Origin of the sequence: Devosia sp., from assembly GCF_028290625.1 — a bacterium.
Classification (GTDB): Bacteria; Pseudomonadota; Alphaproteobacteria; order Rhizobiales; family Devosiaceae; genus Devosia.
This window is the reverse complement of record NZ_JAQGJM010000037.1, coordinates 114,150-163,116: the sequence shown is the minus strand read 5'-3', so window position 1 is coordinate 163,116 and position 48,967 is coordinate 114,150. Positions and strand designations below refer to the sequence as shown.

Below are 48,967 nucleotides of genomic sequence, written 5' to 3'. Positions count from 1 at the left end.
CGACCGGTGGCGTGGAATTCCACAAGGCGGCAATTTCCAACCTCGATGCAGCCGCTCTGTCGAGCGACAACATGATCAAGACCTTCGACACCTTCCGCAAGGTCCTGAGCTATGCCGACGCCAACGCCTCCAACCGCGACTGGAACCTTGCCACCGCGATGGTGATCGAGAACCAGGCGGCGTTCCAGTTCATGGGCGACTGGGCCAAGGGTGAGTTCAGCGTTGCCAACAAGACTGCCAACACTGACTACATCTGCGCACCGGCGCCGGGCACGCAGGGGACCTACATCTTCCTCGCTGACTTCTGGGGCTTCTTCCCGGTATCGGATCCGGCGGCGAAGGCAGCACAGATGGAAATGGCCACGTTGACCATGGATCCTGCGGTGCAGACCGAGTTCAACATCCGCAAGGGTTCGATCCCGGCCCGCATCGACATCGATCCTTCGGCATTCGACGCCTGCGGCCAGGCCGCAATCGCCGACCGTGCAGCGGCCGGCGAAACCGGCAGCATCATTCCCTCGCTCGCCCAGAACCACGCGCAGTCGCGCGAGGTTCGCGGCGTGTTCGAGGACGTGATCACCACCTTCGCCAACGATCCGTCGATGACTTCAGCCGATGCGGTGCAGCAGCTTCAGGACGGCCTCGCTTCGCTGTAACATGCAGGCGGAAGCGCAACGAACCGGGACGGGGCCGTTGGCCCCGTCCTTTTGCTTGGCGGACGGCGTTGGTCGTCCTCGACAACAGGTGACAGACATGAATTTTCCGATCCACCCGGCCAGCATATCGCGCTTCATGCGAGCGGACCTGCCGACGCGACCCCACCAGTACAAGATGCTGGTCGACGGCAAATGGACGCCATCCCTGTCCGGCGAAACCTTCACTCGGCAATCGCCCGGCAACGACATGATCGTGGGCGAGTATGCCAAGGCTGGCGCTGCCGACGTCGATCTGGCGGTGACCGCCGCGCGCAAAGCCTTTGACGCCGGGTCCTGGGCCTACATGGCCGCCGAGGATCGCGCACGCATCCTGACCCGGACTGCCGAGCTTATCCGCCAGAACGCCGATCGCATCGCGCTGCTTGAGGCGCTCGAAAGCGGCAAAGTGATTTCCCAGGCCCGGGCCGAAATGGATTGGTCCGCCAACCTCTGGGACTATTGCGCGGCGGTGGCACGCACCCTGCATGGCGACAGCCACAACAATTTGGGCGCCAACCTCATCGCCAACGTCATGCGCGAGCCGATCGGCGTCGTGTCCATCATCACGCCATGGAACTTCCCGCTCCTGATCATCTCGCAGAAGCTGCCCTTTGCGCTCGCTGCAGGCTGCACCGCGGTGGTCAAGCCGAGCGAGTTTACCTCGGCGACCACGCTCATCCTGGGGGAATTGCTGCTGGAGGCCGGGCTGCCGGCAGGCGTCGTCAATATCGTGACCGGTTTCGGCAATACGGCCGGGCAGCGGATGCTCGATCACGCTGCCGTCGACATGATTTCGTTTACCGGCTCGACCAATGTCGGCAAGCTCGCCGTACGGGCTTCCGCCGGCACGCTCAAGAAGGTCTCGCTCGAGTTGGGCGGCAAGAATGCACAGGTGGTCTTTGCCGACGCAAACCTCGAGGAAGCAGCGGACGCCATCATCGAGGGTGCCTTCAAGAATGCCGGTGAAAGCTGCAATTGCGGCGCCCGCCTGATTGTTGAGCGCTCGGTCCGCGACGAACTGGTGGAACGCGTTGTGGAGCGGGCCCGGCAGGTGCAGGTCGGCGATCCGCTCGACCCGGCCGCCCAGATCGGCGCTATCATCAATCAGGCGCAGCTCGACAAGATTGTCGGCTTTGTCGATGGTGCCAAGCGCGACGGCGTCGAGGTGCTGCTGGGCGAGGGCAGGGTGCCTTCCGATGCCGGTCTCTTCGTCTATCCATCGATCCTCATGGGCGTCGATCGTCACATGCCCGTCGCCAATGACGAGATCTTTGGCCCGGTATTGTCGGTCATGACTTTCGAGACTGCGGAGGAGGCGCTATCCATCGCCAATCAGAGCGAATACGGCCTGTCGGCGGCGGTTTGGACATCGGACTACGAGACGGCCATCACCTTTAGCCGCCGCCTGCAGGCCGGCACGATTTGGGTCAACACCTATTCCTCGGGTCCGGCCGAATTGCCTTTTGGCGGCTACAAGCAAAGCGGCATCGGGCGCGAGAATGGGCGAGCGGGGGTGGAGGAATTCACCGAGCTCAAGACCGTGCAGTTCCATTTCGGCGGCCGGCAGAACTGGTGGGCCAACGGCCGCCGTTGACTGTCGCGATCGCATGAAGAAACGCCGGGCAATAGGCCCGGCGTTTCTTTTTTCAAGCTAGCCCCGGCCGTCGGGATAGATGGCCGGTCCCTTCAACTCGATCTTGTTGCCGAACGGGTCGAGAAAATAGAATGACTGACCGACACCCCGTGCGCCGCCATGCATGGCTTCGCGGTCGATCTCGATGCCACACGATTGCAGATGCGCCTTCACCGCCTCCGGATCGAACGGGTTGACCGCGATACAGACGTGATCGACGTTCCGCCCGCCTGAGATGGGCGGCACCGCATCATGTGCGCCAGGATGCGATATGTCCCAAAGCACGATGAGGGCGGAGCCGCACCAGACCTGTTCCATACCCAGGTCCGGGTAAGAGTAGCCCGACACACAGCCCAGGCCGTCTACGTAGAATTTGAGGGCCTGTTCCATGTTGCCGACCAGGAACACGACATGGTCGATGCCGACGATGGAATAGGGAGGACGCGTTGATGTCATGTTTCGTTGCGGCTCGCGCCGCCCTTTCGGTGAAGTGTCAATTGTGAACGCGTTCCCACTGTCGCGACGCGTGTGAGGCCATGCTGGCCTCTACCAGGGCAACAATCCGCTTGGCATCGGCGAAAGTGGGCCAGGCCGGCCGATTGAGCGCTATCGACTCGATGACCTTGGAGACTTCGAGCGTCTTGATCTCGTTATAGCCAAGACCAAAATTCGGCAGCGGCAGGAAGCTGGCATAGTCCGGTTGCTCTGGACCAACGTCGATGGCCCGGAAGCCTTGCTGGCCAGCCGGGTCGGAGAATTTGAAGACGTTCAGGCGGGTAATCTCGTCATAGTCGTAGGTGATGGAGCCCTTGGTCCCATAGATTTCGTAGCGCTGCATGAAGCGCTTGCCGGTGGCGATGCGGCTGAAATCAATGGTGCCGACGGCGCCGGATTTGGTGCGACAGATCACCATGCCCAGATCGGGGTTAGTCACCGTACGCGTTTCGGTCGCGGCACCCGTGGCCACCTGGCCATAGACGGCGCCGGCGACATAAGGACGGGTTTCGAAAATCACGGGGCAATGAGCGGTGAGTTCATCGACCTCGCCCACGAGATAGTCGATGAAGCTGAAAACGTGCGAGCCGGTGTCGCCGACAATTCCGGTGCGCGCCTGCTCGCCGTCTAGCCGCCAGATGAAAGGGGCATCCGGAGAGCCGTGGGTATCGACATGCTGAGTGGCCCGGAACATCGTGATCTCGCCGATCTCCCCGCCTTGAATCAGCGAACGCGCCAACTGGTGGGCCGGATTGATCGGGAAGGAGTGGCCGACCCTGGTGATGACGCCTTTCTCGGCGGCGAGGCGTACTAGTTCGTCGGCTTCCTCATTGGTGTCGGTAAACGGCTTTTCGCAATAGACGTGCTTGCCCGCGAGCAGCGCCGCTTTGGCCGCCTGGTAGTGGAACTTGTCGGGCAGGCAGATGTCGATGAGATCGACCTCCGGATCGGCAATGGCGGCTTCCCAACTGTCCGATATGTTCTCTACCTGAAGCGCCTTGGCGGCCTTGGTGACGGCCGTAAGGTCGGCGTCGACCAGCCATTTGATCCTCACCTCGGCCGGCAAGCCGGGAAACTGGCGGGCAAGGCCACTATAGGCGTTGCTGTGCACCCGGCCCATCCAGCCACACGCGCCCAGCACGGCGACGACGATCGTTTTCATTGTTCCCTCAAGCCTCTGTCGCCACCCTGGTGGCATTTTCGACGCTCGCTAGCCGGAAATTCAGCAAACGAGCGATTGAAAATTGCATCGATCTAATTTAGCGTCAAGCGGCAATCTACTGCACCTTTAGGAGACTTCCTTGCCCGACCAAACCAATCGATCACGCCCCCTCTGTTTTTCGGATGGCTACATATCAGCCGTGCTGTTCGAAAACGTGGAGAACCTCGAAGTCAGCGGCATCGTCGTCAATCTCAGCCCCGAAACCATCTGGATCGAAGGCGTGGTGAACGCGCCTATCCAGCGTTGGCGGTCGACCACCATCACGGCCAAGAAAATTCTCAAGGCCGACCGGATCGCCGTGCTCAAAGTGGAGCGCGCGGAGAATCTGGGCGGCGTCATGCATCGCGGCTGGAGCTGGTTTGGCGACATTTTCGCCGGTTTCCCACGCGAGACGCCGCTCTACGTGTCTTCCATCGACACCATCGGCACGGTCGAGGAAGATCCCAGGGCATTTACCCGGGAAGTGAGCACCAGGTCGGCCAAGCAGACCTTCGAGCTCAAGCTCAAGCTTTGGTGGTCGCCGGCCCAGACGGATGCCTTCATTCACAACGAGCATCCGTTCCTCGAGACCCATACCCAGATCCATGGCTTCGGACGCATGCAGAAGTTCCGCGAGCGCGATGCTGCGACTGTATACGAGGATGTCATCATGTCGCCCGGCTTCAGCCACGAGGCCTTCTGCCTCGTGACCGGACCGAACCAGTGGACCTACCCCTGGCATCGCTACTATGCCGACACCGATGCGGTCTGGCTGGCGGTCGAGCTTCACCCATAGAAAAACGCCTGGCGGGATCAGCGCCAGGCGTCCACTTCGCAGCCGGTTGGAAGCTCAGACGACCGCACCCGCCAGCATGATGGCAGCACCCTTCTCGCCGATCATGATCGATGGGGCATTGGTGTTGCCACTGACCAAGGTCGGCATGATCGATGAGTCGATCACCCGCAGCCCCTCGAGTCCGCGTACGCGTAACTGAGTGTCGACCACGGCCATGTCGTCATCGCCCATTTTGCATGTGCCCACCGGGTGATAGTCGGTCTTGCTCCATTCCCGGACATAGTCGGCGATCTCGGCATCTGAGCGGATGCCCTTTCCCGGCATGTATTCCGCTTCGATCAGATCTGCGAAGGCCGGCTGCGCCAGGATTTCGCGCGACTGCTTGAAACAGGCGATCGAACGGCGCAGGTCTTCATCGACGCCGAGGAAGTTGGGATCGACCAGCGGCCGGTCGATCGGATTGTCGCTCATCACCGTGACGCTGCCCCGGGCCTCCGGACGCAGATAGGCGGTATTGAGCGTCATGCCGTGGCCGGCGATCTTCTTGCGCCCATGATCGACCACATAGGCGGGCAGGAAATGCATCTGGTTATCGGGCCAGTCATCGTTGCCATCGGTGGCCAGGAACGCGCCGCCCTCGCAGACATTGGAGGTTACTGGGCCGGTCCGATAGAGCAGATATTGCAAGCCGTGCTTGATCGACGGTATCAGCTTGTCCTGCCCGTCATAGCTCATCGGCTTTTTCAGCGTGGCCACTGCATAGACGTCCAGGTGGTCCTGCAGGTTCTTGCCGACACCAGGCAGGTCATGCATGGGTTCGATGCCCACGGCCTTGAGCTCGTCGGCGGGTCCGATGCCCGAATGCAGCAGCAGCCGGGGCGAACCGATGGCGCCACTCGAAGAGATGACTTCGCGCGTCGCACGGGCGGTCTTGAGGTCGCTGCTGCCGCCGATCGTGTATTCTACGCCTGTAACCCGACCGCCACTGATTAGCAGGCGCAAGACGCGGGCCAAGGTGACCACGCTGAGGTTCGGGCGCGACTGCACGGGCCGCAGATAGGATACCGCCGAGCTGCCACGCCGCCGGTTACGCTGCGTGACTTGGTAGTAGCCGATGCCGTGCTGCTGGGCGCCGTTGAAATCGGGATTGAACGGATGGCCCGCCTGCTGGGCAGCCTTGACGAACAGGTCCGTCAGCGGCAGCGGGCTCACCTGATCCGAGACGGCCAGCGGGCCGTCGTCGCCATGATAGGGCGCGGTAAAGCGCTGGTTGGATTCGGCCTTGCGGAAATAGGGCAGGCAACCTGCGTAGCCCCAACCGGCATTACCCAGCGATTCCCATTGGTCGTAGTCGTTTTTGTTGCCGCGGATATAGACCATGGCATTGATCGAACTGCCGCCGCCCAAGGTCATGCCCTGGGGATAATGCATCTCGCGATTGTTGACGTGCTTCTGCGGTGTGGTCCGGAATTCCCAGCTTACCTTGGGCCCGACGAGCTTGGAGTACCCCGCGGGATAGTGAATGAGCCGGGAGGTGTCGGGCCCGCCCGCTTCCAGCAGCAGCACCGTGACGGTGGGATCGGCGCTGAGCCTGTTGGCCAGCACGCATCCAGCTGAGCCGCCGCCAACAATGATGTAGTCGAAGTCCATTTGCGAAAACCTTAGCTTGGATAGGGCCATGTGTGTGGCGAAGACGAGGCTATGCGTAGTCATACTCGACGGTCCCAACTAGAAGAGCAGCCTCCTCCGATCCGGAATGATTTGACAGCGGCCCAGTCAGCTCTTAGATCGATCTAATAGCGATATCGCGTGCGAAACTCAATCGAAAATTGGAGGGTCCCGTATGGTCAACATCGTGTTCGATATTGGCGGCGTACTGATCGACTGGAATCCAGAGCATCTCTACCGAACCGTCATTCCCAATGCGGATGAGCGTCATTTCTTCCTCACCGAGGTGTGCAACCCGGCGTGGAATGCGAAACAGGATCTGGGCCGGTCCTGGGCCGAGGCCGAGCAGGAGGCCGCACTCCGCTTTCCGCAATGGGCAGACGCAATTTCGCTCTACCGTAGCCGCTGGGACGAGATGGTCTCGGGCGCTATCCCGGGCGGCTTTGAGTTGCTCAGCGATCTCCATTCCAAGGGTCACAAGGTGACGGGCCTTTCCAATTGGAATCAGCACACCTTTCGCGAGATCGGCGACCGGTTCCCCATGCTCAGTCTACTGCAATGGGTCACGGTCTCCGGCGAGGTGGGCCTCGCCAAGCCCGACCCGGCCATCTATCGGCTCCACGCTTCCCGGCTAGAAAGCGAGCCCGCCCAGATCGTTTTCATCGACGACAATGTGCGCAATATCGAAGCGGCGATCGCCATGGGATGGCAGGGAATCCTGTTTGCCGACGCCGCCAGCACGCGGGCCGACCTGCAGCGTCTTGGACTTGTCTGAGCACGTTGAAACGTCAGTTGCTCGTTCGCTCGGAACGCGCTATTAGATCGATCTAATCATTTTGAAAGGGAACCAGAAATGACCAAAAAGCTAAGGTGGGGCCTGATTGGCGCCAGCAATATCGCGCGCGAATGGATGACCGCCTCCATCAACGGGAATCCCGATTGCGAGGTCGTGTCGGTCTATAGTCGCGACGCCGAACGCGGCGCGGCCTATGCCAAGGAGCTGAACCTGGCGCGGTCTTTCATCGATCTTGCAGCGTTCCTGGCCGATCCGGAACTCGACGCTGTCTACATCTCCACCACCAACGAGAAGCACGAGCAGGAGGCCGTCGCAGCGGCCAAGGCCGGAAAGCACATACTGTGCGAAAAGCCGCTCGCTCTCACCGCGGAATCGGCGCGCCGTATCCTCGAGGCCGCCAAGGAGGCGGGAGTCGTCCTCGGCACCAACCACCATCTGCGCAACATGGAATCCCACCGCGCCATCCGCGACGTGATCCAGTCGGGCCAGCTTGGCAAGATCACCTCGGCGCGCATCGGTTTCACCGTCGATCTGCCTGAGAAGCTGGCGCGCTGGCGCCTCAATGACCCCACCACCGGTGCTGGCGTGATTCTCGATCTGACGGTCCATGACATGGACTTGCTGCGCTATTATTTCGGCGCCGATCCCATCGCCGTCACCGGCATGGGGATTACCTCCGGGAATGCCCAGCATGGCATCAAGGACAATGTCATGACGATCTGGCAATTCCCCGATGACCTCCTGGTCGTCTGCCAGGATTCGTTCATGGTGCCGTTCGGCGGCACCGCGGTCGAGATTCACGGCACCAAGGGCTCCATTTCGGGCGACGGTATCCTCTGGCAGAAGCCGCAGGGCCGCGTCGATGTGAGCGATGCCCAAGGCAGCCATGAAATCCGGGTGCGCCACCTGGTTCCATACGATCGCACCATCACCGATTTCGTCGCCGCCGTGCGCGGGACCGGCGTTCCGTCGGTTACTGGCGAAGATGGCCTGCGCGCGCTCGAACTGGCGCTTGCTGCCACCGTGGCGATCGAAACCGGCAAGACCGTAAGGCTTTAGGATGGATGCATCGAGGGAGACGGAATTGAACGAGCTCGACTTCCAGAAGGGACTGCCCGCCGGGGGGGTACTTCACCGGCCCGCAAACCTTCTCGCCGTGGACGGGACATTTCCCGTGGCGGCGATGCGGCGCTCAGCTATCCGTCACAACCTCGATTGGATGGTCAGATACTGTGCGAAGCAGGGGATCGCCTTTGCTCCGCACGGCAAGACCCCGATGATACCGGCAACGTTTCACTGGCAGATGAATGCTGGTGCCTTCGCCATCAGCCTCGCGGACATGCGGCAGGTGCGCGTGGCAGTGGCGGCTGGCATCCAGTCCATCCTGCTGGCCAATGAGGTCATCGGCGCGGCCGACATAGCCGAACTCATCGACATCCTGATCACCCGTCCTGGCGTGACGTTCTACTGCCTCGTCGACTCGGTCGAGGGCGTGCGGCGGCTGGGAAGCGCGGCCCGGACCCGAGGCTTGGGACGGCCGATCGAGGTATTGTTGGAGGGCGGCATGCCGGGCGGTCGGTGCGGCGTTCGATCCGTCGAGGCCGGCCGTGTCGTCCTGGCGGAATTGGCGTACTGGCCCGAGCTGCATCTGCGCGGCATCGAGGGCTATGAAGGCGTCATAAAGCCCAGCGACGACAATGCCCAGACGGCCGTTGCCAACTATATCGACTTCCTGTCGGCTCTCGCCCGTGAGGCCGAGGTGACTGGTCTGTTCGATGGCGGGGAGATCCTGCTGTCGGCCGGGGGCACCAAGTTCCATGACATCGTCGTCGACCGGTTCAAGAGCGCTGGCCTGCGATCCCCGTCGATTATCGTCATTCGCTCGGGATGCTACCTATTCCATGACCACGGCATCTATGCCGCCGCCTTCAACGACATGGTCGCCCGCAGCGCTGCGGCGCTCCATGCAGGTGTCCTGCAACCGGCCCTTGAGGTCTGGGCCCAGGTCCTGTCTCGTCCCGAAGAGGGTATCGTCATACTCAACGCCGGCAAGCGCGACTGCCCCTATGACGCCGGCATGCCCACCGTGCTCAAGGCCTTCCGGCCCGAGAGCGAGACCTGGTTGGGGGATGTCACCGACCACGCGGTCTTCGCATTGCATGACCAGCATGGCTACGTGCGGGTCCCGCCCTCGTCGCCCCTGCAGGTGGGCGATCTGGTCGGGCTGGGCATTTCCCATCCCTGCACCTTGTTCGACAAGTGGCGAACCGTGCTGGAGATAGACGACGACTACAATATCCTCGATGTGCACGAGACCCATTTCTAGATGGATGACACCGATATCGTGGCGCGCCTTGCCGCGCTCGGCTTCACGCTGCCTCCGGCCGCCCCACCCCAGTTCGTTTATGTCCCGGTGGTCCTGCACCAGGGCATTGCCTATGTGAGCGGACAGATACCCAAACAGGGCGATGACGTGCTTTACACCGGAAAGGTGGGGGCGGAGGTCAGCCAGGAAGCAGCTATGGCCGCAGCAGAACTCTGCGTGCTCAATGCACTCTCGCAATTGCGACTGGTGCTCGGCTCGCTGGCCAGGATCGAGCGCGTGCTGAAGCTGACGGGCTTTGTCGCGTCAGCGCCTGGCTTCAATGCCCAGCCCAAGGTGATTGACGCAGCATCGACCCTGCTGGGCCAAGTTCTCGGCGAAAGCGGCCGCCACGCCCGCTCGGCCATCGGGGTTGCCGAATTGCCGAGGAACGTGCCGGTCGAGATCGAAATGACCCTGGCGATCAGAACGTCGCTCAGCTTTACCTGAGCACAACAATCCCGTTGGCGATATCCGCCGTGACGGCTGCCTGGCTACGGTCGGCCGGATCGCCGAAGCCGGCGCCGCCCGGCGTATGCACCACCAGCCAATCGCCGGCGGGCACCTTCTGACGGCCCTTGCCGCGCAGGACCTTGCCGGAGCCCAGGCCAACGTAACCCGCCGCCCCTTCGCCGCCGCCGGAGCGTCCGCGCGCCGGATGCTCGATCCGGTCCAACGCGGCGTAGATGTCGAAAGCGGCCGGTTCACGGTTGCTGATCTCGATGACTTGGCCGAGACCGCCCCGGAACGTGCCCTGGCCACCGCTGTTGCTGCGCAGTTCCTTCTTGCGGAAGAGCAGCGGTGAGATGGTTTCGATAATTTCCACCGGGACGCCGGACACGCCGCTGGGAAAGGCGGTGGCGGAAAGGCCATCCGAGGTGGGCCGCGCACCCACGCCTCCGGTCTGCACGGCCAGCACGGAGAAGCGGCTGATCGTGGATGTGGGATCGACGGCGTCAGCCGCATCGCTTTCGAGGATCAGATTCCATAGCGACGAGGCACCCTCGGCCGGCACCGCTATACCGGGGACCTGCTCGAGGCAGCCAAAGATGACGTCGGGCAGCATCTGGCCGATGATGTGGCGCGACGAAACGGGCGCGGGGCGTTGGGCATTGAGAATGCTGTCGGTGGGTGCTTTGACCTTGATTGGTTCGAGGGAGCCGGCATTGTTGGGAATGTCGGGTGCGATCAGCACGCGCACGCCATAGGTCGAATACGCCAATGCATAGTTGAGCGGGACATTGATGCCCTTGGCCGACGGCCCAGAGGTGCCGGAGAAGTCGATGGTGATGGTCTCTTTGGCGATGGTCAGCGTCGCCACGAGGTCGATCGGCTTTTCGTAGCCATCGACCCGCATCGATGCGGAGTAGCTGCCCTCCGCCAGCTTGGCGATTTCCGCCTGCACCGATTTGCGAGACTGCTCGACGATGTGATCGGCAAGCGGCTCGAGCGAGCTCAGTGAAAATTCGCGCATCATCTCGATGAGACGTTCAGCGCCGACGTCGTTGCAAGCGGCCAGCGACAGGATATCCCCCTCGGCCTCCGTAGGATAACGAGAATTGCCACGGACGATCGCGATGAGCGTGTCGTTGATGGCGCCACGATCAATCAGCTTCAGGAACGGCAGGTAGAGACCTTCCTCCACGACGTCGCGGCCGTCGGGACCAAAACCGATGCCGCCAATGTCAATCAGATGACTGGTGCAGGCAAATATGGCGACCAGCTTTCCGTCGAGAAAGGTCGGCGTCACCACGACCATGTCGTTGAGATGGCCGGTTCCCATCCAGGGGTCGTTTGTGATGTACACATCACCTTCCTGCATTTCCCTGGGCGGAAAGGCTTCGAGGAAGAACTTGACCGATTCCGCCATCGAATTCACGTGCCCGGGTGTGCCGGTAACGGCTTGCGCGAGCATGCGGCCACGAATGTCGAACACACCCGCCGACAGATCGCCGGACTCGCGAACGATCGGGCTGAAGGCGGTGCGAATGAGCGTTTGCGCCTGTTCCTCGACCACCGAGATCAGGCGGTTCCACATGATCTGGGTGTGGATGTCGGCCAGGGGGGAATGCAGATCCATCAGTTGGGCTCCTGCTGGGTGGTAAGAACAATATAGCCATAGGCATCGATCGAGGCGGCAAAGCTGGAGGTCACGACAGTCGACGTCTCGTCCTCTGCGATGACCGCGGGACCGGGAATGGTCTGCCCAGGGCCGACCTTGTCGCGCCAATAGATGGGGCTGTTGATGAAGCGCCCCAGGCGGGCGTCGAACAACTCCGTGGTGCCAATGGGCCTCGCGGGGCCACGGTCGGCGGGGGGCACGTACGCCACCGTATCGGCGCTTGCGGTGCCCCGGGCCGTTGCAGTGACGGCCCAGCTAAGCGCTTCGATATCCGCCCGCTCGATCTTCCGCTTGAACAGCGCGATGTAAGCGTCCGTGAACCGGGCAGCGAGCTGTTCTCGGTCGTCTTCGACGATCGGCCGGTCATCCAGGTTGATCTCGATCTCGTGACCCTGCCCGGAATAGCGGAGGAAGGCCGAGCGTTGGATGTCGATCGTGGCATCCGGCACCGCCTCGAGGATGACACCCGATGCCTCGGCGATCATTTCCTCGAATTGGCGGTTGATGGTCTCCGGTTCGATCTGGGAGATGCGCGTGAAGGTGCTGCGGACCACTTCATAAGCGACCGGCGCGCGCAGGAAGCCGACAGCCGAACCCACGCCAGCCCCGCGGGGCACGATCAGGCGGTCGATGCCAAGTTTTTCGGCGAGGCGCGCCGCGTGCAGAGGGGCGGCGCCGCCAAAGGCGACCATGGTCCGTGATCGGACGTCCTTGCCGCGCTCGATGGCATGAACGCGCGAGGCGTTGGCCATATTCTCTTCGACCATCTCGCAGATACCGAACGCACCCAACTCCGCCGTGGTGCCGAGGGCGCCCGAGATATGATTCATGATGGCAGCCAGCGACAGCGATCGGTCCAGCTTGATCGTACCACCGGCAAAATTGTTCGGGTCGATCTTGCCCAGGACCAAATCCGCGTCGGTCACCGTGGGCCGCTCGCCGCCGAGCCCGTAGCAGGCGGGACCGGGTTCGGAGGTCGCGCTTTCCGGCCCCACCTGGATGCGTGCCAGATTGTCGATCTTGGCTATCGAGCCACCCCCTGCACCGATCTCGACCATTTCGATTACCGGTATGCGGATGGGCATGCCGCTACCCTTCATAAAGCGCTTGGAGCGCGCGACTTCGAATGCCCGCGACTTCAACGGCTCGCTTTTGTCGATGACGCAGATCTTGGCCGTGGTCCCGCCCATGTCGAAGGACAACAGGTTGTCCACGCCGCATTGACGGCCCACGTGAGCCGCCAGGATTGCGCCGCCGGCCGGCCCGGATTCCACCAACCGGATCGGCAGTTCGCAGGCATTGTTGAGCGTGGTCAAACCACCGCCCGAGGTCATAAGCAGGGTCGGGGCCACCAGGCCCATCGCGTCGAGCTCCTGCCGCAGTCGCCGCAGGTAGCTAGCCATCAGCGGCTGGACATAGGCATTGGCGCAAGTCGTCATCAGGCGCTCATATTCGCGCACCTCGGGACAGACCTTGCTTGAGAGGGATATATAGGCCTCGGGCATCAATTGCGCGAGGCGCTCGGCGACCTGCTCCTCGTGGTCGGGCGAGACATAGCTGTGCAGGAAACCGACCGCGACGCTCGTTACGCCCGCCGCGCGCATGGTGGCGACGTGGCCGGGGAGACAGTCGAGATCGATGGGGATGACAACGCTGCCGTCGACAGCAATACGCTCGCGGATCGTGAGGCGCAGTTCCCGACCGACCAGGGGTTCGGGCTTCATCAGATTGATGTCGTACTGGTCGAAGCGGCTTTCCCGGCCGATCTCGATCACGTCGCGGAATCCCTCGGTCGTAATGAGCGCGGTGCGGGCACCCTTTCTCTCGATGAGCGCATTGGTGGCGAGGGTCGTGCCGTGGATGAAAAGATCGACTTCGCTGGCGGTCAACGACGCCCGCGCAAGTGTTTCGACAATGCCCCGGATGACGCCTTGTTCCGGTGCCCTGGGTGTCGTGAGCACTTTGGCGGTAAAACGGCTCGTGCCATATTCCAGAGCAACGTCGGTGAAGGTGCCGCCGATATCGGCGGCCAGTCGGCATGGAACTATGCGGGTCATCATTCCCTCAACGGAACTACGCAATGAAGATCATCTATTAGATCGATCTAACGCGCGAGTTTGCTGCCGTCAAGTCAGATGCGCCCTTGCGCCTGCCCTTGCTGCGCGTGGACGTGCCACCCTTGTGATCGATCCAACCATGTGCCACATGACTCAAACGCGCTGAACGGCGCCGGCGAGCGAGCTTTGGACAAGAGGAGCGAACTTTGGGTCAGAGAGTCACCCTCAACGATGTAGCTGAACATGCTGGCGTGTCGCGCTCCACCGCGTCGCTGGTGGTGCGAAATAGCAAGCTGATTGTGCCGGAGACGCATGAGAAGGTGCGCGCCTCCATGAAGGCGCTGGGCTATATCTATAACCAATCCGCCGGCAGCCTGCGATCACAGAAGACCAAGACGCTCGGCATGGTGATCGCGGATGTGTCCAACCCGTTCTACGCCATGCTTGCCGCAGGTATCGAATGGGCCTGCAACCAGATGGACTATCTTACAATTTTCGCCGACACGGCCGAGGACGGCCACCGCCAGAAGATGATTGTCGATCGTCTGATCCAGCACAACGTGGCCGGTGTATTCCTGTGCCCGGCAGGGGACGACAGCAATACAGATCTCAATGCTCTCAAGTCAGCCGATACCCCCGTCGTGCAGATCATGCGGCACGTGCCGGGCAATCTGGCCCCCTATGTCGGCCCGGACAACCTCGCCGGCGTGGAACTGGCGGTCGATCACGTTGTGTCGCTGGGCCGACGGTCGCTAGCTTATCTCGGCGGGCCGGTTGGCAAATCCTCCAGCGAGGAGCGCCTCAAGGGGTTTCACGATGGCCTGCGCAAGCACAGGCTGACGCCTCGTCCCGAGTTCATCCTCTCGGCGGGTATTAATCGCCGCCAGGCGCTGGAGACGATCCTGCCGATCCTCGATCGCCCGGACCGGCCCGATGCCATCATTTGCTACAACGACTTGATGGCCTTCGGCGTCATGCTGGCGATGCAGCGTCTTGGGCTGACACCTGGAAAGGACGTCGCGCTGGTCGGGTTCGATGACATCTCCGAGTCGGAACTCTGGACCCCGGCATTGACGACAATTTCCATCGATGCCCGCAATATCGGTCGTCTGGCTGCGCGGGTGTTGCTCGATACCATCGCGGATCCCCACAAGGCTGTCCATGACGTCATCGTGCAGCCACGCCTGGTTGTTCGGGAATCCTGCGGCGAGCGGTTCGCCAAACGCTAGTTTCCAGCGGGCATCACGACGGCTGCCGGCGGTTCAATTGATTAGATCGATACAATTAAGTTGCGCCCTAGCGCGGCCTTGTTCCTGAGTAGAACGTCTGTCCTTCCAAGAACTTACGCTATCCTGGGCCATTTTTGTCGCCAAAGAGCTTCCCGCGTCCTTAACCTTTCCTCAATCGATTCGTTAGAACGATCTAATAGTTCGATAGGAATTGGGATTCATGCGCTTCACTCAGATATCGGCCAAACTGCCCTTGTTCGTCGTAGGCATTGCGCTCGTCGTCGGCGTCGGTGTCGGTGGCGCAACCCTGCTGGTGGCCTCATCGGCGCTGTCGGCCTCTACTCAGCTACGGCTCGAAAGCGTAGCCACCGCCCGTGTCACGGCGCTGCAGGAGCTCTTCGGGGAGGTTACCCGGGACATTCAAATGCTTGCCGACAGTTCCATGACCTATGAGATGGTCCGCAAGTTTGGCGTTTCCGTTCGTCAACTGGGCGACGACTCGACCAGCATTCTTCAGGCCTATTACGCACCGCCGGAAGCCGTGGCCGACGATGACCGCGCCGCGGCGGGCGAGGCGATCAGCCGGGCCGCCTATGATGGCAATTTGACGCGATACGATCCGATCCTGCAACGCGCACGGCAACGCTACGACTATGGCTCGCTCTATCTTTTCGATCCCAATGGCAACCTGCTCTATTCGACGCAGCGAGGGAGCGATCTGGGTGGCAAGTTCGGGGAAGGCGGGGCCTTGGCGACCACAACTCTGGGCCAGGCATTCGCTGCCGCCAATGCCGCTGATCGAGGCGTCGTGGCGTTCGAGGACCTTGCCCCCTATGCGCCCGAAGGCGGCGAAGCTATCGGCTTCATGGCCACCACGATCGTGGACCCCGCCGGCACGCGGTTAGGCGTCCTGGCGGTGCAGGTGCCGTCCGACCGTATCAACCAGATCATGAGCGACCGCACGGGCCTGGGTGAAACCGGCGACGTGGTCATCCTGGGCGATGACGACCTGCTTCGCAGCGACACGGCGGCCACGCCCGGCAGCGATCTGCTGATCCGGCAGGCGACTCGGGCAAGCGAGCAGGCAGACGTTGAAACCTCTGTCGCCCCATTCAACGCGTTGGGTGCCCAATGGCGGATCGTTGCCACCCAGGGGCGGGCGGAAGCCATGGCCGCCGTCGCCGACATGCAACACCTGGTCGTACTGATCGGTGCGGCACTCCTGGCCCTGACATCGCTGGTCGCCGTCCTGATGGTGCGTAGCATCACCAAGCCGATCTCGCGCCTCACGCACTCGATGGACGAGTTGTCCGGTGGCAATCTTTCCGTTGAGGTCATCGGCGGCGAGCGCCAGGACGAAGTCGGCGCTATGTCGCGCGCCGTTGAAGTGTTCCGGCAGAACGGTCTGGCCATTGCCGAGCTTCGAGACAAGGACGTGGTGTCCCAGCGCCAACGGGCGGCCGATCGCGCAGCGATGATGGCCGAGTTGCAACGGGCATTCGGGGAAGTCGTTCAGGCGGCCACGGCCGGCGACCTGGCCAAGCGTATCGAAACCACGTTCGTCGATCCCGAACTCACGAGCCTCGCGAGAAACATCAACCATCTGCTCGACACAGTCGAAGCGGGGATCGTCGAAACGGGGGACGTACTGTCGGCTCTGGCAAATGCCGATCTGTCGCGCCGCATGTCGGGGCACTACCAAGGGGCCTTCAACCGGCTAAAGACCGACACCAACGCCGTTGCCGAGCGCTTCTCGCAGATCGTCACCCAGCTCAAGACGACCTCGGTCAACCTCAAGAACGCAACCTTCGAGATACTGGAAGGAGCCAATGACCTGAGTCGGCGCACCGCAAATCAGGCGGGTACGATCGAGCGGACGGCCGATGCCACGGAGCAGCTGACCAAGACGGTCACTCACAACGCTACGCGCGCCGAGGATGCTCGCGCTCGCGCGCAGGACGCCCATCAATCCGCAGAGCGCGGCGAGCATGTGATGGCCACCGCGACGGCGGCCATGGAAAGAATACTTACATCCTCCGGCAAGATCGCCAGCGTCAGCAACATGATCGATGACATCGCCTTCCAGACCAATCTCCTGGCGCTCAACGCCTCGGTCGAGGCGGCCCGGGCCGGGGATGCCGGCAAGGGCTTTGCGGTGGTCGCTGTAGAAGTGCGGCGACTGGCTCAGTCCGCCGCCGTAGCATCGGCGGACATCAAGAGCCTCATCGAGCAGAGCCTGGGTGAAATCCACTCCGGGACAAGCCTCGTATCGGAAGCGGCTACCACGTTGGGCGAGATCATTGGTGAGGTGCGTGGCGTCGCGGGCCTTGTCAGCGACATCGCCTCCGACAGTCGCGCTCAGGCGAGTTCGCTCGCCAAGGTCAACGCGGCCATCCGGGAGCTCGAGGAAGCCACCCAGCACAATGCAGCGCTGGTCGAGGAAACCAACGCGGCGGTGGAGCAGACCAACGCGCAGGCCACGGAACTGGACACCATCGTGGATTTGTTCCGCAAAAGCGGGAATGCAACCCAGCGGCGCGTCGCCGCATAGCACAACCGTGCATAATCGTTGACGGTCGTGGAAGGTCGGGTGCGTTGCCCTGTGGGTGTGGACCCGGCAGATAGTATGAGCGGTTGTGAATTCAGCAAGAACGTGCAAGAATCGGCAAAGGTCCAACGATGATGCGCGATGCTTACCGAAGAACGCCTAGACTTCATACGCCAGCAATTGTCTCGTGACGGCAAAGTCATCGCGGGGGACCTCGCCATCTTCTTCAAGGTGTCGGAGGACACCGTCCGGCGCGACCTGAGGGAACTCGCAAAATCGGGGGAATGTCGCAGGGTCTATGGCGGCGCACTGGTGGCCGCGTCGAATGCCGGCTCGATCGACGTGCGTCAGGCCGCAGACCCGCTTGAGAAGCAGAAGCTCGGCAAGGCCGTCGCCTCGCTCATCAGCGCCAACCAGACATTGTTCATCGATGCAGGATCTACCAATCTCGCGATTGCGCGCGCCTTACCCAAGGACATCCAGTTGATGGTAATCACCAACGCGCCCGGCGTGGTGAGCGTCCTGTCGGACCACAAGAATTGTTCAGTTCTGATGCTAGGGGGGCTGCACAACAGGGACAAGGGCGCCAATCTGGGCAGCATTACCCTGCGCGAGATCAGGTATATCAATGCCGACATATTCATCCTGGGCGCTTGCGGTATTGACCCCGCCATGGGCGTGACTGCGCTCGATGTTGGTGAGGCCGAAGTGAAGCGGGCCATGCTTGACCAGAGCGCGAGTTTGATCGTCGCCGCCACGGCGGACAAGATTCGGACTGTCGCGCCGTTCAAGGTCGCCGACGCGTCGGCAGTGACCCACCTCGTGGTCGAGCGGCCGATGGCATCCGAAATCGAGGCCGGATTTGCCGGCAACGGCACTGCCATCCATATCGCGAGCTAGCGAGCCGCCGCCGACACCGAAGCGAATGCGCTTTCTAACCGGGCAAGTGGAAGGGTCCCCGTGTCGATGGCTACGGCAATGGCCTGGGTGATCGCGGGGATATTGGACACCGAGCTGGGAGACAGTAGCAGTAGGTCTGCCCCTGCCGCCAATGCGTTGATGCAGGTGTGTTCGATCGTGTTGTCGCCTTGTGCCGAGCGATGATCCAGATCGAGCGTGATGACCAACCCGGTGAAGCCGAATTCCTGCCGCAACAGCGCAATGAGCTCCTGTGACAGGCTTGCGCTTGCGGGGGGCATGACGGCCTCGAAGACTGCTGACCCCATCACGACGCCACTGGCACCGGCCGCGATTCCGGCACGAAATCCGCCCGCATGCCTGAGCACGGTTTCCAGACTGCCGCGCACGATCGCGACCTCGGTGGCAGGATTGCCCATTAATGCATGGTGGCCGGGGAAGTGTTTCAACGCGGTCTGGATACCGCCGCGCTCGGCCCCTCTGACATAGGCCGCCACCAGGCGATCCACTGAGGCGGCGTTATCGCCAAGGGTGCGTCCGTTCAACCATTCGTTTTCCCCGCCGATCAGGTCGGCGGTCGGCGAGAGCAACATGGTCACGCCGAGCGAGGCAACAAGTCGCGCATAGTGGGAGACCGCCGTCTCCAGCTGCTCGGTCGACATGCCTTCTGCCTGCTCAAGGGTTGGAAGACCCGGGGCTATTGCATGGAGCCGGTCAACTGCCGACATGTCGCCATCGCAGGCGATCACCAGTTCGCCGGCGCGAGACCTGAGGTCCGCCGTGGTTTTTCGCCACCGCTCGGCCGTCTCCTCAGCAATCCTGTCTGGTCGCATGCGTCCTGAACGGAATTCGTCTGCGTATTCCCCAAACAGGATTGCCCGGCCTCCACGATCGAAAAATTCCAAAACGTCGCGATCGAGCGTCAGCTCGGTCGACACTGGCAAAAGCACGCCATACGCAAGTTCTTCAAGCCTGATTGCCACGACGTCCGATCCCTCATGTGTCTGTGGAAGCGAGTAATAGAACGCCAAATGCGCAATATCAATTACTAGCATGCAAAAACGCGTGGAAAGCCGAACCGTAATCGTGTAGAAATCGGCAATGTCAATGACGGCACGGTTCCGTGCCTGTGTGTGCCAGGATATGCCAATGCGCTTTACGACCTCTGAGAACGCCCGTGCCGTGCTGCTGCCGGCGTTCGACAACACCACGCTGAGCGATTCCACGAAGCGCTTCCTGGACCAGGGCGGTATCGCCATTCTGCTCGGGGAAAGTCGCAGCGAGTATGTGGCGCGCGAAATGAGCAGCGAGCGAAGGCAGCACGAGACGCTTGATAGCATCCGTGCCGTCACCGAAGAGGCGCGCCTCCGGTCCGGACGCCTGCTGGTCGCGATGGATCAGGAAATGGGCGGAACATGCAGGCTGCACGACTTGGTTCCACAATTCCCCGCAAGACATGAACTGGCCGGCACGAGCAGTGCCGAGATCGAGGATATCGCCTATCGCATCGCCCTTGCGGCGGCCTCGGCAAACGTCAACATGTTCCTGTCGCCGGTTCTGGACGTCCTGACCGGTCCAAATCCCTGGCTGGAGGGGCGTACGTGGTCCGACGATCCCGAGGTCGTCGCCCGCTTGTCGGCGGCCTATGTACGTGGCGTGCAGCGCGGCGGGGTCGCGGCCACGGGCAAGCATTTCCCAGGTTTCAGTACGACAACCGGCGATCCCGCTGTGGACCGCCTCGCCGTGAACCCGCTATCACTGGCGGACGTGGAAGCCATGCACGCGCCCTTCCGGGCAGTGATAGATGCGAATGTGGAAGTAATCCTGGTTGGTCCAGCCATCGTCACTGCCTATGACGCTCAAAGGCCCTCGCTACGGTCCTCCATAACTGTCTCCAAACTCCGTGACGCGCTGGGATTCAAAGGTTTGGTCATGGCCGACGATCTGGACTCCAAGGCAACCATGCTGGGAGACAGCGTCGTTGAAGTGGCCATCGATGCGCTCAATGCGGGGTGCGAGTTTCTGCTGCTGGCCGATATCGGTACCCAGCTAGAGGACGTGGCGGAGGGCATCGTCTCGGCGGCGCAGTCGGGTCGAATTGACGTCGATGCACTGGCGTCGGCGGCGGAACGCGTGCGGGCACTCAGTGACCGGTACGCTCCCAACAGCTCCGATTTCCCGGTCGCGAACCCGCCGGTTGCGATCATCGCTCCAAGTCGCTAACCTGCTTAGATCGATCTTATTGGTGTGACGTGCAAAAGCGACCCACGCAGAAGCTGATCGCGCAGATAAGCGGATTCGGCATCACTACGGTGTCCTTGGCCCTGAAGGACGGGCCACGGCTGAAGCAGTCCACAAGAGAGCGCATCCAACTGATTGCCCAGGGTCTTGGATATGTTCCCGATAGGGCAGGCAGATCCCTTCGAAGCGGGCGGACTGGGGCCATAGCCTTGATTCTCGAGGGAGACTTGATCGAGGGGGAAGCCGAACTTATCCGGGGTGTGGCAAGTGCGCTGCAAGATCGAGGACACAGCCTCCTTGTTCGCTTTGCGGCTGAGGGCGGCGGTACGCTTGCGCCCGTTCTCGAAGCCAACGGCATAGCTGACGGCTTTATCTTCCTCGGCGACCGTGCGAGTGGAGAGCGCGTCCGCTACCTTCTGAAAGAAAACATTCCTTTTGCCACCTATGGCAGAACGTCTGCTGATCCGAAGCATGCGTTCCATGACTTCGATTATTCCGGCTTTGCCAAGTTGGCGGTCGCGACCCTGAAGAGGCGTGGTGCTCGTCGGATATTGCTTCTCCACTCGATCACCCATTTGACGAGGTCTCGGCTGCTGGAAAAAGGCCTGCGTGAGGCATGCGAAAGGCAGGGCGTGCCGGAACTCGTCTTGCGGCATGTCACGAGGGATTTTGCCAAATCCGTCCCGCTGCCGGAAGACCGTCTCCTTGGGAGCCTCCTGGTGACCGGTGACGGCGTGATCCTTTGTGACCAGCACGCCATTGAATCAACCGTAACGGCGGCAAACGCGCTTGGATTGCGGGTGGGACACGAGGTGTTTCTGTTTGCCAGATGTATCGGCAGCCAATTGAGCAGTCCCCAATACGGGAACATCGATATCGTTGTGGACGACCTGGAGCTGGCCGGTCGCGAGCTTGCTTCGGCGGTGCTGCAGCTCATCGGAGGAAAGCCGCCGGAGGGACTGCACCGACTTCAATCCGTCAGCCCGGTCTATCCGCCCGACGCCGCAGGTCAGGAGCCATAGCTTGGACGAGAGTGCCTTTGCGGACTGGCAAGAAGCTTGCGCGGCAGCCGGTTGGGAGCGGTGAAAGACTGCTAGTGAAGATCCCGCGCAACGGGCTTCTTGATGGTAAAATCCTTGAAGGTTATTTCCAGGCCCTCGCGCTGAGGAGAACAGCACATGATGCCGACGTCGATCTTGTCGGTCTTGGGAATATGGGCCAGTCGCGCCGCCTTCCATTGGTTGTCGTTCTGGTCCAGATATTGAATGCGTATTGCTTCGGCGTGCCTGGTCAACCGCAGGCGAATGGAACCGCCATCCGCACGAATCGGCATTTGCGACCAATCTGAATTGTCGTTGGTCACCACGACAGAGAAATGCATCGCTCCGTCGGTATATTCTATTCCGGCCTTCACCCAGCAGTTCTCGCTGAGCCGGATCATCAGTCCGGCTTGATCGTAGAGTTCCTGGAACTTGCCGGAAATTGTAACTTCCGCGGTGAAGTCGCCTGAAACGGCCTGCCACATGAAATGGCCGGAGTCGTGCCAGAACCCGTAGAAGGTTCCTCTCCAGAAATCCGTCTGCCCGCCAGTCCTGACAGTAAGCTCATCGCCTTCGACACGGGCGTGCGGGGGCGGATTGAGCCAACTCAGCTTATCGTAGTTGTTCATTGCTCCACCTCATGGTCACGTCCGTCTGATGCTCTGTTTATGGCCCTAAAGCTGAGACGGGCCGCACCGACGCGATCTGCACATCTCCGATGATCTCCATCGGTTCGGCAAGCCCCATCAGCACGTCGGTGCGCATCACGCCCCGGGGCATCAACACCTTGATGTCCCTTTTCCTTGACACAGCAGACACCGCCGGCATACTGCTATTAGATCGATCTAAGTCGAGGAGGCACTGACTTGCGGGAAGAGAAGGCCGGCTTCTGTGCGCTCTGCAAGTCGCGGTGTGGCGCAACCTATATCGTCGAAGACGGTCGTCTGATCGGTACCGCGCCCGCGCCCGATCACCCCACCGGCAAGTCGCTTTGCGTCAAGGGCAAAGCCGCGCCGGAAATTCTCTACCACCCTGACCGCCTTTTGAAGCCTCTTAGGCGCACGAAACCCAAGACCTCAGACGATCCCGGCTGGGTCGAGATCTCCTGGGAGCAAGCGCTTGGAGAGATTGGCGAGAAACTGCGCGGCATCCGCGATGCCCACGGTATTGAGGCTATCGCTGTCTCAACCACGACTCCCAGCGGCACAGCGCTGAGCGATGGCGAGGAGTGGGTGGAGCGCCTTATTCAGGTGAGTGGCACGCCCAACTGGGTCAGCACCACCGAAATCTGCAATTGGCATAAGGATTTTGCCCACGCCTTCACCTATGGCACGGGCATTCAATATCCCGATTACAAGGAGGCCGAGCTGGTCGTCCTGTGGGGGTTCAATCCGAGTTCGGTCTGGCTCGATCAGGCGACACAGGTCGCCGAAGCCCGGGCGCGCGGTGCCAAAATCATGGTTGTCGATCCGCGGCGTTTTGGATTCGCTATCGGCGCCAATCAATGGCTACGCGTGCGCCCAGGCTCGGATGGCATTCTGGCGCTTGGCATCATGCGCCTCCTGCTCGAGCGCGGCCTTTATGCCGCCGACTTCGTCAGGCGTTGGACCAATGCCGCCTTTCTTGTCCGTGAAGACACTGGCGAATTCCTGCGCGGCGCCGACCTTGCCGACCCCGGGGTGGACCCGCAGGCCTTCGCCATCCTCGGCCGCGATGGCCGCCCGAGTTTCGTCGGCCGCCATGACGGCGCCGATGCCGAATTCGGTAGAGCGGCGCTCACTGGCTCGGTGGTCGTCACGACGCCGCAAGGTCCTGTACAGTGCACGACCGCTTTTGATCATCTGCGCGCCGCAGCCGAGCGATACACGCTGGCCGACGTTTCCCGCCTGACCTGGATTCCTGAGGCCGAAATCGAAGCCGCGGCGGAAATGATCGGCGCGGCCAAAAGCGTGGCGTATTACACGTGGACCGGCCTCGGCCAGCATGCCGAAGCCACTCAGATCGATCGCGCCCTGGCGACGCTGATGGCGCTCAAGGGCAGCTTTGATGCACCCGGCGGCAACATTGTCCTTCCCAGCATTCCGCGCAACAGCGTCAGTGGCCCGCATCTGCTGCCACCTGAACAACTGGCCAAAACCATCGGACTCGCCGATAAGCCGCTCGGCCCGCCCAATCAGGGCCGCATCACGGCCCACGATTTTTACACCGCGGTGCTGGAACACCGGCCCTATGCGGTGCGCGGGCTGATCGGGTTTGGCGCCAATCTCGCGGTCGCCCACGCCAACCCGATGCGTGGCCGCGATGCCCTGATGGCACTGGACTTCTATGTCCATTGCGACACCTTCGAAAATCCGAGCGCGCGCTATGCCGATATTCTGCTGCCGGTCAATACGGCCTGGGAGCGCGATGCCTTGCGGGTCGGGTTCGGCTCAGGCCTCGCCGCGCAGGAGCATATCCAGCTTCGGCAGAAAATGGTCGAGCCGGCCGGCGAATCCCGTTCTGACGCCGATATCGCTTTTGCCATTGCCGCCGAGCTTGGCTTGAAGGCACAATTCTTCGATGGCGATGTTGACGCCGGGCGCGAATACATTCTCGCGCCGAGCGGGATCACCCTGGACCAACTCGAGGCGCATCCGGAGGGCGTCCGATATCCGCTCGCACAGCGCTATCGCAAATACGCGGAAGTTTCCGGAGACGAAGTGCGCGGCTTTGCCACCGAAACCGGCCAGATCGAGCTCTATTCGGCGCTCCTTGCGCGACACGGGCAGCCGCCGGTGCCGACATTCGCCGACGACGAGCTTCCCGCAAATGACGACTACCCCTTTGTGTTGACCACCGCAAAGACCGGATACTTTTGCCATTCCCAGCATCGCCAGGTGCCGTCGCTGCGGAAGCGTGAGCCTGAGCCATCGGTCAGCATCGCTGCCTCGGCCGCGGAGCATCTCGGTCTCGAAACCGGCGATTGGACTGAGATCGAAACGCAATATGGTCGGGCCCGCATGCGGGTGAAACTCGACAACAGCCTCGATCCACGTGTCGTCCGCGCCTCCTATGGGTGGTGGCAGGCCAACAAGCAACTCGCGCTGCCGGGATATGACGCGTTTTCGGGCGAAGGTTCCAACTACAATCTGCTCGTCGGCAATGATCGTCTCGATCCGGTTAGCGGCGCGGCGGCGCACCGCTCCCAATCGTGCCGCATCATTCCGCTGGCCGTCCAATCAGATACCTGGCGAGGCTACCGCAAGATGCGCGTCGCCGCGTTAAGGCGCGTCGCGGACGAGGTCACCGCGATTTCGCTGCAGCCCTTCGACGGGGGGCGGCTTCCGGACTATCAGCCGGGCCAGCATCTCGTCGTCCGCCTGCCGGCCGAGGAGGGTGACGACGCGCTGATCCGTTGCTATTCGCTGACCGGCCCTGCGCAACATCCAGAACGTCAAACCTATGACATCGCCGTGCGGTTCGTGCCGGCACCTCCCGATCGGGCGGACCTGCCGCATGGCAAGATGTCCAGCCATTTGAACCGCCGCCTCAAACTCGGCGATGTGATCGAGGTCCGCGCCCCGACGGGCAAATTTGTTCCGCCAACCGTGAGTACGCGCCCCATAGTACTGGTCGCCGGCGGGATCGGCATCACTCCGTTCCTCGCCTATCTCGAGACGCTGGCAACGCTGCGGGATCGGCCGCGCGTCCATCTAGCCTACGCAAACCGCACGCATGCAACCGAGGCGTTTACCGATCGCCTGGCTGCACTTCTGGACATCATTCCAGAGCTGACAGTCTCCCGTCACTGGAGCCAGTTGGAGGGTAGCCCACCATCCGGAGTTAGTTCAGGTTTCATCGGTCGGCAGGACATCCTGCGCGATGAGTTCGAACTCGCCCCGGCGGTGTACTTTTGTGGTCCCCCCGCCATGACGGGCGCACTGAAAAGCGCCCTGGAAACCGCGGGACATCCCACCAATCTCGTTTTCGAAGAAGCATTCTCTTCCGGCGCCATCGACGAGACGGCCCTTCCCCAGGGCCCATACTCGGTCACGTTTGTCAGATCCGGCAAAACCGTGACTTGGGAGCGCAATAGCGGCTCGCTTTTGGACCTGGCCGAAGCAGCGGGGGTCAAGATCACGAACGGCTGCCGGGCAGGGCAGTGCGAGAGCTGCGAAGTGCCCGTTCTTGATGGGCGGACTATGCACCGTGTTGCCGTCGCGCACCCAGGCGGCTCCGCCTGCCTCGCATGCCAAGCCGTCCCGACATGCGACCTGCTCATCGACGCCTGACAAAATCACCTTCAGACACTTAAGGACTCCAGATGGCCACGCAACTGACCCGAGACATTCACGCTCTGTTTTTGCCGATTTTTCCCAAGCTAGAAATCAGTGATACCGCTGCCCGTTTTCTCAGCGAGGGCGGTATCTCGCTTCTCTACGGCGAGACTCGCGAAGAGTATGTCAGCCACGTCATTGATCCGGTGCGGGTCGCCGAAGAGTCGGCAGAGCGCTGGCAGACGACCCTGGGCGTTGCGCGAAACCTTGCCGGTCCGGTCCTTGTCGCCGTTGATGCTGAGATCGGGGGCATCCAGCGGTTGCATCAGCTAGTACCTCCGCTGCCCTCGCTTGAGGATGCACAGCTCCGAAGCGCCGACTATATCGCCGAACAGTCCAAGGCCGTTGCTGTCGCCGCTCGCAGGTTGGGCGTGAACGTGTTCCTCTCCCCGGTCGCTGATGTCCTGGCTGGTCCCAACCCATGGCTTGAGGGGCGCACACTGGGCACCGACCTAGAAAATGTTGCCAAGATTGTGGGTGGCTTCGTCTCTGGCGTGCAGAGCGGCGGGGTCGCTGCCACCGTCAAGCACTTTCCCGGTCATCCCGTTTGCGTGCTGGATCCCGCTGTTCATGAGGCTGTGGTTTCATGGACGATCGACGAGCTCCGCACCTATTTTGGTCCGTTTCAGGCTGGAATCGACGCCGGCGCTGACGTGGTGATGATGGGGCCCGCCATCTTCTCGACATTGGCCAAGCCGGCTGCCGCTTCGATCTCGCCGGAGTTGATTTCCCTGCTTCGGAACGATCTCGGATTCGGTGGCGTGGTGCTTACCGATGACCTCGACTGGAAGGCGACCATTCGCGACAACAGCATGGAAGAGACCGCAATTGCGGCCGTGACAGCCGGTGCCGACTGGATGTTGGTTTCAGCCGCCGGGGTCGGTCACATACCGGCCATGGTTGGTGCACTGGAAGCCGCGGCCGGTCGCGGCGAGGTGTCCGCAGAGAAGATAGCTACCTCTGCCGCAAAGCTGCGCGCTCTCGCCGCACGCCTCAACGGATGAGTGTTGTTCGAGGTGCCGCCATCGATCGCAGGCGGCGTTAGCGAAGGGTGATGCACCCCGACCAGAACCGCTGTCCCGCCTTACCGGTGCGAGGGACACCAGCTCTGCCCCCCTCCACCAAACACCACTACTTTGAACGCTATGCCGACGATGGCGATCGTCGGCATAGCGCCAAGGGCGTTGCTCGCTGGTCGGCCACGAACGCCGTCCGCGACCGTTGGGGGCCGTGATGCGACCGCCGAGCTCGATCACAGATGCTCCGTGCTGGACGCTTTGAGAATTGGCCGAGGCCCTTTCAAGGGACGCACGTTGGCTCTCTGCCTTGGGGATCGACGTCTTCGCGATACCGTTCCACCCGGACCAGGCCGTCTTCGTCCAGTCCGAGAAATATCTGGAAGCCGCAACGCCGAACGCAGGCCAGGCTTGCCGCATTGTCGGGCTCGATAGCGCCCTCCAATACCTTGAATTCGCTCCCCGGTCCCGAGATGAAGGCACTGAGGACCGCAACACCGAGACGCCTTCCTCTGAGATCGGGGCGGAGCGCGATATCAAGATACCCACGTCCGTCCTTGCCGTTGTCGATTTGCAACGCGGCAATCATTTGGCCCGTAGCATCCTGGGCGACCCAGCATCGGCCTGTTTCCGCTGACGTCACATAGGCGAGCCATTCGTCGGTTGGATAAGAGAGCCGACGTCTTAGTTCGGCATCTTCAAACCAAGAGCGAAAATCGTCTAGGTCGCCGTCATCAAAGGGCCGAAAAGCGATTCTCAATGAATGCTCCCTGAATTTCGGCAGGGGTGCCGTGCCTGACCGGCCTAGCGACGCCCACCGTGCAGGAGGCCCGCTGATCTCGGCTTGGCCTGCTCATTGTGAGAAGCCGAAGCACTAGAGAGGCGAATGAGCCTTGAGAAAAGGCGGGACCAGGAGAAAGATCCCTGCGAACTCGGCCTCGATCTGGAGCCGAAGTTCTTGGCAAAGGCCTTTGCACTCTCTTCGTTAAGCGCCAACGCAAACCCGAGACCGACATAGCTGCTTGTCATGATCCACTCCCGATCTTTCAGCCAGTGCATACCTGTCCAAGTCCAGCTGCAATTGCGCAGGCCACCCATTTTTGACGCACTTCGAAGCACCATCTTGCGTTCCACGTCAGCAAGTGCGGTGGTGCTCGTCGCGGCCCGACGGTCCTCGGCACCCACGGCGAGCAGGTCAGTCTGTAGCTTTCCCAACGTCTGAACTTTGCCTGCCGGGAACTTGAACGTGTCTTCGCCGACGTGCGCTACCGATGTGGTGTTCCTTGCGCTACGGCAGCCATTTTGGACGATGACGCAAAGCCATAAATTTGACGCCTAAGGCAGTCATTTTTGTATTTTATTGCAGTTGATTTTGTATACAGTGCGGTGGTGACTTGACTCCGATCTTGCCCAAAATCCGAGTCAAGTCGACTAAAGTGAGAGGATTCCCATGGCCAACGCACTCGTACCCACCATCGACGCCTTTCGGGTGCCGCTGGATCACACCACTGATATCTCCGGCCTGCAACGGCTCTTGAGGGAGGGTCTCCTGCGTGCCGACGACGTCATCGCAGTAACCGGCAAGACCGAAGGATGGCAGTCCGGCGAGACGAGCCGGCTCGATGCGGACCAGGCTATCCGCCGCTTCCTGCTCGACCACGGATCGCGTCCGGCCAGCACGATTGACCAGGTCCCCATGGTGTTCACCACAGGCGGCATCGGCATACTGACGCCGCATATCGTTGTGTACACGCGTGCCTATGCGGCGCCATCGACCGACGGTACCGCCCGATTGGCGATGGGCGTTGCGCGGTCCGACCTGATTCGTCCGGAATGGATGGCGACGTCCAGGATCGTCGAGGCCAACGCCGATGCTGTTCGGGCAGCGGCGGCCGATGCCGGCATCGAACCCGGTGCGGTCGAGTATGTCGTCGGCAAGGCGTATTATCCCTCGCGGCAGGATTTCGCGGACGCGCGCGCCGCTGGCCACCACATTCCCGAACTCGACGCCCGCAAATTGTTCCGCAAGGCGAGCGGGGCTGCGGGCCTTGGCGTGGCCGTCGCCGCCGACGGGATGGCTATGCCCGCAGCCGATGCGGTGGGTGAGCGGCTTGACCTGTGGTCCGCCAAGGTCGCGGTGTCGGCCAACGAGTGGGAGCCAGTCGGCGGAGACGGTCCGCAGACCCAGTTGATGGTGTTCGGCAACCGGGTTGGTGCTGGCGGGCGGCTTCGGGTTGGCCATGCCGCAATGGCCGACACGCTCGATATCGACGCTCTGCGCCGAGCGCTGCAGCAGGCAGGCCTCGATGTCGGGCCAGGTCCGCTATCGCCGGAGCATCGCGCCCGGATCGTCGCGGTTTATGTGAAATTCAGCGTGCCTGCCGAAGGTCGGCTACGGGGCCGCCGGCAGATCGTGGAGAACCCCGAATACGGCAACCAGGTAAAGGCGGCACTCGGGGGCATGTTCTCGGCGTTCCTTCAGGACAACTTGGTGTGGATTTCCGGCTCGGCGACCCATCAGGGGCCAGCTGGTGGTGGCACGGTCGCGGCGGTCGTGGATGTCAGCTGATCTCGAAGAAGCCAGGAGATCGGCTTAGGCTTCGGGATAGCTGCTGACCGCTGACTGCCCAATTGGCGTGTGCACCTGTCCAACCGAAGCGTGAAGGCCTCGCATTTGAAGGGCGGACACCAATGTCAGCACAGCGAGGAAAGCGAAGCTGAGTTGGAAGTCGACCAGATCCAGGCCCGGCGCGCCGCGGAGGGCCTGGAACAGGCTGAGGCTCAGGCTTCCAACCACCACGCCCAGCAGGATGGTGATCTGCATCAGCATGGTCGACAGGGTGGACGCTGAACTGCGCTGTTCGGGAGTGATATCGATGAAGGCCAGCACGTTGAGAGCGGTGTATTGCATCGAGCGGGTGGCGCCGCCAAACACCATCAGCGCAATGACGAGATAGATCGGCGTATCTGCCCGCAGCAGAATGCAGAGGGCGATGGCACCGGCGCTCAAGATGCCATTCACCACCATCGCCTGGCGAAAGCCGAACCGTTCCAGCACCGGAGTGGTGATCAGACGGACCGCGAGATTGCCGCCGAAATAAGCTACCATCAGGCTGCCCGCCTGGAACGGATCGAGGCCGAAACCGAGCTGGAACAGCAGCGGCAGCAGGAAGGGCATGGTGTTCAGCGCGATCCGGTAATAGCTGCCGGCCAGGAGGTTGGAGAGCGCAAAGGTGGGCCCGCTCATGGTGGAAAAGTCGAGCAGTGGATGCTTGGCGCGCCGCATATAAAGCGCTGCCAGCCCGGAGAGTGCAGCGCCGGCGACCACCATGGCGATCGTTAGCGCCATATTTCCGGTGCGATGCACCAGCCCGTCCAACCCGGCCAGCAGACTTCCCAGCCCAAGCGAGGTCATGATGAGGCCGCGCCAATCCAGCGGCGCGTTGCTGCGATAGCCATCATCGGGAATGAGCCACACCGCCAGCGCCAGGCTGCACAGGCCCAGCGGTATATTGATCAGGAATGTCCAGCGCCAGGAGAAATAAGTGGTGATGAAGCCGCCGATGGTCGGTCCGATCACTGGAGCAAACAGGGCGGGCCAGCTCAGCAGCGATATGGCGCGCACCAGCTCGGAGCGGTTGGCGAGGCGTAGCACGATGATCTGTCCGACCGGGACCATGAACGCGCCGCCTGCACCCTGTATAGCCCGCGCGGCGATGAATTGCGGCAAGGTCTGTGCCCAGCCGCACAGTACCGAGCCCAGGGTGAACACCACGATGGCGCCGAGGAACACACTGCGCGCTCCGATCCGGTCGGCGAGCCAGCCGGCAGCCGGAATGAGGATCGCCACGGTCAGCATGTAGATCGTGATGCCGATGCTCATGCTCAGTGGTTCGACGCCGAAGGACTGCCCCATGCTGGGCAGCGCGGTGACGATGATGGTGGCATCCAGCATCTGCATGAACAGGGCACCGGCCACGATCAGGGCGATGGTGTGGACAGATGGCTGGGCCTTCATAAACACAACTCTTGGTTAGGTTGATGCATACGAGATGGATAAAAGAAGGCCCGCACTAAGCGGGCCTTGCAGTTTGCGCCTTGGTCGAGGGGTCAGGCCGCGACGCGCTTGATGATGGTGAAAACCTGTTCAGGCGTGGCCCAACGCGGATAGGCCGGATGGGCCGCGAGAGTGTCCGCAAGGATCGTCACCGCTTCGGCGATCTGCTTGTCGGTGAGCGTCAGGCCCAGCGACTTGGCCGCGGACGCCACCACCTTGCCATTGCCCTGCTGCGAATAGACCCAATGGAACTCGGCGCCGATCAGCGCCGGATTGTAGCTGCCGCCCATATTGGCGAAATCGCCCGGAGCGCGGCCGTCGAGCATCTTGTCGATATCGTGCGGCCCCTCGCGCAGGAATTGGTGGGACCCCACCACCGGCTTCAGGGGCGGCACCGGGAAGCGCATGATGCGGGCCAGCTCATCCGATGCCCACTGCAGCTTGTCGAGGCGGATACCGGTTTCGGCGCCGTAAAGCACATCGAGAGCGACCACTACTTCCTCCATGGCGGCAAAGCCGGAGCGGTAGGAAACGCCGTTCAGCGCGACGTCGGGAGAGGCGCCGGCGAGCACGGCGGCAATGGTACCAGCAGTGTCCATGCCGAAATCGTCATGAGTGTGCATGGTGAGCGGGGTCGGTCCCTTGAGCCGGCTGCGGAAGGTCTTGACGTAGTGGGTCATTGCCTGGGGCGAGAGGGCGCTGGTTGAATCCATCAGATCGAAGCGGCGCACGCCATTGTCGATGGCGGTATTGCACAGCGCTATGAACTGGTCGAAGTCGCGCCGGGCGCAATTGGCCACGGTAGCATTCCACTCCATGCCGGCAGCCTTGATATACTCGTTCATCGCCGCCATTTCGTCGGCCTGGCGCTTGCGGGCATCGTCACTAGGCGCTTGCAGAAGGCCCGGATTGAGCAGCTTGAAGCCGGCTTCGGCAAACATGTCGACAGTCTGCTTCATCAGCGGCATCGGCGTATCGCCATTGCCCAGCAGCGTGTCGGTGAAGACATTGAGTTTGAACTTCGGCTTGGCTTTGGCGATGGCGAGCGCCGCCGCCAGTTCTTGCGGATCGGGTTCGCCGCCGCGCCACCAGACATTGAGGCTTTCCTCCTCGACGCCCAGTTCCTCGAGCAGGCCGCAGATCTCTATGAGCTCGCCTTCGGTGGGCCGCACCCCAATCGTATAAATGACCTTGCGGATGGTGCTGTCGATCAACCCCAGCGGTGTTGGGATTTCGTAGCCGGCGGTCACTTCGGGTATGAAATTGAATGGGCTGACAAAATGCCGGCCCTCTGCAAAAGCCTGGCCACGACCGGCATTGCCGAGCGGTGCGTTAGGCTTGGGTGAGCTCATGGCAGGACTCCTATTGTCACGCTGTGCGCGGATTGTTGAGCAGGCCCGCGAGAGCAGGGGAAAGCCCGGCAAAGGGCGAGGCCGCGGCGGGCTTGTGTTCTTTGGCTGACACGGCGGCGACGGCGCGGATCGCATCGTGCAGCGTCACCCGGTGGGGGTCGATAACCACTACCCCCATATTGTCGGCAATGCCGTCGAGAACAGGTATCAGGCCGGTGCCGCCCACGATGACGCGCGATACGCCCAGCGCCCTGGCCGCCTCGGTGATTTTTGGTCCGGCGATCTCGGGCGCGCGTTCGCTGGTGTCGATCAGGATGACGCCTGCCAGACGATCGACAACGCCGCGGCGCAGCGCCAACTCGGTGAGCATATCGCGCCAGGCCTCGCCTATCGTGGCAATGGCGAAGGGGCCGGGCTCGGCAGCGGCCGCGATCAGTCCGCCATCGGCAAAGCCGAGCACCGGAACGCTTGTTATCTCCTTGAGCGCATCGATGCCCGGGTCGCCGAAGCAGGCGACGATGACCGCATCATAGCTGCGCCCCTCCGCGGTCGCCTGGGCATAAGCATCCAACACCGCGTGGGCCGCAATGGTCACCGCCGTGCGCGAGGCGATGTAGGGTGCGCCGAAGGGGGCGGTGACAGCCGTTAATGTCGCTTGCTCGCCGATCTCCGCCAAAGCCAGTTGACGGATCGTTTCGGTGATTTCAGCCGAGGTGTTCGGATTGATGAGCAGGAGATGCGGCTTGAGCATGCGTCGAGATTCCGTTCAGTGACCACCTCCAATCATGCACGATGCCATATTGTATACAAGATATTTATTGATCCAATACAGAAAGTTGGGCCGGGTGCTGAGCCGGTTGGGTTTCTGCCCAGCAGCCGCAAACGAAGGCTTTCTGGGAAATTTCTTCTATCTAGAGGCCCAGATGCCGGCGCTATGCGTAATTGCCCAGCAAGAAATGCATGGCTAATAGTGTTGACGGCGCAACTAAGATGTGTTCGTTTCATCAACAGTATGTATACGAAAATCGCGAATACCGTCGATTCAACAGGCCGGCTCGGGCGGGATGTCCCCGGAGCGCTGCGGCAGGGAACTGGAAACACCGTGCACTGGAGCACTGATATGCAATACGCCCATCGCCCATTGGCAAAGCTCAGGATGGCCGGTATCGCCGGCGTGGTGGCGCTCGGTGCGCTGCTGGCCGGCAGCGCCGTTTTTGCTGCCGATCGCGCCAATACGGTCATCGTCTCGGGCGCTGGCTCGGTTAATACGCTCGACCCGATCGCGTCGAACTATTTCCAGACCAATGACCTGACGAGCCGCACCTATAGTCCGCTCATCACCTATGACCTCGATCTCAACGTGGTGGGCGACCTCGCTTCCGACTACAAAGTTGCCGACGACGCGAAGTCGATCGCCTTCACCCTGCGCGACGGCGCCAAGTTCCATGACGGCACCGCTGTCACCTCCAAGGACGTCGCCTATACGCTGGACCGCATCAAGCGGCTGGCGACCGGCGTCGCCGCCTATATCGACATCTATGACAGCACCGAGGTCACCGACGATACGCACCTCACCGTTAAGCTGACCAAGCCGTCGGCGCTGTTCCTGACCTCGCTGAGCCGCATCTACATCATCAATTCGGCACTGGCCGAGGCCAATGCCGGCAGCGATGACTCGCAGGCCTGGCTTGCCGCCAACGACGCGGGCAGCGGGCCTTACAAGCTGACCTCGATCAACGGCAACGACGTCACCATCGATTGGGCCGACGGCTACTGGCTGGATCGCGGCGACCGGCCGCTGTCCCTGGTGTTCCGGCGTGTCGACGAAAGCGCACCCAAGCGCGACGAGCTGCGGATCGGCAATATCGATGTCGGCAAGAACATCCAGCAGCGCGACCTGGATTCCATTGCCAACGAACCTGGTGTTACGGTGGTCTATGGTTCGGCGCCCACGGTGCACGGCATCTATTTCAACGCCAGCACCGGTCCCACGGCCGACCCTCGCGTTCGCAAGGCGATCCGCCTGGCTTATGATTATGAAGGCGCTTTCGCCGGCATCCATCGCGGCAAGGGCGCACTGCCGTCCGGTCCGATGCCGGATGCGCTGCCGTGCAAGCCCGATTTTCCGATCGTCGCCCGCGACCTCGACGGCGCCAAGGCCCTATTGGCCGAGGCCGGCCAGAGCAACCTGACACTGACCTTGCGGTTCCAGCCGGCCTTTGAGGAACAGGTGCAGCAGGCAACCCTCTTGCAGTCCAACCTCAAGGATATCGGCGTGATGCTCAATCTCGAGCCAATCGCCTTCCCGAACTACCTGCAGATGCTGCAGGATCCGGCACAGATACCGCAGATGATGCTACTGGGCGAGAATTCGCTATTCCCCGATCCGGGCGTGTTCCTCACCAAGACCTTCATGACCGGTGCCACCGGCACCAATCGCTCGGGCTACAGCAATCCCAAGGTCGATGACATCCTCAACCAGGCCATCGGCACGGCCGATGCGGACGCGCGTTGCGATCTCTACAAGCAGGCCGAGACCATCATCGAAGACGACTCGCCGTTCATGCCGATCTGGTACGCCGGCAGCTATGCCGCCTACCGTTCCGACCGGCTGGCAAACCCTCTCGATGGCCAGGTCAACGGCAACTTCAAGCCGCTCGACTACGCCCTGCTCAAGAAAGAGTAGTCCGAGCCATGGCCTACCTGCGCCTCATCTCCCAGCGCTTGGTGATGACGGTCCTGACGCTCTGGGGCCTCGCGACCCTGGTGTTCATCATGATCAAGCTCATCCCGGGAGATGAGGCGCAGGTCGCCGCCGGCCCTGGCGCCAACCCCGAGCAGGTGGCTTCTGTGGCCAAGCGCCTCGGCCTCGACCTGCCCGTGCTGCAGCAATACCTGAACTTCCTGCTGCGGATGCTGCGCGGCGATCTTGGCACCTCGGTGGTGTCGTCCAAGCCGGTGCTGACCGAACTGGCCGCCGTGCTGCCCAGCACGATCGAGCTGATGATCTTCGCCAGCATCATCGGCACGCTGATTGCCTTTCCAATGGCGTTGGTTGCGGCGAGCTATCGCGGCAAGGCGTTCGACGGGATTGCGCGCATAGTCGCGGTCACCGGCGGGGCGATGCCCGCCTTCTGGCTGGCTTTGATGCTGCAATTCTTCTTCGGCAATGTCTGGCGCATCACGCCGATTTCCGGCCAACACTCATTCGGTATCGCATCGCCAAACGTGACCGGCATGCCGACGCTCGATGCCCTCTTGGCCGGTGATATCCCCGCCTTCCTCGATGCGCTGGCCTATCTCATTCTGCCGGCCTTCGTCTTTGCCATCCCCTTCGCCGCGCAAGTGTTTCGACTGCTCCGCGCGTCGCTGCTTGGCGTGCTCGCTTCCGACATGATGCTGCCGGTGCGCGCCAAGGGAGCATCCACCTCGCGCATGGTGCTGCGTCACGCATTGCCCAATTCACTGCTGCCCACCGTCAGCCTGATGGGCGTGCTCGTCGGTGGCATGGTGGGCGGCGCCATCCTGGTCGAAACCGTCTTTGCCCGGCGCGGCGTCGGCAGCTTCCTCGCCAATTCTGTGGCGCTCAAGGACACCTATGCGGTGCTCGGCGCGGTGATGTTCGTCGGCATAGCGGTGTGTCTGGTCAATCTGGTGGCCGACATCATCACCCTGATGCTCGATCCGCGTATCCGTGGCACGCAATTCGGGGCAGGTGCGAAATGACATTGGTTCTGCCAACGGCTTCGCCGCGCCGCAAGGCCAATTTTACTGCCTATGAACTGACCGTGTTCGGCGTGGTGGCGGCGTTGTTCCTGCTGGCGCTGATCGGGCCGATGATCGCGCCGGCCGACATCTATACCTCCAATATGCTCGAGACGCTGTTTCCTCCAAGTGCCGAGCATTGGCTGGGCACCGACGACCAGGGCCGCGATATTTTCTGGCGGCTTATTGCCGGCTCGCAACTGTCGCTGTTCGCCACGGTGCTGGTGGTCATCCTCTATTCCATCATCGGCATGATCGTGGCGACGCTGGCGACCGTGGGCCCCCGCTGGGTCGATGAACTGCTGATGCGGGTCACCGATATCGGCCTGTCGCTGCCCGGCCTCGTCGTTTCGCTCGGCATCGCCACGGTGCTTGGCCCCAGCCTGCAATCGGGCATTATCGCCCTGGCGCTGACCGGTTGGCCGATGACTGCCCGCATTCTGCGCACCACCATGCGCCAGACTATGGAGCAGCCCTTCGTGGAAGGCGCGCGCATCCTGGGCGTGTCGCGGACGCGGTTGATGCTCAAGCATGTCCTGCCCAATTCGCTCGACGTGCTGATCGTCAAATGGGCGGGCGATATCAGCTTCACCATGCTGATCCTGGCCGGTCTGTCGTTCATCGGCGTTGGCGCGCAACCGCCGAGCCCCGAATGGGGCGCCATGATTTCGGGCGCGCGCGGCAATATGTCGATCGCCTGGTGGGCAGTTGCGGCGCCGGGCGCTGCCATCGTCATCAATGCCGTCGCCTTCGCCCTGCTGGCCGATATCCTGCAGGTGCGTCGCGACCCCTCGCTGCGGGCCTGAACCATGGGAGTGGATACGATCCTGACCGATGGCATCATACCGGCGCCAGTTCGCCGACGACCCGAGGCGCTGCTGCAGGTCGAGCAGCTTTCGATCGATATCGCCACCCGCGATGCCAATGTGCGGCTGGTCGACAATGTCAGCTTCGGCATCGGCCGGGGCGAGCGTGTGGCGCTGGTAGGGGAAAGCGGTTCGGGCAAATCCGTCACCGCACAGGCTCTCATGCGGCTCAACAGCCGGGTGAAGCTATCAGGCCGCGTTAATTTCGACGGCAAGGACCTGCTGTCACTGTCCCCGTCGCAGATGGCGGCGATGCGCGGGCAACGTATGGGCATGGTGTTTCAGGACCCCATGAGCTCACTCGATCCGCTGATGACTATTGGCGACCAGGTCGCCGAAACCTTGCGCATTCGTGGCATCTCCAAGCGCAATGCCCGCCAGCGGGCGCTCGACGTGCTCGATGAGCTCAAGGTCGAGCGCGCGGCCGAGCGGCTGGATTCATTTCCGCATGAATTTTCGGGCGGCATGCGCCAGCGCGTGGTGCTGGCCATGGCGCTGGTGGGCGAGCCGGACCTCTTGATCGCCGACGAGCCGACCACAGCGCTCGACGTGCGCGTGCAGGAACGGGTACTCGACCTGCTCGACGAGATTTCACGTAGGCGGAGCCTCGCCGTACTGCTGATTACCCATGACATGGGCATTGTCGCCGGCTTCGCCGATCGGGTGATGGTCATGTATTCGGGCCGGATCGTCGAGGAGAACGAGGCAACGCTCCTGTTCGCCGAACCGCAGCATCCCTATACGCGCGGCCTGCTCGAAGCCGTGCCGCGCGCCGACGTCACGGTGGATCGCCTGCGCTCCATCCCCGGTGCGCCGCCCGTCCCGGCTGCACGGCCCAGTGGCTGCACCTTCCATCCGCGCTGCGATCGCGCCATGGCCATCTGTTCAAGTGTCGAGCCGGGCGAGGCCATCACACCATCCGGCGCGCGCGTCCGCTGTCATCTTTATGGGGCCGGGTGATGCTGCAGATCGATCATATTTCGAAGTCGTTCCCCGCGGGCCGTGGCCAGCGAACCATGGTGCTCGACGACATCGTGCTCAATGTCGATGAGGGCCAATCGGTCGGGCTGGTGGGCGAAAGCGGTTCGGGCAAATCGACCATCATCCGCTGCGCGCTGGGACTAGCCCAGCCCGATAGCGGGCGGGTGAGCTATAGCGGCATCGATGTTCACCGCGCCAGCCGCTTCGATACGCTGCGCTTCCGCCGTGATGTGCAACTGGTGTTCCAGGACCCCTATGCCAGCCTCAATCCACGCATGACGGTGGAGGAACTGGTGGGAGAGGGACTGCTGGTCCACAAGCTCGAAACCACGGCAGCTGGCAGGCGTGCGCGTGTCGTTGAAATGCTGCGCATGGTGGGCCTTGGCGAAGAGGCGCTAGCACGCTACCCGCGCTCGTTCTCGGGCGGCCAGCGCCAACGCATCGCCATCGCGCGGGCCGTGGTGATCCGCCCCAAACTGCTGATCTGCGACGAACCGGTGTCGGCGCTCGATGTCTCGGTGCAAGCGCAGGTGATCAACCTGCTGCAGGATATGCAGGCGCAACTCGGCCTCGGCATATTGTTCGTGGCGCATGACCTGGCGGTGGTCCGGCATCTCTGCACGACCGTTGCTGTGCTGGAGCGCGGCAGGATCGTCGAGCACGGCAGCCGCGAACAGGTGTTCGACGCGCCACAGCATCCCTATACCAAGGCATTGCTGGAAGCTGTGCCGATCCCCGATCCGGCTATCGGCCGGGCCCGGCGGACAGAACGGCAATTGGCGACATGAAATCCTTCGGCACGATCACCCCGTCCTCCAATATCATTGTCGAGCGGGTGACGCTGGCCATGACACGCGACATTGCGACTGTGTCGCCGCATTTCGCGCGCTTCGGGTTCGCCGGCCCCAGCGATACGGTGGTCGAGGATTATCATTGGCCCTCGATGCTGGGCGCCGCCCAGTTGCTGGCGGATGCACATGTCGATCTGATCTGCTGGAATGGCAGCAAGGGGGGCGAGCTGGGCTTCGATCGCGACCGGGTGCTGTGCCGGCGCATCGAGGATCAGTTTGGCATTCCGGCGGTCACCTCGGTGTTGGCGCTCGACGGCCTGCTCTCCGCCAACGGTGTCAAGCGCATTGCCTTCGTCACGCCGTTTCGCCAGGAGGTGAACGACAAGATCGTCCGCGGCTGGAGCGCAGCGGGTTATGATTGCGTCGCCAATCTCGGGGCCGGGCTGACCAACAATTTCAGCTATTCGACCATGGCGCCCGAGACGCTCACCGCCATGGCGCGCGAAGTCGCGAAGGCGAAGCCGGATGCGATATTGTTCTATTGCACGAACCTGCCCGGAGCCGGGCTCTGCACGACGTTGGAAGCGGAACTGGACCTGCCCGTCCTCGATTCCGTGTCCGCCGGCGTCTGGGGTGCGCTCTCCGCGCTAGGTCTGGGCGGCAGCCTGTCCGCAAAATGGGGCAGGCTGCTGCTCTAGATCAGGCGTTTGCCTTCAGCCATTCAATGCTCGGTGCCAGCCGGGCAAACACGTCTTTCTGGTCGGGCACTGGCGTGTTGGCACGTTCATGTTTCACTGTCGCCGAGATCAGCGCGCGATATTCATCGAGCGTCGCATCGGCCTGTGCCGAGAGCCAGTCCTTGTCGAAGACCGGCATGGCGAATTGACCGCGATGGAACTCGATCCAGCGCGTGGCCTGCGGCACCAGAACGAGCAGTTCGGTCCAATCGATATCGCCGGTACCGAGCGGGGTCAGGTAGCGCCGCATCAGATCGCCGTCGAAGGTTGTATAACAGTCGTCGATATGCACCTGCGCCACATGCCTGGCGATGCGGCGCGTGCATTCGACGGCCTCTTCCATGCGGCAGGGGACGTTGACCGGGTCATGGGCGATGCCGAGCAGGTCCTCTCCGACCACCTCGATAATGCGCAGGATTTCGAAGGTCGAAATCTCCTCATGCGTCTTGATCAGCAGCCGGGTGCCACTCTCGCGAATGGCGGGCGCCAGTGCCTTGACGCCATCGATCACGCCCTGGAGCTGGGACTGCCAGGATATAACCGGATCGTCGCGGTCCTCGATCATGCCGACGACGAAAAACACAGTCTTGGCGCCCAGCACCGGCATGGCGCGCAGCACCTTCTCAAGGCCCTTCACCATGTCGCCATCGCCTGCTTCGATCAGCGACTTGCAGCGCTCTGGCCGAGCGGGATTGAACGTGCCGACTCCCACATTGAGGATGAGGCCGCGGGCCTCGGCCGCCTGCCGCAGTTCGGTCAGCGCGGTCGGATCGAGCGTGGGCAGCACCGACAGGATATTGCCGAACAAGACCCCGCCCAGGCCGAGCGCCTTGGCCTTGTCGAAGATTTCAATGGGGGTCAGGGTCTCGTAGCCGGGCAGGCTATTGTTGAATACGCCGATCAAGTCGGTCTCCATGGTTGGTGCTCGGCGTATCGCCGTTCAGATATTCTTGTATACAAAACATATCTTGTTGGCATGCAAAATTTGGATGGCTGCAATGCATTTTTTGCCGCGTACCCTTTTGACTGGTCACTAGAAACAGAACCTGAACCTGCCCCGTTACGGCCAACCCCGCCCTGGACAAGGCATTTTCACATTCAGCGGACGCTCATTTCTCGTTAACCGCCTGGTCGTTCCCAGGCGTCACAGCACCAAAGTTGCAACACAACTGGTGGATGGTTTGTATCGGATTTGTTGACACGTCGAATACAAAGCTGCAGGCTCCCTTCATAGCGAGGACCGGGGGACAGCATGGCCAGCGTTCAGATGCGCAAGGTAATCAAAAACTTCGCTGGGGCGGAAGTGCTCAAGGGCGTCGATTTCGACATCGTCGACGGCGAGTTCCTCAGCCTTGTCGGCCCCTCGGGCTGTGGCAAGTCCACCCTGCTACGGATGATCGCCGGGCTGGAAGATATCACCGGTGGCGAAATCCACATTGCCGGGCAGGTGGTGAATGGCCTCGCCGCCAAGGACCGGGACATCGCCATGGTGTTCCAGAACTACGCCCTCTACCCCCATATGACGGTGCGCGAGAATCTGAGCTTTGCGCTGGAAATGCGCGGCGAGTTCAAGGCGCATATCGAAAAGCAGGTGGTTTACGCCGCTGGTATTCTGGGGCTGGACCAGTTGCTCAATCGCTACCCGCGCCAGCTTTCGGGTGGTCAGCAGCAGCGTGTCGCCATGGGCCGCGCCATCGTGCGCAATCCGCAGGTGTTCCTGTTCGACGAGCCGCTCTCCAATCTCGATGCCAAGCTGCGCGTGCAGATGCGTACCGAAATCAAGGACCTGCACGAGCGGCTCAAGACCACCACCATCTATGTCACCCACGACCAGATCGAAGCCATGACCATGGCCGACCGGATCGTGGTGATGCGCCTTGGCGTCGTCGAACAGATCGGCACGCCGCTGGAGCTTTATGACCATCCGGCAAATGCCTTTGTCGGCACTTTCATCGGCTCGCCGTCGATGAACCTGCTGCGGGGCCGGTTGGTGGGTGGCGATAAAGGCCTCGTTTTCGAGCATGGCGGCGGCCAGTCCATGCCGCTCGGCGCCGCCTTGAGCAGCGTTGCGCCTGGCACCGAAGTCGATCTCGGCATTCGCCCCGAACACCTGACCGTCGGCGACACCGGCTTTGCCGCCAGGGTCGTGGTGGTCGAGCCGACCGGCGCCGAAACCCAGGTGGTTGCCGACATCGACGGCCAGCGGGTCACCGCCATCGTCAAGGACCGCGTCTCCATCGTGCGCGGCGATCTCATTCATCTCGCGCCCGATACGACGCGTGTTCACTGCTTCGATGCCGGGACCGGTCAACGGCTCCCATAGGTAGTCCTGCATCGCTGAACGGGGCGGCCCGGCCGCAAGGCAGCCGCCCCGCACCGCCAAACCGAATTGAACCGCTTTGCCGGTCGCGCTTGCTCGCGTCCGCATGACTCATCGCAACCCGAATTCCGAGGACATCATGACCAAATCACGTGACTTGCCGGGACTGAAATCGACGCTGTCGCGCCGCTCGGTTCTTGTTGGTATCGCCGGGGCATTGGCAATGCCCGCCCTGCTACCATCGCGCGCTTTCGCCGCGACGCCCGGTAGCAATCCCGGCAAGTATAAGATCGACCTCGGCGGCTATACCGGCCCCGAACTGACGGGCAGCCCGATCACGCTCAAGATCATGCGCCAGGAATTTCCGCCCGAAGTGAATGCCGTGCTGCAGGCGCAATACGATGCCTTCTCGGCGGCCTACCCGAATATCACCATCCAGGAAGAGCGGGTGCCTTATGGCGACCTGCCCACCAAAGTGCAGGTCTATGTGACCTCGGGCAGTGCGCCCGACATCATGATGGGCCGCAATGACTTCGCCTCGGCCTATGCGGCGGGCCAGTTGACCCTGCCGCTGCAGCAGTTCCTGTCCGCCGATTTCATCGACGACGTCTATGCGCCCCTGCGCGAGTCCGCCACCATCGACGGCAATCTGGTCTGCCTGCCGTGGGAGACCAATCCGGTCTACATGTCGTTCAATCGCGACATCTTCGACAAGTTCGGCATCAAGACGCCACCGGAAGTCGGTGAGTTCGACGGCGGCTGGACCGTCGAAGAATACATGCAGTGCTTCGATGACGTCACCAAAGCCCTGCGCGCCGCGGGCGATACGCAGACTTTTGCGCTCGCCGCCTCGGGCTACGGCAATGGCGGGCCGGGCTCCAACTATACCCAGCTCGAAAGCATCTGGGTGCGCATGATGGGCGACCCCAATGCGGCCAAGGACTCCTCGGTCTACAACACCTTCATGGGTGTCTCCGAAGATGGCTTCACCGCCAGCGGCTACGTGAATACGCCCGAAGCCGCGGCCGGCCTCGCCAATTACCAGGCGGTGTTCAAGAACGGCTACACGCCGACCGGTGTCGTGCCCGACCAGTTCCGCGGTGGCGCTGCGGCGGTGAGCTTCTCGGGCACCGGCACGGTCAAGCGCTTCCTCAAGACCGGGCAACCGTTCAACTTCGGCATGTCCCCGGCACCGAAGGGCACCATCGCCTACACCACAACGGTTGCCGATTCGCCGACCATCTATTCGGGCACGCCCTATCCGGCGGAAACCGCGGCGCTCCTGGCGTTCATCTGCAATGACGCCAATCGCTTCGCCTTCCACGACGCCTGGGGTTCGATGCCGGTTCGCAAGACCCTGGTCGACGCCATCCCCGAATATGCCTCCGACCAGCGCCTGCTCCTCGGCACCAATGTCGCCGACCATGCTTTCGGCCCGCCCAAGTCGGTCGGCTGGTTCGATTACTTCAGCGCCATCAATCCGGCCGTGAAGGACATCGCGCTCGGCACCGATCCGCAGACCCGGCTCAACGACGTCGCTACCCAGATCGATGGCCTGCTGGCCAAATACAAGTGACCCCCAGCGCCCCGCCGCTCTGCACCGGTGGCGGGGCGTCACTTCATCCAATGAGGGCCAGTGGCGAAACGCCACTCGACTTGAACAGGGACTGCACCGATGAAGTTTTCCAGCTGGACAGTGAACCCGACGCGCCGCGGTGAGCTCGCCATCGGCCCGCTGATGATCCTGCCGGCCGCCCTTGGCCTCTGCATCTTCCAGTTCTGGCCGCTCGGCGTCGCGATCCTCAACAGCTTCCGTGCCTTCAACCCGTTCAATCATCGCCCCAATGGCTGGGTGGGTTTCGGCAACTACCAGGCAGTGCTCGCCGATCCGTCGTTCCAGTCCTCATTCTGGGTGTCGCTGATCTATATGGCGCTGATGATGGTCGTCATCATCCCCTCCGCCCTGGGCCTGGCGATCCTGCTCGACAAGCGCATGCCGGGCACGGCTCTGGCGCGCGGCGCTATCCTGGGCGCGCTGGCCTCGTCCGAGGCGGTCGCGGCACTGATCTGGAATGCCATCTACCAGCCCAATAGCGGCCTGCTCGACGTGATTTTCCAGACCTTTGGCCTGCCCTCACAGCCTTTCCTCACCGATGGCCACCTCGCCGTGGTCTGCATCGTCATCATGACCGCCTGGAAGGATATCGGCCTGCCGATGCTGATTTTCCTCGGCGCCCTGCAGGCGATCCCGCCGCATCTGTTCGAGGCCGCCTCGATGGATGGCGCCAATCGTTGGAACAAGTTTTGGCGCATCACGCTACCGCTGCTGCGGCCCAGCCTGGTCCTCGGCCTGTTCATGACCACGATTGCGGCGGCGCGTCTGTTCACGCCGATCCAGATCCTCACCGCCGGCGGGCCGAACGGGCAGACCTCGAATATCGCCTATTTCTCCTATGCCCAGGCCTTCCTGTTCAATTCGCCCGGACCGGCGGCAGCCAGTGTCGTCATGATGCTGCTCATGCTCGTCGTCATCACCGTCATCCAGGCTCGCGCCCTGCGCAGCCGCTCGGGGATCTGATCCATGACCGCCGAAGTTCTCGCCATTGCCGACAAAATCGTCGCCAAGCCCACGCCAGTGACGCAGATCCGACGCGGCACCGTGTTCGGCGCCATCGGGCTGTTGCTGGTTGCGTTCTTCTTCGCCTTTCCGATCGTCTGGTCGGCACTGTCCTCGCTGAAATCGACGGAAGATATCGTCAAGTTCCGCTATCCGCTGACCTGGTGGACGTTCTTGCCGCCCTTTCCGACGCTGGAAAACTACCACGCGCTGTTTTTCCAGCTCAACTTCCAGCGCGCCCTGCTCAACACCGTGATCGCCAGTGCCGGGCAGGTGATTATCGCGGTGGTGACCTCCACATTGGCTGGCTACGCCTTCGCTCGACTGCGCTTCCCGTTGCGCAATGTGCTGTTCGGACTGCTGCTGGTGACCGCCTTCATTCCGCTCGAAGTGATCCTCGTGCCGCTTTACGAAGTGGTGAAGGGCATGGGGCTGGTCTCGACCTATCCGGCGCTGTTCCTGCCCTTCGCCTGCAGCCCCTTCGGTATCTACCTGATGCGGCAGGCCTTCCAGTCGATCCCGGTGGAGCTGGACGATGCGGCCCGCGTCGACGGCGCCTCGACGCTCAAGATTTTCTGGCGCATCGCGTTGCCCAATGTAAAGCCGGCGCTGGCAACGCTAGTGCTGATCCAATTCATCTGGTCGTGGAATGCCTATCTGTGGCCGCTGGTGATCATCCAGGACCCCAGCATGCAGATCGCCCAGGTGGCTATCGCCGGCTACAAAAGCGTCCCCAATTTCCCGCTCGACGGGCCGCTGTTTGCCGGCGTTACCGTCGTCACCATTCCCCTCGTCGCAATCGCCATCATCCTGCAGCGTTATTACGTGCGCGGGCTGATGAGTTCAGGAATTCGCTAATGACCTTGCTTTCTTCCATCGATCGTATTTCAGACGCTCGCCTCCTCGAACGCATCGCCGCGGCGCGGCAGATCATGGACGACGCCGGTATCGGCGTACTCATGGTCTACTCGCATCCGCGTCCTGGTGGTGGCGTGCTCCAGTATCTCTCGGGCTGGGCCGCCAAGGCAGGCACGATCCTGCTGTTGCCCAAAGAGGGGCGCGGCATCATCCTTTCCGCTGGCCCCAACAATACCCGCGTCTTCAACCAGCGTTGCAGCTTTTTCGCCGATGCCCGCGCCTACGGGCCGAACGCGCCACTCGCCAAACTGCTGGGCGAGGGCCTCGCCGAACTCGGGGTTGCTGGTGGCAAGATCGGTGTTTCGGGTACGCCCTACATGCCTGCGTCGCTCAAGGTCTCGCTCGATGGCCTGGTAAAGGATCAGGTCTTCCTCGGCGATGCGCTCGATGCTTTGCGCCTCGTCCGGCACGCCGATGAAGTCGCGATGCACCAGCGCGCCGCCGATATCTCCGTTGGAATGATCGAGCGGGTGATGGAGCTGGCGCGCCAGTCCGGCACGACGCCCTCCGACCTGATGACCGGGGCGGAGTTCACCGGCCGCAAGCTGGGTGCCGACTCGGCGAGCATTTGGCTCGCGACCGGCGAAGCGCCGCCGACCACCTATTTCGAGCTGTTCGAACTCAACGAGACCATCGGTCCGAAAGATCGCGTTCAGCTCGGCGCGACTACCAACTACGAGGGCCATTTCGGCCAATGCCTGCGCACCGGCATCCGTGGCGGCATCTCGCCGGTGATGCAGGATGCCTGGGCCCGCATGGTGGAAATGCAGGACCGTGCGCTCGCCACCCTGGTCCCCGGGGCGCCAATGCAGAATCTGGTCGACACCCTGGAAGCAGATATCGACGCGTTCTGCCCCTATACCCGCGCCACCGACCCGTTCCGCTTTCAGTCGTGCCACTCGCTCGGCATCAACTATTCCGACCCCAGCTATGTGCAGGCGGTCAATCCCGAGCGCGACCGCAGCAAAGATGGCGAATTGCCGCTCGTCGCCGAGAACATGATCTTCGAAATCCACCCGAACTTCACCATCCCCGGCCTCGGCCACATCTGCGTCGGCGACATGGCGCTGGTGACGGCGACTGGCGCCAGGTGGATCACCAACACCCCACGCGAAATTGTGCGGCTGGATTGAGGAGGACAGCATGCGGTTAGGTATCGACGGGCGGAAAATTCCCGAGGCGGCGAAGCGCGGCGGCGTTGCCAGCATGGATCATGGCAAGGAGCTTGGCATGGACGGGCTGTTCTTCCGCACCGTGCTCGACGTGACGCCGACGCTCGATCCGGGCGCGCTCAAGGCCGTTCGCCAGAGGGCGGACGAATTGGGCATGTATGTCGAAATGGGCCTGGGCAAGGTGAACCCTTATGCACTGCCCGAAACGCCGGAAATGCGCGCCATAGGGGACGGTGATACGCTGCTCGGCTTCCGCCGTATGATGGAGGCCTGCGCCGCCATCGACTGCCGGGAGCTCTGGGTCGGCACCGCCAACCACAAGGACTATCCCGGCCGCTTCGGCACCGATCGTTTCCGCACCGATGTCACCTGGGCCGATCAGCTCGAGGGCATTCAGAAATTGCTGCTCCTGCTCAAGCCGATTGCGCTCGATCTGGGCATCCACATCAATATCGAGACCCACGAAGAGATCACCAGCTTCGAAGTGGTGCGCCTGGTCGAGGCCTGCGGACCGGACGCCTTCGGCATTGTCTACGACACCAATAATGGGTTGCAGCGGCTCGAGCATCCCATCTGGGTGGCCAAGCGGGTGGCGCCCTATACGCGCCAGACGCATTTCAAGGATTCAGGCGTGATCTTCAACGGCCGCACCGCGGCGATGCAGAGTCGGCCCTGCGGGCAGGGCGTCGTCGACTATGCGGCGATCCTCAAAATTCTCGCCGCGGCGCAGCCGGAGCTCAACATCACTATCGAGAATTCCCCGCCTAATGAGGGTGGCCCCAAGTTCGTAAAGTTCAACAAACTGGAGCTGGCAGAGCCGGCCTTCATCGCGGCACATCCGGATTGCACGGTCGAGGAATATGCCGATTTCGTCGACATGATCCACGCCTATGAGAAGCGGATCGCCGAGGGCGACGTGCCGCCACTGGTCGAGGAGGTGCGCGATTTCGACTACGCCGCCGCGGTCAGGGACATTTTGTCTAGCCGCGACCATCTGCGCGGCATCTGCGAGGATTTGAACCTGCCGTTGCGCAAGCGCGCGGCCTGAAGGAGACTTTTATGTCCGACCTGCTGCTTGTCCATGGCACCGTGGTGACCATGGGGCCTGACCGCGCTATCATCGAGGATGGCGCGGTGGCCATTACCGGCGACCGCATCGCCGCCGTGGGCACGACCGCCGACCTGTTGCCGCTTTATCCGCAACATAAGCAGATCGACTGCACCGGGCGGGCGGTTATTCCCGGCCTCGTCGATGCACATGGTCATGCGGGCCATTCGATCGTCAAGACGCTTGGGGTCGACACGCCATCGGTCTGGATGCGCATCGTCACGCCAATGTATTTTCACTATACCACGCCCGACTTCTGGCTTGCCGACGGCTATATCTCCGCCACCGACAGGTTGCGCATGGGCGTCACTACCTCGGTCAGCGTAGTGGGTTCGGCGCCGCGCAGCGACGATCCGACCTTCGCTATCAACCAGACCAAGGGCTATGCGGCGGTCGGCCTGCGTGACATTGTCTGCACCGGCCCGGCCGGCCTGCCCTGGCCACATCCGACCACGCGGTGGGTTGACGGCGAGCCAACCCGCTATTCGGTCAGCTTCGATGAGCTGATGGCGGGCGCCGAAGCCGTGATCGAGACCGTCAACGGCACTGCCGATGGCCGCATCAAGGCGTTCGTGACGCCGTTCACCATCATGCCATCGATCGATCCGTCCAATCCGACGACGCCCGATCGCGCCACGCGCTCGACGCCCGAAGACCGGATGCAGGGCAGGCGGGTCAAGGAACTGGCGGCCAAGCACGGCACGCGCATTCATTCCGATGCCTTTGCCGGCCATATCCGCATGGCCTGGCAGGACCCGGAAAGCGCCATTCTGGGGCCGAACGTGCATTTGCAGCACTGCATCGGGCTGAGCCTTGACGAGGTGGATATCCTGGCCGAGACCGGCACCAGCATGACCCATTCGCCCGGCGGCAGGGCCCCGGTGATCGAGATGATGCAGCGCGGCGTCAATGTCGCCATTACCACCGATGGCTCTGCCCCGTGGGCCACCTTCGACCTGCTCCAGGCCGCCAAGCTGGCGCAGCTGGCGCATCGCTGGCGTAACCAGGATGCCTATCTGCTGCCCGCCGGCAAGCTGTTCGAAATGATCACTATCGATGCCGCCAAGGCGCTCGGCATGGAAAATGAAGTCGGCTCGCTCGAAGTGGGCAAGAAGGCCGACGTCACGATCGTCAACCTGCGCAAGCCCCA

39 protein-coding genes and 1 pseudogene (1 of these 40 running past the window's edge) are annotated in these 48,967 nt (G+C 62.2%); 28 read left to right on the top strand and 12 right to left on the bottom strand.

Translation table 11 applies throughout. The features are described from left to right. Together JWR51_RS21035 and JWR51_RS21030 are read left to right on the top strand one after the other, a co-directional pair. Nucleotides 1-656 (top strand): annotated as a pseudogene (locus JWR51_RS21035) (sugar ABC transporter substrate-binding protein); the annotation flags it as partial. A gap of 97 nt (nt 657-753) precedes the next feature. Next, nucleotides 754-2,289 (top strand): aldehyde dehydrogenase family protein, encoded by a 1,536-nt coding sequence (locus tag JWR51_RS21030; RefSeq protein WP_299752313.1) that lies wholly within the window; start codon nt 754-756, stop codon nt 2,287-2,289. Nucleotides 2,290-2,346: 57 nt separating this feature from the next. Here the strand turns inward: JWR51_RS21030 and JWR51_RS21025 are convergent, their stop codons facing one another. Beyond that, nucleotides 2,347-2,784 carry a VOC family protein gene (locus tag JWR51_RS21025; protein ID WP_299752310.1) on the bottom strand — a complete coding sequence of 146 codons (438 nt, stop codon included), beginning with the start codon at nt 2,782-2,784 and terminating at the stop codon, nt 2,347-2,349. A 37-nt stretch (nt 2,785-2,821) separates the two neighbouring features. Continuing rightward, on the bottom strand, nt 2,822-3,985 hold the full coding sequence (locus tag JWR51_RS21020; RefSeq protein WP_299752307.1) for a Gfo/Idh/MocA family oxidoreductase: 1,164 nt from the start codon (nt 3,983-3,985) through the stop codon (nt 2,822-2,824). A 139-nt stretch (nt 3,986-4,124) separates the two neighbouring features. Here JWR51_RS21020 and JWR51_RS21015 point away from each other — a divergent pair, with 139 nt between their 5' ends. Next, nucleotides 4,125-4,820, top strand: coding sequence for a hypothetical protein (locus JWR51_RS21015; RefSeq protein ID WP_299752304.1), 696 nt, complete (start codon nt 4,125-4,127; stop codon nt 4,818-4,820). Between the two features lie 54 nt (nt 4,821-4,874). On the opposite strand, the gene JWR51_RS21010 is transcribed toward JWR51_RS21015, so the two are convergent. Next, entirely contained in the window at nt 4,875-6,470 is a 1,596-nt protein-coding gene (locus tag JWR51_RS21010; protein ID WP_299752301.1) for a choline dehydrogenase, read from the bottom strand. Nucleotides 6,471-6,663: 193 nt separating this feature from the next. On the opposite strand from JWR51_RS21010, the gene JWR51_RS21005 reads away from it, so the two are divergent. From JWR51_RS21005 to JWR51_RS20990, 4 genes are all read left to right on the top strand, one after another. Further along, nucleotides 6,664-7,263, top strand: a complete 600-nt coding sequence (locus JWR51_RS21005) for an HAD family phosphatase (protein WP_299752298.1) — start codon at nt 6,664-6,666, stop codon at nt 7,261-7,263. A gap of 78 nt (nt 7,264-7,341) precedes the next feature. Further along, the gene (locus JWR51_RS21000; RefSeq protein WP_299752295.1) at nt 7,342-8,343 is read left to right on the top strand and encodes a Gfo/Idh/MocA family oxidoreductase; all 1,002 of its coding nucleotides are present in this window, start codon (nt 7,342-7,344) and stop codon (nt 8,341-8,343) included. Between the two features lie 25 nt (nt 8,344-8,368). Further along, nucleotides 8,369-9,610 carry an alanine racemase gene (locus tag JWR51_RS20995; RefSeq protein WP_299752292.1) on the top strand — a complete coding sequence of 414 codons (1,242 nt, stop codon included), beginning with the start codon at nt 8,369-8,371 and terminating at the stop codon, nt 9,608-9,610. Next, nucleotides 9,611-10,096: a RidA family protein gene (locus tag JWR51_RS20990; RefSeq protein ID WP_299752289.1), complete on the top strand. Its 486-nt coding sequence runs from the start codon at nt 9,611-9,613 to the stop codon at nt 10,094-10,096. Here the strand turns inward: JWR51_RS20990 and JWR51_RS20985 are convergent. Continuing rightward, complete coding sequence (locus tag JWR51_RS20985) at nt 10,089-11,726, bottom strand: hydantoinase B/oxoprolinase family protein (protein WP_299752286.1); 1,638 nt, start codon at nt 11,724-11,726, stop codon at nt 10,089-10,091. The genes JWR51_RS20990 and JWR51_RS20985 overlap by 8 nt on opposite strands. Continuing rightward, entirely contained in the window at nt 11,726-13,825 is a 2,100-nt protein-coding gene (locus tag JWR51_RS20980) for a hydantoinase/oxoprolinase family protein (RefSeq protein WP_299752283.1), read from the bottom strand. Before JWR51_RS20980 ends, JWR51_RS20985 begins: the two co-directional genes overlap by 1 nt. A 206-nt stretch (nt 13,826-14,031) precedes the next feature. On the opposite strand from JWR51_RS20980, the gene JWR51_RS20975 reads away from it, so the two are divergent. From JWR51_RS20975 to JWR51_RS20965, 3 genes are all read left to right on the top strand, one after another. Further along, entirely contained in the window at nt 14,032-15,054 is a 1,023-nt protein-coding gene (locus JWR51_RS20975; RefSeq protein ID WP_299752280.1) for a LacI family DNA-binding transcriptional regulator, read from the top strand. Nucleotides 15,055-15,274: 220 nt separating this feature from the next. Beyond that, a complete protein-coding gene (locus JWR51_RS20970) occupies nt 15,275-17,605 on the top strand; it encodes a methyl-accepting chemotaxis protein (protein ID WP_299752277.1) in 2,331 nt (776 codons plus the stop codon). 138 nt (nt 17,606-17,743) lie between these two features. After that, entirely contained in the window at nt 17,744-18,502 is a 759-nt protein-coding gene (locus JWR51_RS20965; RefSeq protein WP_299752274.1) for a DeoR/GlpR family DNA-binding transcription regulator, read from the top strand. Here the strand turns inward: JWR51_RS20965 and JWR51_RS20960 are convergent. Beyond that, the gene (locus JWR51_RS20960; protein ID WP_299752271.1) at nt 18,499-19,746 is read right to left on the bottom strand and encodes a glycoside hydrolase family 3 N-terminal domain-containing protein; all 1,248 of its coding nucleotides are present in this window, start codon (nt 19,744-19,746) and stop codon (nt 18,499-18,501) included. The two genes, JWR51_RS20965 and JWR51_RS20960, sit on opposite strands and share 4 nt — an antisense overlap. Between JWR51_RS20960 and JWR51_RS20955 the strand changes: the two genes are divergently transcribed. Further along, complete coding sequence (locus tag JWR51_RS20955; protein WP_299752268.1) at nt 19,670-20,743, top strand: glycoside hydrolase family 3 N-terminal domain-containing protein; 1,074 nt, start codon at nt 19,670-19,672, stop codon at nt 20,741-20,743. The genes JWR51_RS20960 and JWR51_RS20955 overlap by 77 nt on opposite strands. Before the next feature lie 245 nt (nt 20,744-20,988). After that, on the top strand, nt 20,989-21,783 hold the full coding sequence (locus JWR51_RS20950; RefSeq protein ID WP_299752265.1) for a substrate-binding domain-containing protein: 795 nt from the start codon (nt 20,989-20,991) through the stop codon (nt 21,781-21,783). A gap of 71 nt (nt 21,784-21,854) precedes the next feature. On the opposite strand, the gene JWR51_RS20945 is transcribed toward JWR51_RS20950, so the two are convergent. Then, nucleotides 21,855-22,430: a DUF1349 domain-containing protein gene (locus JWR51_RS20945; protein ID WP_299752262.1), complete on the bottom strand. Its 576-nt coding sequence runs from the start codon at nt 22,428-22,430 to the stop codon at nt 21,855-21,857. A 237-nt stretch (nt 22,431-22,667) separates the two neighbouring features. Between JWR51_RS20945 and JWR51_RS20940 the strand changes: the two genes are divergently transcribed. Beyond that, the gene (locus JWR51_RS20940) at nt 22,668-26,072 is read left to right on the top strand and encodes a molybdopterin-dependent oxidoreductase (protein ID WP_299752259.1); all 3,405 of its coding nucleotides are present in this window, start codon (nt 22,668-22,670) and stop codon (nt 26,070-26,072) included. 32 nt (nt 26,073-26,104) lie between these two features. Continuing rightward, nucleotides 26,105-27,121: a glycoside hydrolase family 3 N-terminal domain-containing protein gene (locus JWR51_RS20935; protein ID WP_299752256.1), complete on the top strand. Its 1,017-nt coding sequence runs from the start codon at nt 26,105-26,107 to the stop codon at nt 27,119-27,121. A gap of 295 nt (nt 27,122-27,416) precedes the next feature. Here the strand turns inward: JWR51_RS20935 and JWR51_RS20930 are convergent, their stop codons facing one another. Then, nucleotides 27,417-27,893 (bottom strand): GNAT family N-acetyltransferase, encoded by a 477-nt coding sequence (locus JWR51_RS20930; protein ID WP_299752254.1) that lies wholly within the window; start codon nt 27,891-27,893, stop codon nt 27,417-27,419. 690 nt (nt 27,894-28,583) lie between these two features. Between JWR51_RS20930 and JWR51_RS20925 the strand changes: the two genes are divergently transcribed. Then, entirely contained in the window at nt 28,584-29,702 is a 1,119-nt protein-coding gene (locus tag JWR51_RS20925; protein WP_299752251.1) for a ring-opening amidohydrolase, read from the top strand. Nucleotides 29,703-29,726: 24 nt separating this feature from the next. On the opposite strand, the gene JWR51_RS20920 is transcribed toward JWR51_RS20925, so the two are convergent. The 3 genes from JWR51_RS20920 to JWR51_RS20910 form a co-directional block, all read right to left on the bottom strand. Continuing rightward, nucleotides 29,727-31,151 (bottom strand): MFS transporter, encoded by a 1,425-nt coding sequence (locus tag JWR51_RS20920; protein ID WP_299752248.1) that lies wholly within the window; start codon nt 31,149-31,151, stop codon nt 29,727-29,729. 92 nt (nt 31,152-31,243) lie between these two features. Further along, nucleotides 31,244-32,542, bottom strand: a complete 1,299-nt coding sequence (locus JWR51_RS20915; protein WP_299752245.1) for a hypothetical protein — start codon at nt 32,540-32,542, stop codon at nt 31,244-31,246. A 16-nt stretch (nt 32,543-32,558) separates the two neighbouring features. Next, nucleotides 32,559-33,293, bottom strand: coding sequence for an aspartate/glutamate racemase family protein (locus JWR51_RS20910; protein ID WP_299752242.1), 735 nt, complete (start codon nt 33,291-33,293; stop codon nt 32,559-32,561). A gap of 369 nt (nt 33,294-33,662) precedes the next feature. On the opposite strand from JWR51_RS20910, the gene JWR51_RS20905 reads away from it, so the two are divergent. The 6 genes from JWR51_RS20905 to JWR51_RS20880 are packed head-to-tail and all read left to right on the top strand — an operon-like array spanning nt 33,663 to nt 39,643. Further along, entirely contained in the window at nt 33,663-35,228 is a 1,566-nt protein-coding gene (locus JWR51_RS20905) for an ABC transporter substrate-binding protein (protein WP_299752239.1), read from the top strand. Between the two features lie 8 nt (nt 35,229-35,236). Beyond that, nucleotides 35,237-36,268 (top strand): ABC transporter permease, encoded by a 1,032-nt coding sequence (locus tag JWR51_RS20900; RefSeq protein ID WP_299752236.1) that lies wholly within the window; start codon nt 35,237-35,239, stop codon nt 36,266-36,268. After that, complete coding sequence (locus JWR51_RS20895; protein WP_299752233.1) at nt 36,265-37,113, top strand: ABC transporter permease; 849 nt, start codon at nt 36,265-36,267, stop codon at nt 37,111-37,113. The genes JWR51_RS20900 and JWR51_RS20895 overlap by 4 nt, the downstream gene beginning before the upstream one ends. Nucleotides 37,114-37,116: 3 nt before the next feature. Beyond that, on the top strand, nt 37,117-38,133 hold the full coding sequence (locus tag JWR51_RS20890) for an ABC transporter ATP-binding protein (protein WP_299752230.1): 1,017 nt from the start codon (nt 37,117-37,119) through the stop codon (nt 38,131-38,133). Then, nucleotides 38,133-38,942, top strand: coding sequence for an ATP-binding cassette domain-containing protein (locus tag JWR51_RS20885; RefSeq protein ID WP_299752227.1), 810 nt, complete (start codon nt 38,133-38,135; stop codon nt 38,940-38,942). Before JWR51_RS20890 ends, JWR51_RS20885 begins: the two co-directional genes overlap by 1 nt. Then, the gene (locus JWR51_RS20880) at nt 38,939-39,643 is read left to right on the top strand and encodes an aspartate/glutamate racemase family protein (protein ID WP_299752224.1); all 705 of its coding nucleotides are present in this window, start codon (nt 38,939-38,941) and stop codon (nt 39,641-39,643) included. Before JWR51_RS20885 ends, JWR51_RS20880 begins: the two co-directional genes overlap by 4 nt. A 1-nt stretch (nt 39,644) precedes the next feature. Here the strand turns inward: JWR51_RS20880 and JWR51_RS20875 are convergent, their stop codons facing one another. Next, a complete protein-coding gene (locus JWR51_RS20875; protein ID WP_299752221.1) occupies nt 39,645-40,598 on the bottom strand; it encodes a TIM barrel protein in 954 nt (317 codons plus the stop codon). A gap of 336 nt (nt 40,599-40,934) precedes the next feature. On the opposite strand from JWR51_RS20875, the gene ugpC reads away from it, so the two are divergent. From ugpC to JWR51_RS20840, 7 genes are all read left to right on the top strand, one after another. Next, nucleotides 40,935-42,005: a sn-glycerol-3-phosphate ABC transporter ATP-binding protein UgpC gene (gene ugpC, locus JWR51_RS20870; RefSeq protein ID WP_299752218.1), complete on the top strand. Its 1,071-nt coding sequence runs from the start codon at nt 40,935-40,937 to the stop codon at nt 42,003-42,005. 136 nt (nt 42,006-42,141) lie between these two features. Next, on the top strand, nt 42,142-43,578 hold the full coding sequence (locus JWR51_RS20865; RefSeq protein WP_299752215.1) for an extracellular solute-binding protein: 1,437 nt from the start codon (nt 42,142-42,144) through the stop codon (nt 43,576-43,578). Nucleotides 43,579-43,677: 99 nt separating this feature from the next. After that, nucleotides 43,678-44,580, top strand: a complete 903-nt coding sequence (locus JWR51_RS20860; RefSeq protein WP_299752212.1) for a sugar ABC transporter permease — start codon at nt 43,678-43,680, stop codon at nt 44,578-44,580. Nucleotides 44,581-44,583: 3 nt separating this feature from the next. Then, complete coding sequence (locus JWR51_RS20855; protein WP_299752209.1) at nt 44,584-45,477, top strand: carbohydrate ABC transporter permease; 894 nt, start codon at nt 44,584-44,586, stop codon at nt 45,475-45,477. After that, entirely contained in the window at nt 45,477-46,670 is a 1,194-nt protein-coding gene (locus tag JWR51_RS20850) for a M24 family metallopeptidase (RefSeq protein WP_299752206.1), read from the top strand. Before JWR51_RS20855 ends, JWR51_RS20850 begins: the two co-directional genes overlap by 1 nt. A 10-nt stretch (nt 46,671-46,680) precedes the next feature. Continuing rightward, on the top strand, nt 46,681-47,757 hold the full coding sequence (locus JWR51_RS20845; RefSeq protein WP_299752203.1) for a TIM barrel protein: 1,077 nt from the start codon (nt 46,681-46,683) through the stop codon (nt 47,755-47,757). An 11-nt stretch (nt 47,758-47,768) separates the two neighbouring features. Then, nucleotides 47,769-48,967: the 5' portion of an amidohydrolase family protein gene (locus tag JWR51_RS20840; protein WP_299752200.1), read on the top strand. It continues 277 nt past the right edge of the window; only the first 1,199 of its 1,476 coding nucleotides appear in the window; the start codon lies at nt 47,769-47,771; its stop codon lies off the right edge, out of view.

Coding starts and splice junctions, on each gene's coding strand:
- JWR51_RS20935 (WP_299752256.1), top strand. CDS start 26,105: ATGGCCACGCAACTGACCCGAGACATTCACGCTCTGTTTTTGCCGATT.
- JWR51_RS20880 (WP_299752224.1), top strand. CDS start 38,939: ATGAAATCCTTCGGCACGATCACCCCGTCCTCCAATATCATTGTCGAG.
- JWR51_RS20920 (WP_299752248.1), bottom strand. CDS start 31,151: ATGAAGGCCCAGCCATCTGTCCACACCATCGCCCTGATCGTGGCCGGT.
- JWR51_RS20850 (WP_299752206.1), top strand. CDS start 45,477: ATGACCTTGCTTTCTTCCATCGATCGTATTTCAGACGCTCGCCTCCTC.
- JWR51_RS20890 (WP_299752230.1), top strand. CDS start 37,117: ATGGGAGTGGATACGATCCTGACCGATGGCATCATACCGGCGCCAGTT.
- JWR51_RS20900 (WP_299752236.1), top strand. CDS start 35,237: ATGGCCTACCTGCGCCTCATCTCCCAGCGCTTGGTGATGACGGTCCTG.
- JWR51_RS20945 (WP_299752262.1), bottom strand. CDS start 22,430: ATGAACAACTACGATAAGCTGAGTTGGCTCAATCCGCCCCCGCACGCC.
- JWR51_RS21000 (WP_299752295.1), top strand. CDS start 7,342: ATGACCAAAAAGCTAAGGTGGGGCCTGATTGGCGCCAGCAATATCGCG.
- JWR51_RS20845 (WP_299752203.1), top strand. CDS start 46,681: ATGCGGTTAGGTATCGACGGGCGGAAAATTCCCGAGGCGGCGAAGCGC.
- JWR51_RS21005 (WP_299752298.1), top strand. CDS start 6,664: ATGGTCAACATCGTGTTCGATATTGGCGGCGTACTGATCGACTGGAAT.
- JWR51_RS20955 (WP_299752268.1), top strand. CDS start 19,670: ATGCGCTTTACGACCTCTGAGAACGCCCGTGCCGTGCTGCTGCCGGCG.
- JWR51_RS20980 (WP_299752283.1), bottom strand. CDS start 13,825: ATGACCCGCATAGTTCCATGCCGACTGGCCGCCGATATCGGCGGCACC.
- JWR51_RS20885 (WP_299752227.1), top strand. CDS start 38,133: ATGCTGCAGATCGATCATATTTCGAAGTCGTTCCCCGCGGGCCGTGGC.
- JWR51_RS20925 (WP_299752251.1), top strand. CDS start 28,584: ATGGCCAACGCACTCGTACCCACCATCGACGCCTTTCGGGTGCCGCTG.
- JWR51_RS21010 (WP_299752301.1), bottom strand. CDS start 6,470: ATGGACTTCGACTACATCATTGTTGGCGGCGGCTCAGCTGGATGCGTG.
- JWR51_RS21025 (WP_299752310.1), bottom strand. CDS start 2,784: ATGACATCAACGCGTCCTCCCTATTCCATCGTCGGCATCGACCATGTC.
- JWR51_RS20895 (WP_299752233.1), top strand. CDS start 36,265: ATGACATTGGTTCTGCCAACGGCTTCGCCGCGCCGCAAGGCCAATTTT.
- JWR51_RS20905 (WP_299752239.1), top strand. CDS start 33,663: ATGCAATACGCCCATCGCCCATTGGCAAAGCTCAGGATGGCCGGTATC.
- JWR51_RS20990 (WP_299752289.1), top strand. CDS start 9,611: ATGGATGACACCGATATCGTGGCGCGCCTTGCCGCGCTCGGCTTCACG.
- JWR51_RS20965 (WP_299752274.1), top strand. CDS start 17,744: ATGCTTACCGAAGAACGCCTAGACTTCATACGCCAGCAATTGTCTCGT.
- JWR51_RS20985 (WP_299752286.1), bottom strand. CDS start 11,726: ATGGATCTGCATTCCCCCCTGGCCGACATCCACACCCAGATCATGTGG.
- JWR51_RS20875 (WP_299752221.1), bottom strand. CDS start 40,598: ATGGAGACCGACTTGATCGGCGTATTCAACAATAGCCTGCCCGGCTAC.
- JWR51_RS20855 (WP_299752209.1), top strand. CDS start 44,584: ATGACCGCCGAAGTTCTCGCCATTGCCGACAAAATCGTCGCCAAGCCC.
- JWR51_RS21030 (WP_299752313.1), top strand. CDS start 754: ATGAATTTTCCGATCCACCCGGCCAGCATATCGCGCTTCATGCGAGCG.
- JWR51_RS20970 (WP_299752277.1), top strand. CDS start 15,275: ATGCGCTTCACTCAGATATCGGCCAAACTGCCCTTGTTCGTCGTAGGC.
- JWR51_RS20860 (WP_299752212.1), top strand. CDS start 43,678: ATGAAGTTTTCCAGCTGGACAGTGAACCCGACGCGCCGCGGTGAGCTC.
- JWR51_RS20915 (WP_299752245.1), bottom strand. CDS start 32,542: ATGAGCTCACCCAAGCCTAACGCACCGCTCGGCAATGCCGGTCGTGGC.
- JWR51_RS20865 (WP_299752215.1), top strand. CDS start 42,142: ATGACCAAATCACGTGACTTGCCGGGACTGAAATCGACGCTGTCGCGC.
- JWR51_RS21020 (WP_299752307.1), bottom strand. CDS start 3,985: ATGAAAACGATCGTCGTCGCCGTGCTGGGCGCGTGTGGCTGGATGGGC.
- JWR51_RS20910 (WP_299752242.1), bottom strand. CDS start 33,293: ATGCTCAAGCCGCATCTCCTGCTCATCAATCCGAACACCTCGGCTGAA.
- ugpC (WP_299752218.1), top strand. CDS start 40,935: ATGGCCAGCGTTCAGATGCGCAAGGTAATCAAAAACTTCGCTGGGGCG.